The following is a 54,735-nucleotide window of genomic DNA, read 5'->3' as shown; positions in this document are numbered from 1 at the left end:
GATGGCTTCACGCACCTTTTCCGGAACGGCCATGACCATCTCGGTCGCGATGTATCCGGGGCAGATGGCGTTTGCGGTGATGCCGGCGCGCGCGCCTTCCTGAGCCAGGGATTTGACGATGCCCAGATCACCGGCCTTGGTGGCAGCATAGTTCACCTGGGCGAACTGGCCCTTTTGCCCGTTGATCGAGCTGATCACGATCACCCGACCGAACTTGCGCTCGCGCATCCCGGGCCAGACGGGGTGTACCGTGTTGAACACCCCGGTCAGGTTGGTGTCGATCACCTGGTGCCATTGTTCCGGTGTCATCTTGTGGAACGGCGCGTCGCGGGTGATGCCGGCATTGGCGACAACGATGTCGATCGGGCCGAGCTCGGCTTCGACCTTTTCGATGCCCGCCTTGGACTCGTCATAGTCGGCCACGTTCCATTTATAGGTCGCAATGCTGGTTTCCTCGGTGAACTTGGCCGCGGCTTCGTCATTCCCCGCATACGAGGCGGCTACATTGTATCCTTCGGCCTTGAGCGCTTTGGAAATTGCTGCGCCGATGCCGCGGGTGCCGCCGGTTACGAGTGCTGTACGTGCCATTTAGGACTCCTCCAAATTTAATCGTGTTGGTAATTCTGTTACTCTGAGAGATTGAGTTGCGCAATATCGTTTCGTCGCGAGATGGCTCTTTCCGTTTGGTGATATTGTCGCATCCTAGGGATATTCCCGGAGTGTAACAAAAAAGGGCGCCCATTGGACGCCCTTATTCGTGACTTGTCAAAGCACTTAGACGCGCTCCACGCACAGGGCGACGCCCATGCCGCCTCCGATGCAGAGGGTTGCCAGGCCCTTTTTCGCGTTCCGGCGCTTCATTTCGAACAGCAGCGTGTTCAGAACCCGGCAGCCGGATGCTCCGATCGGATGGCCGATGGCGATCGCGCCGCCGTTCACGTTCACGATCGAGGGATCCCAACCCATGTCCTTGTTCACGGCGCAAGCCTGTGCCGCGAAGGCCTCGTTGGCTTCGACCAGATCCAGATCGTCAACCGACCAGCCGGCCTTTTCCAGCGCCTTGCGCGAGGCATAGATCGGTCCGACACCCATGATCGACGGGTCCAGCCCGGCGGTCGCATAAGACGCGATGCGGGCCAGCGGTTCGATCCCGCGCTTTTCGGCGTTGTCGGCTGACATCAGCAGGGTTGCCGCCGCGCCGTCATTCAGACCCGAGGCGTTGGCCGCAGTCACCGAGCCATCCTTCGTGAAGGCTGGACGCAGCTTGGCCATCGCCTCCATGGTCGCGCCGTGACGGATGTACTCGTCACTATCCATCACGATGTCGCCCTTGCGAGTCTTGATGGTGAAGGGGACGATCTCGTCCTTGAACTTGCCGGCCTTCTGCGCGGCCTCAGCCTTGTTCTGGCTGGCCACCGCGAACTCATCCTGCATATCGCGGCTGATCTGCCACTTCTCGGCCACGTTCTCGGCGGTCTGGCCCATGTGGTAGCCGTTGAACGCATCCCACAGGCCGTCGCGGATCATGGTGTCGATGTATTTCATGTCGCCCATCTTGTGGCCCGCGCGCAGAGATGCGGCGTGGGGCGACAGGGTCATGTTTTCCTGACCGCCTGCGCAGACTATCTCGGCATCGCCCAGCTGGATATGCTGAGCGCCCAGTGCGACGGCACGCAGGCCCGAACCACAGACCTGGTTGATGCCCCAGGCCGCGCTTTCCTGCGGCAGGCCGGCGTTGATGTGCGCCTGGCGTGCGGGGTTCTGGCCTTGGGCGGCCGTCAGAACCTGACCCATGATGGTTTCGCTCACCTCGGACTTGTCGATCCCGGCGCGTTCCACGACGGCTTCGAGGACGGCAGCGCCCAGATCATGTGCGGGGGTGTTCGCAAAGGAACCGCCAAAGCTGCCGACGCCCGTGCGTGCGGCGGATGCGATTACTACGTTGGTCATACAGTCAATCCTTTACCGTCAAGGTCCTGTGGGAAATCTGACGGCGCAGGTCGCACAGAGCCTCTCTGGCGATGCAAGAGCGCCTCGTGATCCCCCGCTCCAGCACTTTCTGCCATAGCGCAATGCTGCACGTGCAGCAACGGACAGCTTGTCTCATGAGAAAGCCTCGGCTGGATAGCGCCCAAGGGAATTGGGTTCAACTTCCTGTTTTGGCTTCTTTTTCCGGTTGCCACGGGGCTTTCACCGTCGGAGCGCCGAATAGGTAGCCCTGCAGACAGTCCACACCGCTGGCCACCAGAAACTCGGCATCTTCACGCGTTTCGACCGATTCGGCGATGACCAGAATCTCGAATTCACGGGCGACGGCGATCAGCGCGCGCACCAGCGCCTGATTGTCCGGGTTGGTGCTGACACCCCGTACGAACTGCCCGTCGATCTTCGCCGCGTCAAAGAAGAACTCGCGAAAATACCTGAAGCTGAAGTTGCTGGCGCCGAAGTCATCCAGCGCAAAAGCGATCCCGCGATCCTGAAGCCGGTCCATGAAATCGATCACCAGTTCGGGAACCTGCATTGCCGAGCTTTCGGAGATTTCGAGGATAAGCCGCTCGCCCAGCGTTTTGTCCCGCTTGAGAAACCGGTCCAGGATCCGCGACCAGCGCGCGTATCCGATCGAGCGTGCGGACATGTTGACCGAAAGCCGGATTTCCGGATTGCGAGACAGGGCGCGCAATCCTTTTTCCAATGCTATGCAGTCCAATTCCCGGCCGATTGGTGTGTTTTCCACCTGCGGCATGAACTCCCGCGCGGGGATCACACGGCCGGTTTCGTCCAGCACGCGGATGAATGCCTCATAGAAGGCAACGCCGTGCGGGTCTCGTGCTTGCATGACGGGCTGGAACGCCAGGCGGCATTGCTGATGCTTGACAGCCTCGGTCGCCATTTGAACGGTCGAAGTGTCCCGCGCGGCGACGGCCGAATTCAACGGGCTGTCCCCACCTTCTGGAAGATCTGCAAAGTCCTTTTTCCGCATCGACGCCGAATCCCCGCACGTTTCCGAAACCGGTCAGCACGTAGTTTCGGGTCGTACCGGTGAATTTGTGGTTAATGCGCGCCGGGAATCAGTCGCTGGGATCAGCGGGTCGTCTGGGCTGCGTGGCGCAATTCGACTACGGCGCCAATCACGGCGCCCAGGAAGCCTGTGCCCACCATAGCCACTCCAAGCATCATTACCGCCGGGGCAGGCTGCTGGCCAAGGGCGCTGAGCATCGCGATTACCAGGCCCAACAGACCGGTTGCGGTGAATATGGCAGTAACGCGGGACATGGTGGAACTCCGACCGAACAAACTTGTCGCATTTCCGGATATGGAGCACGCGCGCCGGAATTCAAGCGCCCGCCCGGCAGACGCCGCCAGTCTCAGGCCTGTTTTGCCTGTTGGTTGGGCAGGTTTTCGTCGAATTGCTCGAAACCGGGCGTTCCGAGATCTTCGGGATGGCGGGCCAGGTGCTTGGACTTGATCTGCTCGGAGCTGTCGCGGCTGCCGTCATGGCTGTAGCCCGGCGGGGCAAAGCAATAGGCCAGCCGCTGTTTCAGGGTCAGGCCCGGCTGGGTCGCGTCGCGCCAGATGGCCACCCATTCGTGAAAGGCCACCCGCAGCGGGTTGAAGGTGCCGATATTGTGCACCAGGCCATAGTCGACCCGGTCGTGCTCCTGCTCGGGGACGAAGGTGCCGAACAGCTTGTCCCAGATGATGAACACCCCGGCATAGTTGCAATCCAGATAGCGCGCGTTGCGGCCGTGGTGGGCACGGTGGTGGCTGGGGGTGTTCATGACCGCCTCGAACCAGCGGGGCATCTTGCCGATGGCTTCGGTGTGGATCCAGAACTGGTAGATCAGGTTCAGGCCGCCGCAGAACAGCACCATCGCCGGGTGGAACCCCAGCAGGATCAGCGGCGCGCGCACGACCATCATGAAGGTGAAGGTATAGGTCCAGGTCTGCCGCAGGGCGGTCGTCAGGTTGTAGTGCTGCGAGCTGTGGTGGTTTACATGGCTGGCCCAGACCCAGCGGATGCGGTGCCCGAACCGGTGCACCCAGTAGTATCGCAGGTCATCCAGCACAAAGCACAGGATGATCACCGGGATCGATGTGCCCAGATCCAATGGCGTAATCTTCCACAGCCACATGAAGAACCCATAGGCGATGAAGCCCAGCAGGAATCCGGACGCGATGTTGCCCGCTCCCATGATCAGCGAGGTCACGGCGTCGCGGGTTTCATACCGCCCGCCACGGCCCTTCATGGCGATCCACAGAAATTCGGCCAGGATTGCGGCGATAAAGAACGGCACGGCCCATTGGACGACATCGGGAAAGCTGATCTGGTCGGTCATGCGGGCTCCAGCAGGTGGCGCCAGTGGCGGCGCTCGGTTTCATCAAGGCGGACGGTGACGCCGGGGGTGGCGAAGTCGTGGAACTGGACCTCGATGCCCTCGGGGTGGTCGATCCAGTCGAAATCGCGCAGGTGGCGGGCCACTGTATCGGCGCCAAAGGACCACAACAGGCCCGGCCCGGTCTCGGTGCGCAGCAATGCGGCGTGTCCGTCATGGGCCAGGGTGACGTCGATGATGGTGTCGTCGGGGAAATGGCGCAGCCATTCGGCGCGCGCGACATCGGCGCTCAGCACGCGCTGGCGCGATTTGCCCGTCAGATGCAGCAGTGCGGTGATGCCGGCAATGCCACCGACCACCAGAACCAGCAGGATTTCCAGCGGCATGATGTCCTCCCGCGGACAGAGTGCAAGCGGGGTCAGGCCCTGTCAAAGGTGGCGTTGCGTCAGGGGGTGTTGTGCGGCTCAAGCACTTCGTGCCGGACAACGCGCTCGACGAAGGGCACCAGCCCTTCGGGTCCCGAGGCGCGATCCTTGAGGTGAATGCAGATATCCGGCCGCCGCGCCGCGATGATGCCCACCAGTTCGCCGCGCACCTTGTCATCGAGGCCCGCGCCCATAATCGCGCAGGCGATGCGCGGTTCGGCGTCCAGTTGCCGCCGCACCTCGTCGGGATCATGCGCGCCCAGCCACCGGATCGGAAGATGCTCCAGTTGCCGCGCCACGTCGCCGATCACGTTGGGCAGCCGGCCGATCAGTAAAACCACCGGTTTCATCTCAGCCTCCTGTCTGTTGCCAATGAAAAACCGGCCCTGTTCAGGCCGGTTCCAGTCTAGCACAAAAGGCCCGTCAGGTAGTCAGCTTTCGGGGTTCAGCAGGGCCGCGATGATCGCCTTGGCACTGTCCGAGTTCCATTCGGCGTCGCCGATCAGCCGCGCGATTTCCTGGCCGTCGGGGTCGATGATTATGGTGATCGGCAGGCCGACGATGCCCATCTCACGCGCGACGGCCTGTTTCGGGTCCTGGTGGCGGGGCAGATTGGTGATGCCGTTTTCGTCAAAGAACTTCTTGATCCCCGCGGGCGAGTTGCGCCCGGTGGCCAGCGTCAGAACCTCGAACTGGTCTCCGCCGAATTCCTCCTGCAACTCGGCGATCTGGGGCATCTCTTTTCGGCAGGGCGCGCACCAGGTGGCCCAAAAGTTCAGCAGAACGTATTTGCCGCGATAATCTGCCAGCGTGGCGGTGCCGCCGTCATCTTCCAGCAGGAATTCCGCGTCCGAGACCGGTTTCGGCTCGGAATGCAGGATCAGGCGTTTCAGGCTGCCGTCGCGCAGGTCGGCCAGGGCCTGCGTGTCGGCGGCCAAAGCGGCATTTGCACCCAGCGCAAGGGCCATATAAAGGGGGATCAGACGAAACAGGCGCATATCAACTCCGGGTTTTCCAGCATGACCGAACAATCCTCGAACCAGATGTGGGGCGGCCGCTTTGCCGCCGGACCAGACGCGATCATGGAGGCGATCAATGCCTCGATCGGGTTCGACCGACGGATGGCGGCCCAGGACATCGCGGGCTCGCGTGCCCATGCCGCCATGCTGGCCGCCACGGGCGTGATTAGTGATAGTGATGCCGAGGCCATTCGGGAAGGGCTGCTCACCGTTTTGTCAGAGATTGAACGTGGTGAGTTCCAGTTCTCGACCGCGCTGGAAGACATCCACATGAATGTCGAGGCGCGGCTGAAAGAGATCATCGGCGAGCCCGCAGGCCGCCTGCACACCGGCCGCAGCCGCAATGACCAGGTGGCGACCGATTTCAAACTGTGGGTCCGCGATCAGCTGGACGCCGCCGAATCCGGGTTGCTGGCCCTGATCCGCGCGCTTTTGGCGCAGGCCGAGGCCGGGGCCGATTGGGTCATGCCCGGATTCACCCACCTGCAGACCGCGCAGCCGGTGACCTGGGGCCACCACATGATGGCCTATGTCGAGATGTTCGGCCGCGACCTCAGCCGCGTGCGCGACGCGCGGGCGCGGATGAACGAATGCCCGCTGGGTGCTGCGGCGCTGGCCGGCACGTCCTTCCCGATCGACCGGCACATAACGGCGCAGGCGCTGGGCTTTGACCGGCCCGCCGCCAACTCGCTGGATGCGGTCAGCGATCGCGATTTCGCGCTGGAATTTTTGTCGGTGGCCTCGATCTGCGCGGTGCATCTGTCGCGGTTCGCCGAAGAACTGGTGATCTGGTCTTCGGCCCAGTTCCGCTTCGTCACCCTGTCCGACCGGTTCTCGACCGGCTCGTCGATCATGCCGCAGAAAAAGAACCCCGACGCCGCCGAGCTGATCCGCGCCAAGGTGGGTCGGATCTTTGGCGCCAACACGGCGCTGATGATGGTGATGAAGGGCCTGCCGCTGGCCTATTCCAAGGACATGCAGGAAGACAAGGAACAGGTCTTTGACGCCGCCGACAACTGGATGCTGGCGCTGGCCGCGATGGAGGGCATGGTCAAGGACATGACCGCCAACCGCGACAGCCTGGCCGCTGCCGCCGGCTCGGGCTTTTCCACCGCGACCGATCTGGCCGACTGGTTGGTGCGGGTGCTGGGCCTGCCCTTCCGTGATGCGCACCACGTCACCGGATCGCTGGTCGCCATGGCCGAAAAGAAGGGCTGCGACCTGCCCGATCTGACGCTCGAGGACATGCAATCGGTCCACGCGGGCATCACGCAGGATGTCTATTCTGTCCTTGGCGTGGATAATTCGGTAAACTCGCGCCAGTCCTATGGCGGTACGGCCCCGGACCAGGTCCGGGCGCAGATCGCCCGCTGGAAGGAGATGCTGGAATGACAATCTTGCGTGTGATTGCCCTGATCGGGGCCGCCTTCACCTTGGCGGCCTGCGGCGCTGACGGAGAGCCCGTCCAGCCGACCCTGAACGCCAATGTGGGCGTTTCGACCAGTGGCACATATGTGAGCGGGGGCGTCGGCCTGCACCGAGGCCCCCTCAGCGTGTTTCTGGGGATCTGAACGCTCTGCGGTTGAAAGCGACGTTCCAGTCGCCATTTAGCAAGTGATCCAACAAATGAAGGCAGCGAAATGAAACCACTCGGCCTTATCCTGTCGCTTGCCATACTGGCGGCGTGTGAGACCACGAATCCGCCGCGTTCGCAGCCAGTAGAAGAGCCCGCGCGCTCGGGGGCTGGAGTGTCCGTATCCGGATACGCGCGGGCCGGGGTGTCGACGAATTTCTGAATGAGCCGTTGATGCGCTCAGCCGGCCACTGGGTGCCCGCGCTGCCGCAGACACTCGATCAGAATGTCACGCCGGGTGTTGCGCATCTCGGCGGCTCCGGCGACCGCACCTGCCGCTGATCCCACAGCTGCGCCGGCTATGGCGCCTTCTGTGTTTCCAACCGTGTCGTCCGAAATGCCTGCCAGTGCGCCGACCCCGGCGCCGATCAAGGCCTGTGACCGGGTTTCCGGGTTCCACAGGTCCTGAGACTTGGCCAATGCGCGGCACTGGTCCAGATCAGCGGCGTAGGCCGGGCCCGGCTCGGCAGACAGGACGGGTTGGTGTTGGGCCCCGGTGCCGCTGCATGCGGCTGTGACCAGGGTCAGCGGCAAGACGGTCAATGTGAATCGTTCCTTGAACAGCATGAGTTGTCTTTCCTTGTCGGTATTCCGGCGGAACCCGGAGCCACTTCCTTTTGCTGTGGCTTCGGGCCCTATGCGAGTGCGCGCCGGGCGGGTTCAGATGTGGCCAAGGCCACGATGAGCCAAGGCCAGGATGTAGAAAGCCAGGATGAAATCCAGAATCTCGATCAGTCCCAGCATCAGCGGAATTGGGTCGGGTGATGTGGGGAAGACGTGACCCAGGTCCAGCAGGACCACGAAGATGTATCCCCAGGCCGCCACGATGGCGCCCCAGCTTGCCGTTGCCGAACCGCGCAGCATGGCCACCGCCGACCCCACGGCCAGCAGGGCAAGCGCGATCAGAAAGGCGTTGAAACCCCAGAACACCGCTCCACCCAGCCCGGAAAAGTCCCGGGTCTCGATCGGTCCGCCGGGGACCAGCGTGACAAAGCTGGCAACGAGGACAAGCATCAGTTTGGCGGCTGTTGCCGTGGGTTGGGACGCCATAGGCCGTGTTGGGCCGGCGTTGATTTGTGACGAATGCACCATGACAGAATCCTTTTAATGACTGGCGGGTCATAAATGGAGATGGCGTTACTGACCGTCAAGTCATTAAAAGATTGAATTTGCGTGACGCCGCGTACAATCTGAGTCAAGAGGGGCGCGCCGGAAGAAAATCGGGGGGCAAGATGCCGAAGATCGTCGATCGCGAAGAGATGCAGGGGCGGATATTGAATGCCGCCATGGCATGCTTTCTGGATCAGGGCTATCACGCGACCAAGATGCAGGACGTGGCCCATCAGGCCGGCATGGCCAAGGGCACGTTGTATCTGTACTTCCAAAGCAAGGAGGCTCTGCTTCTTGCGTTGCTGCGGCGGTATTTCGAGGATATCCGCGCTCGCATCAGCGACATACCGGCCCCGCAGACGCTGGACCAGTTCATGACCGGGCTGCGTCTGTCCATGCCTGCCGACCGTCTGGCGGCGACGCGGCTGTTCTTTGACGTGCTGGGCCCCGGATTTCAGGACCCGCGCGCGGCCGAGATCATTGGCGGGTTCTTCGCCTGGCTTGCCGATCATTACGCGGCTCACTTCGCCCCCTTGATCCGCGCGGGGGAAATCCGCAGCGACCTGAGTGCGCAGGCCGCCGCGCAGGCGGTGACGGCGATGCTGGATGGATTGGTGATCCATCTGGCGATCTTCGGGGGCGATGAAAGCGACTTTGAGGCGCGGCGCGAGGCGACCCTTTCGTTGCTTGAGGCCGGCCTGCGCGGATAAGCCGTTGTGCCCGACTTCTGTGCGGTTCGCACCGGATTGCATGCCCGCGATGCAAATCCCGTTGATCCACAGGCCTGTTTTGGTCTAAGCGCGCAGATATGGATCACTTTCTCTACCGCGATGGCGTTTTGTGCGCCGAGGACGTCCCGGTCGCCGAGATCGCGGCTGCGGTCGGCACGCCGTTCTATGTCTATTCCACGGCGACGCTGCTGCGGCACTACAACCTGTTCGACGAGGCGTTGGCAGGTACCGACCACGTGGTCTGTTATGCGATGAAGGCCGCCAGCAACCAGGCCATTCTGAAAACGCTGGCGCAAGCCGGCGCGGGGATGGACGTGGTTTCGGGCGGCGAGTATCTGCGGGCCAAGGCAGCGGGTGTGCCGGGCGAAAAGATCGTGTTCTCGGGTGTCGGCAAAACGGCCGAGGAAATCCGCATCGCACTGACCGGCGGGATTCGCCAGTTCAACGTCGAATCCGAGCCCGAGATGGAGGTGATCAACGCCGTCGCACAGGAATTGGGCGTGATCGCGCCGATCACTGTTCGGGTGAACCCGGACGTTGACGCCAAGACCCACGCCAAAATCGCCACAGGAAAATCCGAAAACAAATTCGGCATCCCGATCGCCCGCGCACCCGAGGTCTATGCCCATGCCGCTAGCCTACCGGGGCTGAAGGTGGTGGGCATCGACGTGCATATCGGCTCGCAACTGACCGATTTGGAGCCGTTCCGTCTGGCCTACTCCAAAGTCGCCGAGCTGACCGAACAGCTGCGCGCACAGGGCCACGACATTCACCGTCTGGACCTGGGCGGTGGGCTGGGCATCCCCTATGCGCGCTCGAACGAGGCTCCGCCGCTGCCGGTCGAATACGGTGCGATGATCAAGGAAGCGCTGGGCCATCTGGGCTGCGAGATCGAGATCGAGCCGGGCCGACTGATCGCGGGCAACGCGGGGCTGATGGTGTCGAAGGTGATCTATGTGAAGTCGGGAGAAGGACGCGATTTCCTGATCCTCGACGGGGCGATGAACGATCTGATCCGTCCGGCCATGTACGACGCCTATCATGACATCGTTCCCGTCATCGAGCCCGCCCCGGGGGTCGAACAACGTCCCTATGACATTGTCGGGCCGGTTTGCGAGACCGGGGATACCTTTGCGAAACAAAGGGCGATGCCACCGCTGAACCCGGGGGATCTGGTCGCATTTCGCAGCGCCGGCGCCTATGGCGCGGTTATGTCCAGTGAATACAACACCCGGCCTCTGATCCCCGAGGTTCTGGTGAATGGCGATCAATTCGCGGTTATTCGTGAACGGCCAACCTTTGACGAAATCATAAACCGCGATACCATACCTGAGTGGCTGTGACGCGATAACCGCGCGGGCCCGACCCGGAGGCCTGACGTGACCGACACTCGCAACCTGCCGATCCCCAGACTGTCCCTGTTGCTGACGCGCACGGGGATGCTGGCCGAGCAGGTGATGCGCGCCTTTTGGCCGTTCCTGTCGATTGCGGCTCTGATCATGGCGGCCTTGCTGCTGGGCCTCCACGACCTCGTCGGCGTTGAAACCGTCTGGATCATCGGAGCCGCATCCATTCTGGCGTTTACGGTTGCATTGGTCTGGGGCGCGCGGAGGTTTCGGTTCCCTACCCGCACGCAGGCGCTTGTCCGACTGGACGAGACACTGCCGGGCCGTCCCATTCAGGCGTTGCTGGACGATCAGGCCATCGGGGCGATGGACGAAGATTCGCGCGCTTTGTGGCAGGCCCATCAGGCGCGCATGGCCGCCCGCGCCGCGCAGGCAGGACCGGTCAAGCCTGACCTGAACCTTGCCGCTCGTGACCCCTACGCGCTGCGCTATGCGGCGCTTTTGGCGCTGGTGGTCGGATTGCTGTTCGGATCGTTCTGGAAAGTTGGATCGGTCGCGCAGATGACACCCGGTACGGCCGTGGCCGGCCAGGGCCCCAGCTGGGAAGGCTGGGTCGAGCCGCCTCGCTATACCGGCCTGCCGACGCTGTATCTGGCCGATCAATCCGGTCCGACGCTGACAGTGCCACAAGGCAGCCGCGTCACTTTGCGCTTCTATGGCGAGGTCGGCGCGCACAGTTTGACCGAAACCAGTTCCTTAGCTTCCACCACGACAGCAACCGATCCGGATCAGGAGTTTGTCGTCGAGCGTTCGGGCCGATTGTCGATCGAAGGCCCTGCAGGGCGTGACTGGGGTGTCGAGGTCATTGCGGACGCGCCACCGGTAATCGCCGTGGCTGAACCCGCCACCGCCGAGGCTGGTGGCCAGATGAAACTGCCGTTCTCGGCACGTGACGATTATGGCATTCTGTCAGGAACCGCGTTGATCGAATTGGACCTGGCCGCGGTGGATCGTCGCCATGGTCTGGCCGTTGCGCCCGAACCACGCGACGCGGTCACCATCGACCTGCCCATGCCGATCGCTGGTGACCGGAGCGATTTCACGGAAGATCTGATCGAGGACTTTTCGGAACACCCTTGGGCGCACCTGCCGGTCAAGATTACCCTTTCGGCCGTCGATGCCGCTGATCAGGTGTCGGAGTCGGATGTCTACCGAACCGACCTTCCTGCCCGCCGGTTCTTTGATCCGCTGGCTGCGGCGGTGATCGAACAGCGCCGCGATCTGCTGTGGTCGCGCGACAATGCCAAAAGGGTGGCTCAGCTGTTGCGGGCTGTTTCGCACCGGCCCGAGGATGTCTTCCGTTCGGAAACCGCATATCTGCGACTGCGCTACATTCTGCGCCGGTTGGAAACCTTTACGGAATTCGGCCTGGGCCCCGAACAGCAGACCGAGATCGCGCAAGCCTTGTGGGATCTGGCCATCCTGATCGAAGAAGGCACGCTCGCCGATGCGCTGGAGCGGATGCGTCGCGCTCAGGAACGTCTGACCGAAGCGATGCAGAACGGTGCCAGCGATGAGGAGATCGCCGAGTTGATGCAGGAACTGCGTGAAGCGACCGACGAGTATCTTCGTCAGCTGCAGCGGCTGGCGCAGGAAAACCCGGACGGCCAGCAGGGCCAGCAGAACCAATTCGGTAAATCCATGCAGATGACGCAGGATGACCTTCAGCGGATGATGGACCGGATCCAGGAACTGATGGAGCAGGGCCGCATGGCCGAGGCCCAGCAGGCGCTGGAGGAGTTCCAGCAGATGATGGAAAACATGCGGGTGACCCAGGGCCAGGGACAGGGGCAACAATCCGAAGGCCAGCAGGCCATGGAAGGATTGGCCGAAACCCTGCGTGAGCAGCAGGGCCTGAGCGACGAGGCCTTCCGTGACTTGCAGGAGCAATTCAATCCCGGCGCGCAGGCCGGTGAAAGCCAGGGCAATGAAGGCCGCTCGGGCGGTCAGGGGCGCGGCCAGAGCCATGAGGGTCAGGGCGGCCAGGGCCAAGGATCGGATCAGGCGGGCGAAGGCCAGCAAGGGCAAGGGACTCTGGCTGACCGCCAACAGGCGCTGCGCGATGAACTGAATCGCCAGCAGCAGAACCTGCCGGGCGCCGGAACACCCGAAGGCGACGCCGCACGCGAGTCGCTGGGGCGTGCAGGTCGTGCCATGGATGAGGCCGAAGATGCCCTGCGGAGCGACGACCTTGCCGAAGCGATCGACCGCCAGTCCGAAGCAATGGAAGCGTTGCGCGAAGGGATGCGCGAGCTTGGTGAGGCCATGGCCCAGAACCAGCAGAACCAGCCCGGTCAGGGTACGCAGGAAGGCGACATGCAGGCCAACAACCGCGATCCGCTGGGTCGGAATCCGGGCGCTGCGGGCTCGATCTCGACCGAGGAGAACCTGCTGCAGGGGGATGATGTGTACCGCCGTGCCCGCGAGTTGCTGGATGAAATCCGTCGCCGCACGGGCGAAACCGACAGGCCCAGAATCGAACTGGAATACCTCAAAAGGCTGCTCGAGCGGTTCTGACCGGCAGAGTTACTCGGTCGCGGAGCCAGCCTGCGATTCCAGCCAGATCCGGGCCTGATCGACCATCGAGACATACGACTGCAACACAGGCTCGGCCTGGGGAACTGCCTCGCTGATCTGGCGGGCGTTGCCGTAGATCAGGAACAGGATGACCCCGATGATCAGGATCAGCGCAAAGCCCCGCAGGAACCCGCCCGATTTCCGCGGCGGGGCTTCGGCGGGCTCTGCCGCGGTCGGGGCGTCGTCGCTGCGCAAAGTCGAATTGATGCTGTCCACATCCGGCAGCGCCTCTTTCTGACCGGTTCCCGAGGCGGTTTCGGTCGCCGCAGGAGGTTTGGGCTTGGGGGCCGGTTCCGGCTGCTGATCCAGGCCCAGATCCGGCTGGCTTTCCAGGCCGGACCCTTCCTTGGCGCGCAGTTCGGCCTCACGCGCGGCTTCCTCTCGCAGGATTGTCGCAACGGCCGGATCGACGTTGCCGGTCGGAGCGGCTGGCCGGGCTTCGTCCGTGGGTTCGGGATCGGGCTGTTCGGCTTCGACCTGTTCGTCTTCTGCCTGCTCCGGTTCCGGCGCAGCAGCTTCGGCGGCCGGCGGCTCAGACGTATCCGAGGGCGCGCTTTCGGCCGGCCCATCATCGGTTTCGGCCGCGACAGGCTCAGCCTCCGGGTGTTTGGGTTGGAACCAGGTCTGCTCGCAGCTCGAGCATTGCACGTCTCGGCCTTCTTCCGGAATGACCTCATCCGGAACCTCGTACTGGGCATTACAGTTCGGGCATGTTAGTCGCATACTGCCTCCCCGGCCGCCAGCGGCCTGTCGTCGTTTTTCCAAGAATGATAATCCGTTAAGGCGAAACAGCAAAGCGCGTTTTCGGCCCGGTGGATCAAGTGTCGCCAAATGGACTCGGTGCAGGCATTGAAACCGTGGTCGTGCTCGGGCAAGAAGGGCGCAAGCAATATTGAGGGCAGGCGTGATCGAGCTTGAAAATGTCAGCTACAGCTATGGCGGCGGTGAACTGCTGAGCAATGTCTCGGTCCAGTTGCAGCCGGGGTCGTTCCATTTTCTGACCGGCCCGTCCGGAGCGGGCAAAACGACCCTGTTGAAACTCTGCTATGGCGCGTTGCTGGCCAGTTCGGGGCGGATCAGCGCCTTTGACCAGGACATTGCCCGACTGGACCGGGACCAGATGGCCCTGCTGCGCCGCCGCATCGGTGTCGTTCATCAGGACTGCCGGTTTCTGGACCACATGACTCTGGCTGAGAATGTCGCCCTGCCACTGATGGTGTCGGGACGCTCTGTCGAGTCCGAGCAGGAAGATCTGACCGAACTCCTGTCCTGGGTCGGTCTTGGTGGCCGCCTGGACGCACTTCCGCCGGAGCTTTCGGGCGGCGAGCGGCAACGGGCTGCACTGGCGCGGGCGGTCATCCTGTCACCGGACGTGGTGTTGGCCGACGAACCCACCGGCAACGTCGACTGGGAGATGTCCCAGCGTCTGCTGCGTCTGCTGATCGAGCTGAACCACATGGGAAAGACCGTGGTGATCGCCACCCATGATCTGAGCTTGATCCGGGCGGCCAAAAGCCAGGTGCAGGCCCGGGTTCTTCGGATCTCGCAGCGGCGGCTGCAACTGGCGGGGGCGGATCTATGATTGCCGATGACATTCGTGCCCTGCTGCGCCGGGACGCCCGGGCTGACCGCGTCGTGCCGCCAACCGGATTTACGGCGCACCTGACCCTTTTCGTGTCAGGTGCGATGGCCTTTCTGACAGTATTCGCGCTTGCGCTGTCGCTGGCCTCGGGCCGGTTGGCCGATCGCTGGGCCTCGGAGCTGGCCGGAGCGGCCACTCTGCGGATCAATGCGCCTGCTGAACAGCGTGCCGCGCAGTCCGAGGCCGCTCTGGAGGTTCTGAAACAGACCTCGGGCGTGGCCTCGGCCCGCGCGCTCAGCGCCGAAGAACAGGCCGCCTTGCTGGCCCCCTGGTTCGGCCCCGATCTGCCGCTGGACACGCTTCCGGTGCCTCAGCTCATCGAAATCATCGAGGGCGAGCCGGGGCTGGACACGATGGGCCTGCGCCTGCGGCTGGCGGCCGAGGTGCCAGGCGCGGTTCTGGATGACCATTCCCGCTGGCGCGAGCCGCTGGTCGATGCAGCCACCTCGCTGCGGCGGTTGGGCTGGATCTCGATCCTGCTGATCGGCGGGGCCACGGCGGCGATGATCACGCTTGCTGCCAATGCATCGCTTGCGGCCAACGCCCAGATCATCGAGGTGCTGCGTCAGGTCGGCGCGCGCGACCGCTTCATCGCCGGTGCCTTCGTGCGTCGGTTCACCTGGCGTGCGTTTTTCGGTGCCGTAGTGGGGACGGTTCTGGGCCTGACCGGGGTGCTGCTGCTGCCCGAGGCCTCGGATGCGGGTGGTTTCCTGACCGGCCTTGGATTCCAGGGCGCCGACTGGTTGTTGCCCGCCGTAATCCCCTTATTGGGCGCAGCCGTGGCCTTTGCCGCGACATGGTCGGCGGCCCGTCGCAAATTGAAGGAGCTCTCGTGATGGCAATGGCGGTCCAATGGGTGCGCTCGCTGATCTTCATGGTAACGATCTACGCATGGATGGCGGTTCTGGGCCTGGTCTTCGCGCCCTATGCGCTGTTCTCCAAGCGCGGGGCCCTGCGCGCCTGCAAGACCTATGCGCGCACGACCATATGGCTGGCGCGCTGGATGGTGGGCATTCGCGGCGAGGTGCGCGGCAACGTGCCCACGGGTGAAGTGGTGATCGCCGCCAAGCATCAATCCTTCTTCGACATCATCCTGATCTTCGACGCGATCCCCCATGGCAAGTTCATCATGAAGCGCGAACTGCTGTGGACCCCGATCATCGGCATGTATGCTCGTCGTCTGGGCTGTATCCCGGTCAATCGCGGCAAGCGAGGCGCGGCAGTGGCCAAGATGGTCAAGGACGTTTCCAAAGAGTTTACCGAGCCCGGGCAACTGGTGATCTATCCGCAGGGCACCCGCGTGGCGCCGGGGGTCTACAAGCCCTACAAGGTCGGCACCGCCGTTCTGTACGAGGGGCTGGGCTTCCCCTGCGTGCCGGCGGCCACCAATGTCGGTGTCTTCTGGCCTCGGTCGGGAATTCTGCGCAAACCCGGCCATGCGATCGTCGAATTCCTTGATCCGATCGAACCGGGCGTTGATCGCGACTCGTTCCTGGCCCGGCTGGAAGAGGTGATCGAGACGCGCTCGAACGAATTGATGCGCGAAGTGGGGTTCGATCCGGATGCAGTTCATCAATGACATCACCGCGCTCGAGGCGCTGTACGGCACCCCCGGTGCCGCCTCGTTGCGCAAGGTCGCGCGGCAGCTGACGCCGCTCTATCGCAAGTGGATCATGGCGTCGCGGCTGTGCGTGCTGTCCACGGTAGGGCCCGAAGGGGTGGATGGCAGCCCTCGGGGCGATGACGGCCCGGTGGTGATGGAGCTGGACCCCGGCACCCTTGCCTTGCCCGACTGGCGCGGCAACAACCGCTTGGACAGCCTGCGCAACATCGTGCGCGATCCGCGTGTGGCGTTGATGTTCATGGTGCCCGGCTCGAACAACGTGGTGCGGGTGAACGGTACCGCCCAGTTGACGTCCGATGCCGACCTGCGCGCCCGGTTCGAGAAAAAGGGTAAGCGACCGGCCACCGTGATCGTTATCGAAATCGGGGAAATCTACACGCAATGCGCCCGGGCCCTGATGCGGGCCGAAACCTGGACCGGCGGCGATCTCAGCGCTGATTTGCCGACGGTGGGCGAGATCCTGGCCGAGGTGTCGCAGGGCGAGGAAGGCGGCGCACGCTATGATCGGGAATGGGGCGCGCGCGCCGCAAAGACGATGTGGTGATCACGCTGCCGCTGCGCCCAGTCGGGTGACCCGCGCGATCCATTTCTGGACGCTGTCCTGCTTGGGATAGCTGGCACCGGAAAACCAGGTGAACCGCGTCGGCTTGAACCCGACAAATCCCAGAACCTGACCGCGCATCTGGTGAATCAGCGCCCGGCGGTAAACCAACCGCATGAACCAGCCCGGCGTGTCCGAGGTGATGATGACGCGCGCAGTTCGGCCGTCGAGCATCGGCGCCGGGAATCCCAGTTTGTTGGGATTGCGGGTGTCGAACGTACGGCCCGGGATGAACATCCGGTCGATCAGCCCCTTGAGCTTGGCGGGCAGGCCGCCCCACCACATGGGCGTGGTCAGAACCAGATGATCGCTCCATTCGAAGTCCTGCAGAACCTGTTCCAGAACCGGCTCCAGCGGTTTGAAATCATGATAGTTGCCCTGACCGAAATCGAAATCGAACTCCAGCTCGCTGAGGTGAACAGTCTTCACGTCATGGCCCTTGGCGCGGGCGGCTTCGGCATAGGTGTCGGCAAAGGTGCGCGACAGGCTGCTTTCGGCGGGGTGACCGTCGAGGATGAGAATTTTCTTGGGGTGCATCGGGATTCTCCTAAAATTGACCACGGTCAGTTTATAGAATCAAAAAATGACCACGGTCAATATTAAATTTGACCACGGTCAAAAAACATGCGAACAAGCCTCATGCAAAAGACGATTCAGAAACGAACCCTGAAAACCCGCGCCAAGCTGCTGCAGGCGGCGGCGGACGTGGTGCAGAAGAACGGATACCAGGCGTTGCGTGTGGAAGAGGTGGTACAGGCCGCCGGTGTGGCCAAGGGCACCTTCTTTGCCCATTTCCACGACAAGGACGCGCTGATGGAGATCCTGATCGGCGAAAAACTGGACTCCTGTCTGGATCAGGCGCAGGCGTCGGAAACGCCGAATACCGTGCCGCAGATTATAGTGGCCCTGGCCCCTGTGCATGATTTCATGATGTCCGAACGCTATGTGTTCGACCTGCTGATCCGTTATTCCGGTGCCGCCGCGATCTCTGAAATCGGGCCGATCGCCTATTGCTTCGAGAAATACTTCCGGATCGTGATGATGTGGCTGGATCAGGCCGAGGTTAGACAGGACGTGTCGACTGACCTGCTGGCCGAGGGCGTGCAGGCCTTTGCCATCCAAGCCATGTCACTGAAATTCTGCGCCCTGCATTCGGCGACGACATTCACCGACCGGCTGGAAACCTATCTGCGGGCGTGGCTGACTCCGGCGGCCTGACCGCCGGAGCCGAACTCATCAGGCGTGGATCGGACCATCGCCGCAGGCCAGCGCCGCTTCGCGCACGGCCTCGGAATAGGTCGGGTGCGCGTGGCAGGTCAGCGCCAGATCCTCGGCCGAGGCGCCGAACTCCATCGCAACGCAGACCTCGTGGATCAGGTCGCCCGCGCCGGGGCCGATGATGTGGCAGCCCAGGATGCGGTCGGTCTCCTTGTCGGCCAGGATCTTTACGAACCCGTCGGCAGCAAAGTTCGCCTTGGCGCGGCCATTGCCCATGAAGCTGAACTTGCCCACCTTGTAGGCGCGGCCCTGCTCCTTGAGGGTGGCTTCGGTCACGCCGACATTGGCGACCTCGGGCCAGGTGTAGATCACGCCCGGAATGACGCCATAGTTCACGTGCCCATGCTTGCCCGCGACCACTTCGGCGGCGGCCATGCCTTCGTCCTCGGCCTTGTGGGCCAGCATCGGGCCTTCGATCACGTCGCCGATGGCGTAGATGCCCGGCACGTTGGTCTGCAAGTCCTTGCCGACCTTGATCTGGCCGCGCGGAGTCAGCTCGACCCCCAGCGCCTCCAGACCCAGCCCGTCATGGAACGGCTTGCGCCCAGTGGCGACCAGAACGGTGTCGGCCTCGATCACGTGCTCGCTGTCATCCTTGCGCAGTTTGTAGGTCACCTTGGCCTTGGTCTTGGTGGCCTCGGTCTTTTGCACCGCAGCACCCATGACGAAGTTCAGGCCCTGCTTTTTCAGGATGCGCTGGAAGGTCTTCTGCACCTCGGGGTCCATGCCCGGGGTGATGACGTCGAGATATTCGATAACCGTTACCTCGGCGCCCAGACGCTGATAGACCGAGCCCAGTTCCAGCCCGATCACGCCTGCGCCGATCACAACCAGCTTTTTCGGGATCTTGCCCAGCTCCAGCGCGCCGGTCGAGGTCACGACGACCTTCTCGTCCACCTCGACGCCGGGCAGCGACGTCGCCTCGGAGCCGGAGGCGATGATGATGTTCTTGGCCTCATGCACCTCATCACCGACCTTGACCTTGCCCGCCGCCGGGATCGAGCCCCAGCCCTTGAGCCAGTCGATCTTGTTCTTCTTGAACAGGAACTCGACGCCTTTGGTGTTGGTGTCGATCACGTCTTGCTTGTAGGCCAGCATCTGTTTCCAGTCGACCGAGGGGCTTTTGCCCTTGAGGCCCATCTTGGCAAAGTTGTGCTCGGCCTCGTGCAGCTGATGGCTGGCATGCAGCAGCGCCTTGGACGGAATGCAGCCCACGTTCAGACAGGTGCCGCCCAGCGTCTCGCGCCCTTCGACGACGGCGGTTTTAAGGCCCAGCTGCGCGCAGCGGATGGCGCAGACATAGCCGCCGGGACCGGCGCCGATTACGATGACGTCATAGTTAGCCATTTTGTTCTCCCAAATCCGCGGAGTGTTCTTTTTGAAAAGGCGACCCACGGGGTGGATCGCCTGGGTGCCTGTTCAGACGGGTGTCAGAACCTTCACCTGAATATGTGCGACGCCGCCACGTTCATGGTGCATGGCCAGCTCTTCCGATTCGATGAAGCTCTGGGCCCTGTCCAGATCGGTAATCTCGAACAGGGCAACCGCATGATCGCGCTGTTCGGGGTCTTTCCAGACGTGCAGATCGACAATCCCGGCCGCCTTGCGCATCGGCTTGTCCTCGCGGAACACCTTCAGCCAGGCGTCGAAATCGGCCACGTCGGCCTGCCAGAGTACGTGCGTCGCCATGATCACAGATCCATCAGCAGACGGCGCGGGTCTTCCAGCGCCTCTTTCACGCGCACCAGGAAGGTGACCGCGCCCTTGCCGTCGACGATGCGGTGGTCATAGGACAGCGCCAGATACATCATCGGACGGATCTTGATCTCGCCATTGATGACCATCGGACGTTCCTGAATCTTGTGCATGCCCAGAATGCCCGACTGCGGGGGGTTCAGGATCGGCGAGGACATCAGCGAGCCATAGACGCCGCCGTTCGAGATGGTGAAGGTGCCGCCCTGCATTTCGGCCATGCTCAGCTTGCCGTCACGGGCGCGTTTGCCCTTCTCGGCGATGGCTTTCTCGATCTCGGCAAAGGACATCCGGTCGGCGTCACGGATCACCGGAACCACCAGGCCCTGCGGAGTGCCGGCGGCGACGCCCATGTGGACGTAGTTCTTGTAGACGATGTCATTGCCGTCGATCTCGGCATTGACCTCGGGCACCTCTTTCAGGGCGTGGCAGCAGGCCTTGGTGAAGAAGGACATAAAGCCCAGGCGGACGCCGTGCTTCTTCTCGAACTGTTCCTTGTACTGATTGCGGAGGGCCATCACCTCGGTCATGTCCACCTCGTTGTAGGTGGTCAGGATCGCGGCGGTGTTCTGCGCGTCCTTCAGACGCTTGGCGATGGTCTGGCGCAGGCGCGTCATGCGCACGCGTTCCTCGCGGGCGGCGTCCTCGGCGGCTACGGGCGCGCGCGGGGCTGCTGCCGGTGCCGGGGCCGCCGCGGCCGGGGCAGCGGCGGTTGCGACGGCGCGGGCCACGTCTTCCTTCATGATGCGACCATCGCGGCCGGTACCGGTGACCTGATCGGCCGACAGACCGGCTTCGGCCATGGCCTTTTCGGCCGAGGGCGCATTGGCCACGTCCTTGCCGGTGGCGGCTGCTGCGGGACCAGGGGCTGCCGAGGCCGGTGCGGCCGGTGCGGCACCTGCTTCAGCGCCCGAAATCACGGCAAGCTTGGCGGTCGCGTCGACGGTCGCGCCCTCGGGGGCCACGATCTCCGCGAGTACACCCGCAGCCGGAGCCGGGACCTCAACCGAGACCTTGTCGGTTTCCAACTCGCACAGCATTTCGTCCTGTGCGACGGTGTCGCCGACCTTCTTGAACCAGGTCGATACGGTCGCTTCGGTCACGGACTCACCCAATGTCGGAACCATTACGTCGACGCTGCCGCCCGAGGCCGTAGGGGGCGCTGCCGGAGCGGCTTCAGCTTTTGGAGCGGGGGCCGCACCCTCACCGGCCTGGATCGTTGCCAACAGCGCATCAACGCCGACCGTCTCACCTTCGGCGGCTACGATCTCGCCCATAACGCCGGCTGCGGGCGACGGAACCTCGACGGTGACCTTGTCCGTCTCAAGCTCACACAGCATCTCATCCACGGCGACAGCATCGCCAGGTTTCTTGAACCAGGTTGCGACCGTGGCTTCGGTGACGGACTCGCCCAGCGTGGGAACACGAACTTCAATCGTCATCGTTAATTATCCTTCAATGGTCAGCGCTTCGTTCACCAGCGCTTCTTGTTGGGCTTTGTGTTGGCTGGCCAGACCCGTTGCGGGCGAGGCCGAGGTGGCGCGGCCGGCATAGATCGGCCGGGTATGCTTGGCGCCGATGCGGGACAGGACCCATTCGATGTTGGGTTCGATGAATCCCCAGGCACCCTGGTTCTTGGGCTCTTCCTGGCACCAGACCATCTCGGCCTGTTTGAACCGCTCAAGCTCGTTGATCAGCGAATGGGCCGGGAACGGATAGTATTGCTCGATCCGCAGCAGATAGACGTCGTCGATCCCGCGCGCATCGCGTTCTTCAAGCAGGTCGTAGTAGACCTTGCCCGAACACATCACCACGCGCTTGATCTTGTCGTCGGGCACCAGCTGTGTGTCCGAGTTGCCTTTTTGCGCGTCGTCCCACAGCACCCGGTGGAAGCTGGATCCGGTGGTGAAGTCCTCGGCATTGCTGATCGCCAGCTTGTGGCGCAGCAACGATTTGGGCGTCATCAGGATCAGCGGCTTGCGGAAGGTGCGGTGCAGCTGACGGCGCAGGATGTGGAAATAGTTCGCAGGCGTGGTGCAGTTGGCGACGATCCAGTTGTCCTGGCCGCACATCTGCAGGAATCGCTCCAGTCGCGCCGACGAGTGCTCGGGGCCTTGCCCCTCGAACCCGTGCGGCAGCAGGCAGACCAGACCGGACATGCGCAACCATTTGCTTTCGCCCGAGCTGATGAACTGGTCGAACATGATTTGCGCGCCGTTGGCGAAATCGCCGAACTGGGCCTCCCACAGAACCAGCGCGTTGGGCTCGGCCAGCGAATAGCCGTATTCGAAGCCCAGCACCGCGTATTCCGACAGCATCGAGTCGATCACTTCGTACTGCGACTGTCCGGCGCGGATGTGGTTCAGGGGATAGTAGCGCTCCTCGGTCTCCTGGTTGATGAAGCCCGAGTGGCGTTGGCTGAAAGTGCCGCGGGTGGCGTCCTGCCCCGACAGGCGTACCGGATAGCCCTCGGTCAGCAGAGACCCGAAGGCCAGCGCCTCGCCGGTGGCCCAGTCAAAGCCCTCACCGGTTTCGAACATCTGCTTCTTGTGCTCGAGAAGGCGACCCACCGTCTTGTGCAGGGCAAATCCTTCGGGCACCGTCACCAGCGCCTTGCCGACCTCGGCCAGCGTGTCCGGCGTGATTGCAGTGTCGCCGCGGACATATTCTTCCTTGTTCTTGTCCAGATGCGACCACCGGCCATCCAGCCAGTCGGCCTTGTTGGGTTTGTAGTCCTTACCGGCCTCGAACTCGTCGTTCAGATGCGCCTGGAAGGCGGCCTTCATGTCCTCGATCTCACCCTCAGGGATCAGACCGTCCTTGACCAGCCGCTCGGTGTACAGCGACAGCGTGGTTTTGTGGGTCTTGATCTTCTTGTACATGATCGGGTTGGTGAACATGGGCTCATCGCCCTCGTTGTGACCGAACCGGCGGTAGCAGAAGATGTCGATGACCACGTCCTTGTGGAACTTCTGGCGGAACTCGGTCGCGACCTTGGCCGCGTGCACCACCGCCTCGGGGTCGTCGCCGTTCACGTGGAAGATCGGCGCCTCGACCATCAGCGCGATATCGGTCGGGTACGGGCTCGACCGCGAGAAATGCGGCGCGGTGGTAAAGCCGATCTGATTGTTCACCACGATATGCATGGTGCCGCCGGTCTTGTGACCGCGCAGACCAGACAGGCCAAAGCCTTCGGCCACGACACCCTGGCCGGCAAAAGCCGCGTCGCCGTGGAGAAGAATGCCCATGACCTTGCTGCGATCGGTGTCGCCAAGCTGGTCCTGCTTGGCGCGGACCTTGCCAAGAACAACCGGGTTCACGGCTTCGAGGTGGGACGGGTTCGCCGTCAGCGACAGGTGCACGGTGTTGCCGTCGAACTCACGGTCGCTGGACGCACCGAGGTGATATTTCACGTCGCCCGACCCATCCACATCCTCGGGCTTGAAGCTGCCGCCCTGGAACTCATTGAAGATGGCGCGGTAGGGTTTGCCCATCACGTTGGCCAGGATGTTCAGACGTCCGCGGTGCGGCATGCCGATCACGATATCGCTCAGGCCCAAGGCGCCGCCACGCTTGATGATCTGTTCCATCGCCGGGATCAGCGCCTCGCCTCCGTCCAGACCGAACCGCTTGGTGCCCATGTATTTCACATGCAGGAACTTCTCAAAGCCCTCGGCCTCGACCATCTTGTTCAGGATCGCCTTGCGGCCTTCCCGCGTGAACGAGATTTCCTTGCCATAACCTTCGATCCGCTCTTTCAGCCAGGCGGCCTCCTCGGGGTTCGAGATGTGCATGTACTGCAGCGCGAAAGTGCCGCAATAGGTGCGTTTCACGATCTCGACGATCTGGCGCATGCTGGCCATCTGCAGACCCAGCACGTTGTCGATGAAGATCGGCCGGTCCATGTCGGCATCGGTAAAGCCATAGGTCTTGGGGTCCAACTCGGGATGGTTGGTCGCGGCGCGCATGCCCAGCGGGTCCAGATCAGCGGCCAGGTGACCCCGGATTCGATAGGCCCTGATCAGCATCAGCGCGCGAATCGAATCCAGCACGGCGCGCTTGATCTGTTCGTCGCTGACATCAACCCCCGCCTTGGCAGCCTTTTCCTTGATCTTGTTGCCTGCAGCTTTGGCGTCGACCTCGATCCACTCGCCGGTCAGGGCGCCGGTCAGGTCATCATTCGGCATCGGTGGCCAGTCGGTGCGCGCCCACGAAGGTCCTTCGGCCTCTTTCTGGACGTCCGGTGCCGCGTCTCCCATCTGCCGGAAAAACTCGGCCCAAGCCGCATCGATTGCGCCGGGGTCCTTGGTGTACTGGGCGTATAGCTGCTCCAGGTACTCGGCATTGTGCCCCTGCATGAAGCTCGAGGCATGGAAGGCAGAATTGGGCGAGTGTTCGGTCATTGGGTTACCTCATATGGGTTGGGACCGTATTTGTTGGTGCCTGGCTGACTAGGGCGGGACAGCCACCACAGAACCAGGAGGGGCGACACGAGAAGAACAAGCAGTGTCGGAATGACGATCAGCAGCGTGGCGCGCGTGAACAGGATGTCGAGGCTACCGCCGTGCTGGAAGCTTGAGGCGAGGCCGATGCCGAAGACCAGAACGGCAAAAGCCCCAAGGATCAAAAGGATCGGCAGCAGCGCGTAAAGACCGTTGCGCCCGGTGTCATGCATGCGCCGCCACGCCACGGCCAGATGCGGAAAGAACACGATCAGTGACACGATGCTCTGCACCGGCTGGCTGGATGTGGCGGCCACCTCGACCGAGCCTTCGGATTGCACGGTCGTGACCTGTCCGAAGAAATGCCAGTCGATGACCGTGGCGATTGCGCTCCAGACCAGAATGAACAGGAAAAAATACCAATACTCGGGGCGAGAGGCCCGCCCCGAGAATGTGAAATATTTGGAGAAACACGTTTTGACGGCTTCGTTGAAGGTCATGTGTTTCGCTCCGCTGAGGCCAGCCCACGCAAGGGGCCGGCGGTTTACTTGCCGATTGCTTCCAGCACAGCCTCGCCCAGCTGCGCCGGGCTTTCGGCCACGACGATGCCGGCGCTGCGCATGGCTTCGATCTTATCCTCGGCACCGCCCTTGCCGCCGGCGACGATCGCGCCCGCGTGGCCCATGCGGCGGCCCGGAGGCGCCGTGCGGCCGGCGATGAAACCGGCAACGGGCTTTTTGCGGCCTTTCTTGGCCTCATCCGCCAGGAACTGCGCGGCTTCTTCCTCGGCAGAGCCGCCGATCTCGCCGATCATGATGATCGACTCGGTCTCGTCATCGGCCAGGAACCATTCCAGCACGTCGATATGCTCGGTGCCTTTGATCGGGTCGCCGCCGATGCCCACGCAGGTGGACTGGCCCAGACCCACATCGGTGGTCTGCTTGACGGCCTCATAGGTCAGGGTGCCGGAACGCGACACGACGCCGACCGAACCACGCTTGTGGATGTGGCCGGGCATGATGCCGATCTTGCAGGCATCCGGCGTGATGACACCGGGGCAGTTCGGGCCGATCAGGCGCGATTTGCTACCTTCCAGCGCGCGCTTCACCTTCATCATGTCCAGAACCGGAATGCCTTCGGTGATGCAGACGATCACTTCCATCTCGGCGTCAATTGCTTCGAGGATCGAGTCAGCCGCGAAGGGCGGCGGAACATAGATCACCGAGGCGTTGGCTTCGGTCACATGCTTGGCCTCGTGGACCGAGTTGAACACGGGCAGGCCCAGATGCTCCATCCCGCCTTTGCCGGGGGTCACGCCGCCGACCATCTTGGTGCCATAGGCAATGGCCTGTTCGCTGTGGAATGTGCCCTGCGAGCCGGTAAAGCCCTGACAGATCACTTTGGTATTTTCGTCGATGAGGACTGCCATTTGGCGTTCTCCTATTTTAGGCGGGCCACGGCCTGCCAGAATTCTTCAGAAAAGTGGGCGAAACCCACTCCACGGAATTGGGCTTAGCCTTTCACGGCTTTCACGATCTTCTCGGCACCGTCTTTCAGGTTGTCCGCTGCGATCACGTCCAGGCCAGAGGTGTTGATGATCTCTTTGCCTTTCTCGACATTCGTGCCTTCCAGACGCACGACCAGCGGAACCTGCAGGCCGACCTCTTTCACCGCGGCAACAACGCCCTCGGCGATGACATCACAGCGCATGATGCCGCCGAAAATGTTGACCAGAATGCCTTTGACGTTCGGGTCCGAGGTGATGATCTTGAACGCCTCGGTCACCTTCTCTTTGGTCGCACCACCGCCTACGTCGAGGAAGTTGGCCGGCTCGGCACCGTACAGCTTGATGATGTCCATCGTCGCCATCGCCAGACCCGCGCCGTTGACCATGCAGCCGATCTCGCCATCCAGCGCGATGTAGTTCAGGTCGTATTTGCTGGCTTCCAGCTCCTTGGGGTCTTCCTCGGTGGTGTCGCGCAGTTCGGCGATATCGGGGTGGCGGTAGACCGCGTTGCCGTCAAAGCTCAGCTTGGCGTCCAGCACCTTGAGGTCGCCGCCTTCGGCCACGATCAGCGGGTTGATCTCCAGCATCTCCATGTCCTTCTCGACGAAGGCCTTGTACAGGATGCCCATCAGGCGCACGCATTGCTTGATCTGCGCGCCTTGCAGACCCAGCGAGAAGGCGATGCGCCGGCCGTGATACGGCTGGTACCCAGTGGCCGGGTCAACCGAGAAGGACAGGATTTTCTCGGGTGTCGCTGCGGCTACTTCTTCAATGTCCATACCGCCTTCGGTCGAGCACACGAACGAGATGCGGCTGGTCTGGCGATCCACCAGCAGGGCCAGGTACAGCTCGCGCTCGATGCCCGAACCGGCCTCGATGTAAACGCGGTTGACCTGCTTGCCTACGGGGCCGGTCTGGTGGGTGACCAGCGTGCGGCCCAGCATCTTCTTGGCTTCTTCGGCGGCTTCTTCCACCGATTTGGTCAGACGGACACCGCCTTTTTCACCGGCATCGGACTCTTTGAAGTGACCTTTGCCGCGGCCGCCCGCGTGGATCTGTGCCTTGACCACCCAAAGGGGGCCATCCAGTTCACCGGCGGCTGTTTTGGCTTCCTCGGCGCGCAGAACTGCACGTCCGTCGGAGACCGGAGCGCCATAGCTGCGAAGAAGAGCCTTGGCCTGATATTCGTGAATGTTCATCGAAACTGTCCCGTCTGACTGCGATTAGATCGTTATAGGGGTGTCTAGCGGTAAAAATTAAAGGGTTTTCTGTCTGGATCGGGTTATTTGCCGAAGATTTTCAGCATTTGTGATCACACATTTTCGGGGTGTGATCACAAACAAACCGGTGCCAAAAAATGATTCGAGCGAGTCAGAATAGGCTTTGAAAACATATTCGAAGACCGTGTTCGCACCCCGTTTGCGCCAACATTTCCGGTAGCGTTCGAAGTGGCGGGACCGGACCTGCCAGGCTTTCGGGGCTTGGCGCATTCTCGCAGGCTGGCTAATCTGACCGGGCCTGTGCGGGTCCGGTTGGGTCGGGCAGGTCAAACATGAACAAGCTCCGAGCAGATGACAGTGCCGAACCCAAATTTGCCCGATGTCATGACCTGGATCTTCGATGGATCCGGCAAAGCCGTATCACTGGACGCCGATGAATTTGCCAGCTGGATACCGGCCGGACCGGAGGGGCAGTTCGCTTGGCAACACCTGAGGCTGGAAGCGCCAGGCACGGTTCCGCTTCTGCGCGCCGGCGGGCTTGATGAGTTCGTGATCGACGCTCTGACGGCGGACGAGACCCGGCCCCGCTGTACCGTGCATGGCGATGGCGTAATCCTGAACCTGCGCGGAGTGAACCTGCAAGAAGGGCAACCGCCCGAAGACATGATCTCGGTCAGGCTGTGGTTGACGGAGAACAAGATCATCGGTGTCTGGCGCCGCCCCTTGGATGCGGTTGCGGACATGTTGGCGGCAATCGACCGCGGGCAGGCACCGAAATCGCCGGGTGACTTCGTCGCGCGGTTGGCCTTGCGGCTGGCAGATAGGGCCGAACCTGCGATCACTGATCTGAACGAACGTGTGGATGATCTAGAAGAGGCGCTTCTTGAGGCGAATGCCGAGATTTCCCGGGCCGAGTTGGCGGCGATCCGCAGGTCCTCCATCGTTCTGCGCCGGTATCTGGTCCCTCAGCGCGACGCGCTGTCGACGCTCGAGATCGAAGACGTGCCGTGGCTGCAGGCTCACGACCGGTCGCGGTTGCGCGAAGCCTCGGAGCGCATCTACCGGATCGGCGAGGATTTGGCGGCTGTACGGGAACGGGTTCAGATCATACACGATCAGCTGATGGATGAACGGGCCGAACGTATGAACAACCGTATGCTCGTGCTGTCAGTGGTCAGCGCGGTCTTTCTGCCGCTGGGCCTGGTGGCGGGTGTTCTGGGGATCAATGTCGGTGGCATTCCCGGCGCCGAAAGTCCGCATGCGTTCTGGGTCGTTTGCGCCTTGCTGGTCGCACTTGGCGGGATGCTTCTGGGAGTAGCCAGGTGGCTTGGGATGTTCCGATAGAACTCGAGAGCTCAAAAGAAATGCCCCGCCGGTTGGAGCCAGCGGGGCAGGGTGTCATGCCTTTGGCCGGATCTTTGGTGGGGTCCAAAGATCCGATCAATGTATCAGGCCAATGAGCTGTCGATGCCCTTGCAGGCCTCGATCAGACCTTTCACGGCGTTGACCGAATTGTCGAAACCGGCCTGCTCTTCTTCATTGAGCTGGATGTTGACGACCTTTTCGATTCCGCCGGCGCCGATCACGGTCGGGACGCCCACATACATGCCCTTCACGCCCAACTCGCCATCGCAATAGGCGGCGCAGGGCAGAACGCGCTTCTGATCCTTCAGATAGGCTTCGGCCATTTCAATCGCCGAGGTCGCGGGGGCGTAATAGGCCGAGCCGGTCTTCAGCAGGCCGACGATCTCGGCGCCGCCGTCACGGGTACGCTGTACGATGGCGTCCAGCTTCTCCTGCGTGGTCCAGCCCATCTTGACCAGGTCGGGCAGCGGGATGCCCGCAACGGTCGAATAACGCACCGACGGTACCATCGTGTCGCCATGGCCGCCCAGAACGAAGGCGGTGACGTCTTTCATCGATACGTCGAACTCTTCGGCCAGGAAGTGGCGGAAACGGGCCGAGTCCAGCACGCCGGCCATGCCGCAGACCTTGTTGTGGGGCAGGCCCGAGAATTCGCGCAGCGCCCAGACCATCGCGTCCAGCGGGTTGGTGATGCAGATGACGAAGGCGTCGGGTGCATTGGCGGCGATGCCCTCACCGACCGACTTCATGACCTTCAGGTTGATGCCCAGCAGGTCATCGCGGCTCATGCCCGGCTTGCGCGGCACACCGGCGGTCACGATGCAGACATCGGCACCGGCGATGTCCTCGTAGGATTGGGTGCCTTTCAGCTTGGCGTCAAAGCCCTCGGACGGGCCGGATTCGGCGATGTCCAGCGCCTTGCCTTCCGGGATGCCCTCGGCGATGTCGAACAGAACGACATCCCCCAGTTCCTTCATTGCTGCGAGGTGGGCAAGCGTGCCCCCGATCTGACCTGCGCCGATCAGCGCGATCTTGGGTCTGGCCATTTGGATTGTCTCCGGTCGGTTTTGAAATCGCGGTTTTGCTAGTCGCTAAAACGCCGTTGCGCAAGGGTTCTGCGGCGCGGCATGCGACCGCATACCGTTTGCCTGCCCCCTGCCGGTTGCGCTAAACCACCCGCAGGACAAGCCGTTTCGGGGCCGCCGCATGGTTGAATTGAACCTGATGTTTTTTGCCGTGGCGATCCCGGCTGTGATCTTTGCGGGCATTTCCAAGGGCGGCTTCGGCTCGGGCGTGGCTTTTGCGTCGTCGTCGATTCTGGCGTTGATCCTTGATCCGGGGCAGGCGCTGGCGCTGATGTTGCCGATCCTGATGGTGATCGACCTGGCCACCCTGCGCCCCTACTGGAAACGGTGGAACTGGCCCGACGCGCGTCTGCTGATGCTGGGGGCAGTGCCGGGTGTGGCGCTGGGCGCGCTGCTGTACCGGGCGACCGACGAAGACCTGCTGCGCCTGCTGATCGGGGGCATCTCGGTGGGCTTCGTGGTCTGGCATGTGGCGCAATCCCGCGGCTGGGTGCGCGGTTTCGCCAACCGCCTGCCGCCTCCGGCCGGGCTGTTCGCCGGGCTGGTCGCTGGCTTCACCAGCTTTGTCAGCCACGCCGGCGGCCCGCCCGCCGCCGTCTACCTGCTGTCGCAACGCCTGACGAAAACCGAGTTCCAGGCCACCACCGTGCTGGTCTTCTGGGTCATCAACATCGCCAAGTTCGTCCCCTACGCCTATCTGGGCATGTTCACGCTGCAGACCGCCTGGGCCGACCTGCTGCTGACCCCCTTTGCCATCCTTGGCGCCTGGCTGGGCGTGCGTGCCCATTGGATGATGTCCGAGCGGCTGTTCTTCGGCATCGCCTATGTTCTGCTGACCCTGACCGGGTCAAAGCTGATCTGGGACGCGCTGACCTGATCCTCAGGTGTTCGGCGGCAGAGCTTCGGCCAGCACCTCATAGGTCTCGCCCGCGGCCACCAGGCAGGTCAGCCCGTTGGGCAGGGTCACCGTGATCGTCCAGGTGCCGGTTTCGTCCGAGGCAAAGACCTCCATCACCGTACCCTGCCGCGCCATGCCGATGCCGCGCCGGGTCTCGCCATAGGTCTCGGCCAGCCGCTGCAGCACGTCCGGCCGGGGCGCACAGTTCGGCGTTTGCGCATGTACCTGCTGCGCCGCCAGCACCATGATGCCCAGCCCTATCGTCATCTGAAACAACCGCTGATTCATTTCCGGCCCCCTTTGCTTGCTGACTGGACCAAAGCTGCCCGAACCCTCTGCAATTGCGGTAAAACCACCGCGCGTTGCGTCACATGCTGCAATGCGGCGATTTGGGCCTTGAAGTTTCCGGCAAAAAATGCCCCATTCTGCGCAACTTTATTTCAAAGAGAGGTTCCCATGGACCCGCGCCAGCGCCCCTACCGCTCTGTTCTGTACATTCCCGGCTCCAAGGAACGGGCGCTCGACAAGGCGCGCACGCTGCCGGTCGATGCCATCATTTTCGACCTGGAAGACGCGGTTGCCGCCGATGAAAAAGAGAACGCACGCGAAACGCTCAAGGCCGCGCTGGCGACGGGCGGCTATGACCCGCGCGTCAAGATCGTTCGAATCAACGGTCTGGACACCGACTGGGGCCGCGCCGATGCCGAGGCCGTGCGCCAGATGGATGCCGACGTGGTGCTGCTGCCCAAGGTCAACTCGGCCGCCGATGTCGATGCGCTGGCCGCGATCACCGGCGACCTACCGATCTGGGCGATGATGGAGACCCCGCGCGGCATGCTGAACGCGGCCGAGATCGCGGCGCACCCGCTGATGGCGGGCTTTGTCATGGGCACCAATGATCTGGCGAAAGAACTGCAAACCCGCTTCCGCCGCGACCGCCTGCCGCTGATGACGTCGCTGGGCCTGTGCCTGCTGGCCGCCAAGGCCGAGGGGTTGGTGATCGTCGATGGCGTCTACAACGCCTTCAAGGATACCGAAGGTCTGGCTGTCGAATGTGCGCAGGGCCGCGACATGGGCTTTGACGGCAAGACCCTGATCCACCCCGCGCAGGTCGAGACCGCCAACACCGCCTTCGCCCCCTCCGAGGCCGAGATCGACCTGGCCCGCCGCCAGATCGCCGCTTTCGAAGAGGTCGAGGCCAAGGGGCAGGGCGTCGCCGTGGTTGATGGCAAGATCGTGGAAAACCTGCACGTTGTAACTGCCCGCGAAATTCTGGCAAAAGCAGAGGCGATATCAGCTTTGCAAGCGGGGTAAGCCAGCATGGGCTTCGTTCTTCTCATTCTCGGCGTGGCGCTTTGGTGGGCCGCGCATCTGTTCAAACGCCTGATGCCCGCGCGCCGTGCGGCCATGGGCGACGCCGGAAAGGGCGCCGTCGCGGGCGCGCTGGTCGTGTCGATCCTGCTGATGATCTTCGGCTATCGCATGACCGATTACATCCATGTCTGGGCGCCGCCCAGCTTCATGATCCACATCAACAACCTGCTGGTGCTGATCGCGATCTGGATGATGAGCCCGGCCGGAACCAAGGGCCGACTGCTGAACAAGGTGCGTCATCCGATGCTGGGCGGGTTCAAGCTCTGGGCCTTTGCGCATCTGCTGGTCAATGGTGATCTGGCGTCGATCATCCTGTTCGGCGGCCTGTTGGCCTGGGCCGCGGTCGAAGTGATCGTCATCAACAAATCCGAGCCCGACTGGACCCCGGGTGAGCCCGGAACGCTGGGCAAGGATGCGATGTTCTTCGTGGCCTCGATCGTGCTGCTGGGCATCATCGGCTACATCCACGGGCTGGTCGGCCCGTCTCCGTTCCCGGGCTAGGCAGGTGATGTGATGGCGAAACTTTATCGACTGCTGACTGAAGAGGACACCTCGGACTTCTGCCACAAGGTGTCCGAGGCGCTGGCCAAAGGGTGGGAGCTGCACGGCTCGCCGGCCTATGCGTTTGATCCGTCCACCAGCAAGATGCGCTGTGCGCAGGCCGTGACCAAAGAGGTCGCGGCCGACTATTCCCCCGACATGAAACTGGGACAGCAATGATGGCAAAAACCAATCCGGGCCGCTTTTTCGAGGATTACTCCATCGGGCAGGTGCTGCACCACGCGGTGCCCCGCACCGTGACGGAGGGCGAGCGCGCGCTCTATCATGCGCTCTATCCCGCGCGCCACGCGCTCTATTCCTCGGACGAGTTCGCCCGGAGCTGCGGCCTGCCGCAAAGCCCGATCGACGATCTGGCGGCGTTCCATGTGGTGTTCGGCAAGACGGTGCCGGACATCTCGCTGAACGCGGTTGCGAACCTGGGATATGCCGAGGGCCGCTGGCTGCAGCCCGTCTATCCCGGTGACACCCTGCGGTCGGAATCCGAGGTCATCGGGCTGAAACAGAATTCGAACGGCAAGACCGGCGTGGTCTGGGTGCGCACGCGCGGACTGAACCAGCGCGACGAGGTGGTCATCGAATATGTGCGCTGGGTGATGGTGCGGAAATCGAACCTTGATGCGCCGGCGCCCGAAACCGTGGCGCCGGACCTGAAAAAGGCGCTGACGTCCGGCGACCTCGTGGTGCCGAGCGGGCTGGATTTCAGCAAATACGACTTTGCTCTGGCCGGTGAACCGCACCGGTGGGGAGACTACCAGATCGGCGAGACCATCGACCATGTCGACGGCGTAACCGTGGAAGAGGCCGAGCACATGCTGGCCACCCGCCTCTGGCAGAACACCGCCAAAGTGCATTTCGACCTGACCTTCCGCCCCGATGGGCGGCTGATCTATGGCGGCCACGTGATCTCGATGGCGCGCGCGCTGTCGTTCAACGGGCTGGCCAATGCGCAGATGATCGTCGGTTTGAACGGCGGGGCCCATGCCAACCCTTGTTTCGCGGGCGACACCATCAAGGCGTGGTCCGAGGTGCTGGACAAGGCCAAAACCGGCGTGCCCGGCGTGGGCGCAATCCGGTTGCGACTGGTGGCGACCAAGGGCGGTGAGCCCTTTGCGCTGCGCGGCCCGGATGGAAAATACAGCCCCGACGTCCTGCTGGATCTGGACTATTGGGCGCTGATGCCGACCTGAGCGGGCTGACCCCCACAGTCTTGTGATTCCGACCGGGCCGAACCGTGCTAGGTTCGGCTCATGTCTTATCTGCGTAACCTTGCTGCCGCGCTCTGCCTTGCCCGCCCGGCGTCGGCCTGCGAACTGGCGCTGGCGCTGGCCGTGGATGTGTCCGGCTCGGTCGACAGTTCGGAATACCGCATCCAGATGGATGGTCTGGCGGCCGGACTGCGCGACCCGGTCGTGTCCGAGGCGCTGGTGCGCGGCCAGGCCCGGTTGATGCTGGTGCAATGGACCGGGACCTCGCGGCAGCGGATCACCATCCCCTGGACCAAAATTGACGGGTTCGACGCACTGGATGCGTTTGCCGCAAAAGTGTCTGCCGATCCGCGTGTCTGGCGCAATTTCTCGACCGCGATCGGTGAGGCGCTGGAAATGACCGTGAACAGCTTTCTCGAGGTGCCCGAGTGCAAGCGTCATCTGATCGACATCTCGGGGGACGGCGTCTCGAACGAAGGGGTTGAACCCGCCGAGATCCGGGACCTTTTGCGCCGTCAGGGGATTACGGTGAACGCAATTGCGATCGAGGAGAGCGAACCAGACCTGACGGCCTATTTCTTTGAAAACGTCATAGTCGGCGAAGGGGCCTTCGTCGTATCGGCTGCCGGTTTCAAGGACTATCCCGAACGGATCCGGAAAAAACTTCTGCGTGAAGTCACGCGGCAGACTGCCGATCTGCGCTGAGCGCAGAAAGATTCGTGATCACATTGCTTGACCCTTGAAAACGCTAACATTGGAGGGTTGGAATGCATTTTGTGATCACGAGAATATTTTGTGTGATCACGTTTCCGAATTATCGGCCGAATTGCGGGTGATTTGATCTTTTTTGCACGCGCAGCGCGTGACAGGGTCGCAAAATGGAGTAAAAACTTCGGTAGCCAACCTCAAAAGGAGCCGCCATGGCCGATGTCAATCGGGGGAACCGCCCGCTATCGCCGCATCTGTCGATCTATCGTCCGCAGTTGACCTCTGTCACTTCCATCCTGACCCGGATCACCGGCAATGCCATGTTGGTGGCCGCGCTGTTGATCGTCTGGTGGTTCTTGGCCGCAGCCACGTCGCCCGAAGCCTTTGATCGCGCCAATGGTGTGATCACGTCGCTCCTCGGGGACTTGGTCATGGCACTGTCGCTTTGGGGTCTTTGGTACCACACGCTTGCCGGCATCCGGCACCTGATCTGGGACAACGCGATCGGACTGGATATCCCGACAGCCTACAAGCTGGGCTGGGCGGTTGTGATCGGCTCTTTCGTGCTGACTTTCCTGACACTGTTGATCGTTGCCTGAGGGAGGCTGACATGCGTTATCTTACCGACCGCAAACGCGCCGTAGGCCTGGGATCGGCCAAGTCGGGCACCGAACATTTTTGGGCGATGAAGGTCAGCTCGGTTGCGCTGCTGATCCTTGTCCCGCTTTTCGTCTTCACATTCGGCCCCACGCTGGGACAGCCCTTTGACGTGGTGCTGGACTATTACTCGCGGCCATTCCCGGCGATCGTGGCGGCCCTGACGCTGGCCGTCGGGTTCAAGCATTTCGCTGATGGTGCCCAGGTGATGATCGAGGACTATGTGCACGGCACAATGGAAAAGGTTCTGATCATTCTCGTGAAGTGTCTCTCATATGGCGCCGCGGCCGCAGGTATCTTCGCGGTCGCCCGCATTGCCCTCTAACACCCCGGAGCTGAATGAAATGGCTGCTTACGAATACGAAACGCACGAATATGACGTGGTCGTGGTCGGCGCCGGTGGGGCCGGTCTGCGTGCCACGCTGGGCATGGCCGAACAAGGTCTGCGCACCGCTTGCGTAACCAAGGTTTTTCCGACCCGCTCGCACACCGTTGCGGCGCAGGGTGGCATTGCGGCGTCGCTATCGAACATGGGCCCCGACCATTGGCAGTGGCACATGTATGACACCGTCAAGGGCTCGGACTGGCTGGGTGACACCGACGCGATGGAATACCTGGCGCGCGAGGCACCCAAGGCCGTCTATGAGTTGGAGCATTACGGTGTGCCGTTCTCGCGCACCGAAGAAGGCAAGATCTATCAGCGTCCCTTTGGTGGCCACACGACCGAATTCGGTGAAGGCCCCGCAGTTCAGCGCACCTGTGCTGCTGCCGACCGGACCGGTCACGCGATTCTGCACACATTGTACGGGCAGTCACTGAAGAACAACGCGGAATTCTACATCGAATATTTCGCCATTGACCTGATCATGTCCGAAGCAGGGCAGTGCCAAGGCGTCGTCTGCTGGAAGCTGGACGACGGCACCATGCATGTCTTCAACGCCAAGATGGTGGTTCTGGCCACGGGCGGTTACGGCCGCGCCTATTTCAGCGCGACCTCGGCCCACACCTGCACCGGCGACGGCGGCGGCATGGTGGCCCGTGCCGGCCTGGCCTTGCAGGACATGGAATTCGTGCAGTTTCACCCGACCGGCATCTACGGCTCGGGCTGCCTGATCACCGAAGGCGCCCGCGGCGAAGGTGGATATCTGACCAACTCGGAAGGTGAACGGTTCATGGAGCGCTACGCTCCCCAATACAAGGACCTCGCACCGCGCGACTATGTCTCGCGTTCGATGACAATGGAAATCCGCGAAGGGCGCGGGGTCGGTCCCGAAGGCGACCATATTCACCTGAACCTAAGCCATCTACCAGCCGAAGCCCTGCATGAGCGTTTGCCGGGCATCTCGGAAAGCGCAAAGATCTTCGCCGGCGTGGATGTCACCAAGGAACCGATCCCGGTTCTTCCGACCGTGCACTACAACATGGGCGGTATTCCGACCAACTATTGGGGCGAGGTGTTGAACCCGACCGCCGACGATCCGAACGCCGTCGTGCCCGGCCTGATGGCCGTCGGCGAAGCCGGTTGCGCGTCGGTTCACGGAGCGAACCGGTTGGGGTCGAACTCATTGATCGACCTCGTGGTCTTTGGCCGTGCGGCGGCGATCCGGGCCGGCAAGGTCGTCGACCCCGAAACGCCCAACCCGGTCCTGAACCAGGCCTCGGTCGACAAGGCGTTTGATCGGTTCGATGCGGTGCGCAATGCCAGCGGTGCAATCCCGACGGCCGATCTGCGGCTTGAGATGCAGAAAACCATGCAGGCGGATGCTGCGGTGTTCCGGACGGCCAAGACCCTGGCCGAAGGGGTCGAGAAGATGACCGCAATCGCGGCCAAGATGGAGGACATCAAGGTCACGGATCGCAGCTTGATCTGGAACAGCGACCTGATGGAGACGCTGGAACTGACCAACCTGATGCCCAACGCGCTTGCCACAATCGTCGGCGCCGAAGCGCGGAAGGAATCCCGCGGCGCTCATGCACACGAAGACTTCACCGAGCGCGATGACGAAAACTGGCGTGTTCACACCGTGTCCCGGGTTGACGGGAACAGGGTCGAACTCAGCTATCGCCCGGTCATCGTCGATCCGCTGAGCACCGAGGCTGAAGGCGGTATCAGCCTTGAAAAGATCGCGCCCAAGGCGCGGACATTCTGAGGAGAGGAACACATGGTCCAACTGACCCTCCCTACGAATTCCCGGATTACGACGGGCAAGACCTGGCCGAAACCGGAAGGCGCGAGCAACGTGCGCAAGTTCCAGATTTATCGCTGGAACCCTGACGATGGCCAGAACCCGCGGGTCGATACCTATTTCGTCGACATGGAGGATTGCGGGCCGATGGTTTTGGATGCGCTGATCTACATCAAGAACAAGATCGACCCGACGCTGACCTTCCGCCGGTCGTGCCGCGAGGGGATCTGCGGCTCTTGCGCGATGAACATCGACGGGATCAACACGCTGGCCTGCATCTACGGCATGGACGAGATCAAGGGCGACGTGAAGATCTATCCGCTGCCGCACATGCCGGTGGTCAAGGACCTGATCCCCGACCTGACGCATTTCTATGCGCAGCACGCCAGCATCATGCCGTGGCTGGAAACCAAGACCAACCGGCCTGCGAAAGAATGGCGGCAGTCGATCGAGGACCGCAAGAAGCTGGACGGGCTGTATGAATGCGTGATGTGCGCCAGCTGCTCGACCTCGTGCCCCAGCTATTGGTGGAACGGCGACCGCTATCTTGGCCCCGCCGCGCTGCTGCACGCCTATCGCTGGATCATCGACAGCCGCGACGAAGCCACCGGCGAGCGTCTGGATCAGCTTGAGGATCCGTTCAAGCTGTATCGGTGCCATACGATCATGAACTGTGCAAAGACCTGCCCCAAGGGTCTGAACCCGGCCAAGGCGATTGCCGAGATCAAGAAGATGATGGTCGAACGCGCAGTTTGAACGATGACGACCAACGTGCTTGCCGCGTTGCGGCAAGTGCATGGCCCACATGCGAAATCATTGGATGTGGGCCGCCCCGGCCAAGACTATGTTCGGTATCGGGGAGGAGTGACGGATTGGAAACAGGATCACTCCGATGAAGAACGAATCCAAAAAATCAGACGCAGCCAAAGCCTTGGTATATCTTGAGCAAGCCTGGGCCTATTACGAGCCCGAGCCGGTCAAGCCTGCAAGAGATGCAGAGCCGGAGCTGTTTGAATACGCCAACGCGGCCTGAGTTTACCAAGCCAAGTCTTGAGTCCCGGCGTATATTGCGCGAAGCAGGGGAATGCCTGTTCTTCTGCTTCTGCTCGGCGCCGGCGTGTTCGCCTATTTCGTCTGGCGGTCCCGCACGTCTTCTTTGACCCGGGACTGCCGGTGGCGACAGCACAGGCAGGCCGGCACGTGGAGTTGTGCGTATTGCGGGGCGGTTTCCGTCTCCGAGACGCAGCCCACGCGATGCGAACGGAAATAAGCCTTTTTGCCGGAGGGAAACGGGGTTTTCCCAAAGGTCATTCTGGGTCAATCTGCGCAAAACAGCGGAAAGATGCAGAATGCCAAATCCTCCTTCGGATGCCGCCGCCCGCCGCGGGATCGCTCCAGTCATTTGCTACCCAAATGACACCCTGCCCAGCGTTGACCTTGACCTGCTGCTGGACGCCCGAAAGAGCGCGCGAAAGACAGCCGAAGTTCTGGTGCCGCCACGTGATGCCCGTTGCTTTGAGGTGCCGGCCGGACACTTCTTTCGGATCACCTCGGTCGAAGGCCCGCAGGTCGGCGACCTGAACCTGTGGAACCTGCACGACCTGAACGAACGTTTCTATTCGGGCAAGACGCGTGCATTGCATGGCACCCATGTCACGACCGGCGAGCGGCTATGGTCCAGCTTTCCCTTTCTGCGCCCGATGGCCACGATCGTTGCGGACACCTTGGACTGGTACGGAATCGATCAATTCGGCGGATCGGTGCATGACGTGATCGGAACGCGTTGCGATCCATATACCGGAAACCTGCTGTCGGGCACTCAGTACCATCATTGCTGCCACTCCAACCTGACCCGGGCGCTGGCTGACCATACTGGTCTGGAAATACCGGTATCCGAGCGTTTGGTGCACGACGTGTTGAACGTATTCATGTGCACCGGCTTTACCCGCGATACGGGGCAGTATTTCATGAAGGCTTCACCGGTTCGACCGGGTGACCACTTGGAGTTCTTCGCGGAAATCGACCTTCTGGGAGACCTCAGCGCCTGTCCGGGTGGGGATTGCTCGTCCGAGCACTCGTCGGATACCGCCGCCTGTCACCCGCTGTTGGTCGAGGTTTTCGCACCTGCCGAAGGCACGCTGAGCGGATGGCAAAGTCCAGCGCCCAATGGCTATGACCGTACGCATGGGCGCTGAGGCCCGGGGGTGACCCGGGCCGGTTTGTGTCAGGCGTTCGGGAAGGCGGCCTGCAGCGCAATTTCCACCATGTCACCAAAGCTGCTCTGGCGCTCGGACGAGGGCAGGGCCTCGCCGGTCAGAAGGTGATCGGACACGGTCAGAACCGCCAAGGCCTGGCATTTGTGCCGCGCGGCCAGGATATACAACTCGGCTGCCTCCATTTCGACACCCAGGATTCCGTGACGCACCATCTGTTCGTTCAGGTCGGGGCGTTCGTCATAGAAAACGTCAGACGAGTAGATGCCGCCGATATGGGTTGCCGTGCCCTTGGCCTCGGCTGCTTTGGCGGCAGCCTGCAGCAGGCCCCAATCTGCACAAGGCGCAAAGTTGAGCTCTTTCATGATGCCCCGGGACGGGGTGCTGAGCGTCGTTGACGTCATGGCCAGGATAACATCCCGGACCTTCACGTTTTCCTGCATGCCGCCGCAAGACCCGATGCGGATCAGGGTTTTTGCACCGTAGTCCCGGATCAGTTCATTTACGTAAATGGACAGCGACGGCATTCCCATTCCGCTGCCCTGAATGGTGACCGGGTTTCCTTTCCATTCGCCGGTGAAACCCAGCATCCCGCGGACATCGTTGATTTGCCGCACATTGTTCAGAAAAGTTTCGGCGGCCCATTTCGCACGATACGGATCACCCGGCAAAAGCACGGTCTCGGCGATTTCGCCTTTTTCGGCGCCAATGTGAATTGTCATTTTGATACTTTTCCCGTTCAGATTTCCAGATCGGAAATATCTGCCCCGGCTTTCAGCGCTTCGTGGACCCATTTCGGTTTTCGCCCACGCCCCGTCCAGGTTTGCGCCGGATCGGCCGGATTGCGATATTTCGCTTTGGCTTTCGATCCCTTGCCGGACCGCGTGGGCTGAGACGCCAAGTCGGACAAGGAAAACCCGTAAGCGGCAGCTGCTTTTTCAGCGGCCATCAATGCTTCCTGACGCTCTCTGGCCTCAGCGTTTTCCAGCGCCTTGTCGACCTGATCGCGCAATTCAAGCAATTCCTTACGCGACAGCTTTTCCAGATTTATGCCCATTGTCGTTCTCCGTACCCACCTGATTCATTTTTTACTCATCAGGCAACGTTACGGAGAATCCCAATCAATGGCCATTCTTTAAACGAAATGGGCAATGGAATTAATTTTGGGCGATTATTCCGCGGCCAGCGTTTTTGGATCGGCCAGCAAAACGATATCCCCCATTATGGCATTCAGCTCGAAATTCTTGGGCGTATAGACCTTGGCAACACCCATTGATCTGAGACGATCCGCGTCTTCGTCCGGGATGATGCCTCCGACGACAACCGGAATATCACCCAGACCCGCTTCTCGCAGGCGTGTCATCACTTCCTGAACCAGCGGCAGATGGCTGCCGGATAGGATCGACAGGCCGATCACATGGGCTTGCTGCTCGATGGCCGAAGCCACGATTTCCTCGGGGGTCAGGCGTATGCCGTCATATGTGATGTCCATGCCGCAATCGCGGGCGCGAAAAGCGATCTGCTCGGCGCCGTTGGAATGGCCGTCCAGCCCCGGCTTGCCGACCAGGAATTTCAGACGACGCCCAAGGCGGTCGCTGACTGCATCCACCGCTGCGCGCAAGTCGTCCAGGCCTTCGGTCTTGTTCGAGACCGAGCCCGAAACGCCCGTCGGGCCGCGATAGGTGCCAAAGACGCGGCGCATCTCTTCGGCCCACTCGCCGGTGGTGACACCGGCCTTGGCCGCGGCGATCGAGGGCTCCATGATGTTGGCACCCGATTGCGCGGCGGCGCGCAGATCGGCCAGCGCCGCGACCACGGCAGCGTCATCGCGGGCGGCACGCCAGTCGTTCAGGCGCGCGATCTGTTCCTGCTCGACCGCCGGATCGACGACCATGATCCCGCCATCCTCGGTCTGCAGGGGCGAGGGTTCGCCCTCGGTCCAGCGGTTCACGCCGACGACGATGGTTTCATTGCGCTCGATCCGGTTGAGACGCTCGGCGTTGGAATCCACCAGCCGCGATTTCATGTAGTCGATCGCCGCAACCGCACCACCCATCGAGTCCAGATTGGCCAGTTCGGCCCGGGCGCCCTGCTTCAGTTCCTCGACCTTGGCGTCGACCACCGTGTTGCCATCGAACAGGTCGTCGTATTCCAGCAGGTCGGTCTCATAAGCCAGGATCTGCTGCATCCGCATCGACCATTGCTGGTCCCAGGGGCGCGGCAGGCCCAAGGCCTCATTCCACGCTGGCAGTTGCACCGCCCGGGCGCGCGCCTTTTTCGACAGGGTCACGGCCAGCATCTCGATCAGGATGCGATAGACGTTGTTCTCGGGCTGCTGCTCGGTCAGGCCCAGAGAGTTGACCTGAACACCATAGCGGAATCGGCGGAACTTGGGGTTTTCCACGCCATAGCGCTGTTGCAGGATTTCATCCCAAAGATCGACGAAAGCCCGCATTTTGCACATTTCGGTGACAAACCGGATGCCCGCATTCACGAAAAACGAGATGCGGCCGCACAGCGCCGGAAAGTCCTCGGCCGGAACGCGGGGGCGCAGCTCGTCCAGTACCGCGATGGCGGTGGCCAGCGCATAGGCCAGCTCCTGCTCGGGCGTCGCGCCGGCCTCTTGCAGGTGGTAGGAACACACGTTCATCGGGTTCCATTTCGGTACGTTCGAATAACAATACTCGGCCACGTCCGCGATCATCTTCAGTGAAGGTTTGGGCGGGCAGACATAGGTGCCGCGGCTCAGGTATTCCTTGATCAGGTCGTTCTGCACCGTGCCCTGCAGCTTGGACACATCGGCGCCCTGTTCCTCGGCCACCGCGATATACAGCGCCAGCAGCCAGGGGGCCGTGGCGTTGATCGTCATCGAGGTGTTCATCTGCTCCAGCGGGATCTGGTCGAACAGCACCCGCATGTCGCCCAGGTGGCAGACGGGCACCCCGACCTTGCCGACCTCGCCCCGGGCCAGGGTGTGATCGCTGTCATATCCGGTCTGCGTCGGCAGATCGAAGGCCACTGACAGACCGGTCTGCCCTTTGGCCAGGTTGGACCGGTACAGCGCGTTCGAGGCTTTGGCCGTGGAATGACCGGCATAGGTTCGGATGAGCCAGGGGCGGTCTTTCTGCGTCTGCGTCATGGTCAGAGCCTCATGCGTCGATGGGTAACAATATTTCTCTCATGGGTTCTAAAGCGCAATTTTCAGCACATGTCAATTCGCTGCGTTGCGGCATGTACGGCGTGCTGCCGATTGTGACAGCGGCGGTTTGGTGGCACTGTGCGGGCATGACGCAGACCGTTGAGTTACCGATTTGGCTGTTTGTTCTGATCGTGGTGTTTGCCGCGGTCACTTTTGCCTCGCATTTCCTGTTCCCGTCGGTGCGCTGGTTCTTTCGCCGTCGGCTTGAACGGGCTGTTGAACGGTTGAACCAGCGCCTGCAACGGCCGATCCAGCCGTTCAAACTGGCCGAGCGTCATGACATGATCCAACGCCTGATCTATGACCCGCAGGTTGGTCAGGCTGTTCAGCACCACGCCGAAGAACATGGAATCCCCGAAGCGGTCGCGTTCGAGCAGGCCCGGCGCTACGCCCGGGAAATCGTCCCGTCGTTTTCGGCCTTCATGTATTTCAGCTTTGCCATTCGGTTGGCTCGATGGTTGAGCAACGCGTTCTACAATGTCCGCCTCAGCCACGAGGACGAGGCCGCATTGAAGGAGATCGATCCCAAAGCAACCGTGGTCTTTGTGATGAACCACCGGAGCAACATGGATTATGTTCTGGTGACCTATCTGGCCGCGCAACAGTCGGCGCTGTCCTATGCGGTGGGCGAGTGGGCACGGGTTTGGCCGCTCAGCCGGTTGATCCGCGCGATGGGGGCTTATTTTATTCGACGCAAGTCCGGCAGCGAACTCTACCGGCAGGTTCTGGCCAGCTATGTGCGCCTGGCCACCAATGCCGGTGTGACGCAGGCGATGTTCCCCGAGGGCGGTCTGAGCCTCACCGGGTCTTTGGGACGACCCAAACTGGGACTGCTGAAATACATCATCGACGGCACCAGTCCCGATGGTCGCGACGTCGTGTTCGTGCCGGTTGCGCTGAACTATGACCGGGTGCTGGAGGATACGATTCTGACCGCCGCCGCCTTGGGCAGCGAACGGCGTTTCCGCGCGCGGATCGGCGTGATCACAAGGTGGAGCCTGAAACAGATATGGCGCCGTATCATCGGGCGTTACAAACGGTTCGGTCTTGCCTCGGTCCGATACGGCCTGCCCATTTCGCTGCAGGAGTTTCGCGAACAAGCCGGCCCGGACCTGATGACGGATCTGGCTCGAGAGTTGATGCGCCGGATTGGCCGGGCGATTCCTTTGGTCCCAGCGCCCGCCGCGTGCTGGCTCGTTCGCGAAAACGGCACCATCTCCGAGTCTGACGTTCAGTCACGGATCGTCGAGCTGATGCGGCGCGAGGGCGCCACGGACGAAGACCTGAAGGCCATCCCGCCAGCGATCGAACAACTGGTCGAACGGCGAATACTGAGCAGAAACAACGGTATGCTGTCGCCATCGGTCGAGCGGCTGGATCTGATGAAGTATTATGCGGCCTCAGCGCCCATCAGCGAAGACCCGGATGGTTCTGCGGCTGCAAAAGAAATTTCTGCGGTCGCTGGGTCATAAAATTTCAATAATGATCCGAAATGGGTTGCAAAATTACTCATGGGCCAATATTCCAGCCTATGAAGCGCGCGATTCTGCGTCGCGGCGAACACGTTTGACAGAGGAGGCCACAATGGCTTTGGACACCGACGGCGGCATCGCGTCCTACGAGGCACCGGAAAAAGACCTCTATGAGATGGGTGAAATCCCTCCGATGGGATATGTGCCCAAACAGATGTATGCGTGGGCCATCCGTAGAGAGCGCCACGGCGAGCCCGACACTGCGATGCAGTTGGAGGTGGTCGATGTGCCCAAGCTGGACAGCCACGAAGTGCTGGTTCTGGTGATGGCGGCGGGCGTCAACTACAACGGTGTTTGGGCCTCGCTCGGCAAACCGATCAGCCCCTTTGATGGCCACAAGGCCCCGTATCACATCGCGGGCTCGGATGCGTCGGGCATCGTCTGGGCGGTGGGCGACAAGGTGAAACGCTGGAAGGTCGGCGACGAGGTCGTGATCCACTGCAACCAGGACGACGGCGACGATGAAGAGTGCAACGGCGGCGATCCGATGTATTCGCCCAGCCAGCGCATCTGGGGCTATGAAACGCCCGATGGGTCATTTGCGCAATTCACCAACGTGCAGGCGCAACAGCTGATGCCGCGCCCCAAGCACCTGACTTGGGAAGAAAGCGCCTGCTACACGCTGACGCTGGCCACTGCCTATCGGATGCTGTTCGGGCACGAGCCGCATGATCTGAAGCCGGGCCAGAACGTTCTGGTCTGGGGCGCGTCGGGGGGGCTGGGCTCCTACGCGATCCAGCTGATCAACACGGCCGGCGCCAACGCAATCGGCGTGATCTCGGACGAAAGCAAGCGGGACTTCGTGATGGGGCTGGGCGCCAAGGGCGTCATCAACCGCAAGGACTTCAACTGCTGGGGCCAGTTGCCTACGGTCAACACACCTGAATATGCCGAGTGGTTCAAAGAGGCCCGCAAGTTCGGCAAGGCGATCTGGGACATCACGGGCAAGGGCGTGAACGTCGACATGGTGTTCGAACACCCCGGCGAGAGCACCTTCCCGGTCTCGACCTTTGTCGTCAAAAAAGGTGGCATGGTCGTGATCTGCGCCGGGACCACCGGCTACAACCTGACCTTTGACGTTCGGTACATGTGGATGCACCAGAAGCGTCTGCAGGGTTCGCATTTCGCGCATCTCAAGCAGGCGTCCGCTGCAAACCGGCTGATGCTGGAGCGGCGTCTCGATCCCTGCATGTCCGAAGTGTTCACTTGGAAAGAACTGCCCGAGGCGCACATGAAAATGATGCGGAACGAGCACAAGCCGGGCAACATGTCTGTCTTGGTTCAGGCCCCGCGTACGGGCATGCGGACCTTGGAAGAGGTTCTGGACGCCCGCGGTTGATCACCGCGCATTGAAAGCAAGCGCCCGCGAATCGTTCGGACGGTTCGCGGGCGTTTTGCGTTCGGAAGATGGGACATTGTTTTTCAATGCCATGCAAATTCGGGACCCGCTGTTTTTGGGGAGTAGAAAGCAGTGAATAGGCAAGAAAACAGCGTACATGTTATGGTTGTGTTAACCCTTCGTTAACTGTTTCGGAGAGACCATGATGGCGCGAAATGAGTGGATACTGGACGTATTGTCGGACCTCAACGCCTTCGCCGTTGCGAATGGGTTGACCGCGCTGGCCGAGCAGCTTGACGACACCAGGCTGATCGCCGCGGCCGAAATTGCGTCCCTGAACGATGAGGCAAAAGCGCCGTCGAATGGGAACACAGTTCGATTTGAGCCAGGTCCTGGAGGATTTGGAAAACACCAGCACGCTTGACGAGCTGGGTGCGGTTGCTGTCCGCATCAGGGACAAACTGAAGGTCGATCACATCGTCTATCACTGGGTCGATGGCGCCGGCGATCAATATGGCTACACCACCTATCCGGATGCCTGGGCCGACCGATACCGTGAACGCAACTATCACCGAATAGATCCCGTAATCCTGGGCTGCTTCCAGCGGTTTCATCCGGTCAATTGGAAATCTCTGAACTGGTCCGGCAAGGTCGCAAAAGCCTTTCTGCAGGATGCTTTGGATCATGGTGTCGGCAATCAGGGCTATTCGATCCCAATTCGTGGGCCGAATGGCCAGTTCGCGCTTTTTACGGTCAATCACAGTTGCAGCGACGAGGCTTGGGGCGCCTTCATCGTGACCTACAGCCGCGAGTTGATACTGCTCGCCCACTACTTCAACCGCAAAGCTTTGGATTTCGAGCAGGACCGCAGACCTGAATCCGCGCGCGGTCTCTCTCCGCGCGAGATCGACGCGATGACGCTGCTGGCCTTGGGCTACAGCCGGGCGCAGGTCGCGCACTCCCTGTCTATTTCCGAGCACACATTGCGTGTCTATATCGAAAGCGCCCGGTCCAAGCTGGGTGCTCTGAATACAACCCATGCCATCGCCACTGCCCTCAGCAGAGGATTAATAGTGGTTTAAGGCCCGCGCGAGGGCCACACGGTAAATTAACCACGACTTTGTACCCCCTTCGTTCCAGTACTGGACGACAAGGGGAAAAGTCATGCTGCGTTATGTTTACGCTGACGAGCTTCATAAATTTCCAAAATTGGCCGAGGGGATGTTTCGCGACCGCGCAGATCAATTCAAAACCCGCTTGGGATGGGATGTTCATGTCAATTCCAAAGGAGAGGAACGGGATCAGTATGATGATCTGAACCCGCTGTATGTCATCTGGGAAGAGCCGGACGGCAGTCACGGCGGATCGATGCGGGTATTGCCCACGACTGGCCCTGTCATGGTAAATGAGGTGTTCGGGCATCTGACCGGCGGCAGCCCAATCCGCAGCCCGCTGATCTGGGAAGTGACGCGGTTCTGCCTGTCCCGCACCGCTCATCCACACACGGCCGGGGCAATCATGCTGAGCGGGGGGGAGATCATGGAAGGCTTCGGTCTGACCCACATCGCCGGGGTCTTTGATGCAAGGATGATCCGTATCTATCGGCTAATCGGTTCCTCGCCGGTGGTCTTGGGCTCGGAGGGGGCGGGCCGTGACCAGATTTCGGTCGGTCTTTGGCCCTATTCCGCTGACGATTGCAACCGCGTGGCCGAGCGGGCGGGCATCCCGCGCGAACTGTCGCGATTGTGGTTCAAGACTGCGTTCGGGTCCGCCGCGCGGCATCGGTTCGCACTGTCTGCCTGACGTTGAATTCCGCATCTGGCGCAGGTTGGCGCGGCCCTGTAGGGTCGCGCCATGTCTCTGCCTAAGGTTACTTTTTCCGAAGATCAGGCCGCCGCGTTCGACAGCATTGCCCAGATGCTGAAAACCGCAGGCGTGGACCTGGAAGATGATGCGCTGCTCAAGCTGCCCGGCCAGGGCGAATCGGGGGTCATGGCGGTGATCGGCAAGGCCGGGTCGGGCAAGACCCTGCTGTTGGCCGAACTCTACAAGGCGCTGGCTGAGACCGGAGTTCAGATCGTCTCGGGCGACTATGAAAGCCGCAAATCGAAAGACAAGCGCAGCCTTGCCATTTTGGCCCCGACCAACAAGGCCGCCAGCGTGTTGCGATTGCGCGGTGTTCCGGCCACCACCATTCACCGCATTCTGTACACGCCGGTCTATGATCCGGAATACGAACGGATCGCCGAGTGGCTGGCGGGCAATGACGACCGCCCCGAGATCGAAGGCCTGACCGACGAGGCGTTGGACCGCGCGGCCGCGTTCTATGCCAACAACAAGTCCATCCCGGGTGCCCTGGCCGCCGCCGGCCTGCGCGGGTCGGATTTCATAACCGGATGGAAACGTCGCGACGAGCCGCTGGATATCGGGTTCGTCGATGAGGCCTCGATGCTGGATGACCGGCAGTTCGAGGATCTCAAGGAGATCTTTCCCACTTTGCTGCTGTTCGGCGATCCGGCACAGTTGGCACCAGTGAATCAGTCCGGGTCGATGGTGTTCGATGCTCTGCCCGAACCGCGCAAGCTGATCCTGCACCGGGTGCACCGGCAAGAGGCCGACAACCCCATCCTGGACCTGGCTCATGCGCTGGCCGATCCTGCGATGGGGTTCGAGGATTTCGAACGCCTTGTCGAGCAGACCGCACGCACGGATGACCGCGTGGTCTGGGGCCAGCGGGTCGAGGTCGACCTGATGGCCCGAAGTCCGGTTTTGGTCTGGCGGAATGCGACGCGTATCCGGCTGATCCAGGCCTTCCGCCAGGTGCATGGCGCCCCCGAGACCGAGCTGTTGGAAGGTGAACCGTTGATCTGTGACGGGATCGAGCTGCCGCTGAAGCACCGCAAGAAGCGGCTGGACCTCGAGGCGCGCGGGCTGATCAAGGGCGCGCAGGTGATCTATCTGGGGCCGGGGCGCAAGCCGGGGTTCTCGCGGCTGCATGTCATGGGGGCCGAAGACCCGCAGGTCAGCGCCGCGTCGATCGTGCAGATCGAAAAGCCCGACGAGGAAGAGCCCTTCATCCCCTTTGCCGCGCGCATGGGGGCCACGTTTCTGCATGGGGCCGCGGTGACGATCCACAAGGCGCAGGGCTCGCAATGGGACACGGTGCAGGTCTTTGCCCCTGACCTTTACGCCGCCGCCCGCATGGGCCGGACCGAGGCCGGGCAACCCCTGTGGAAACGGCTGGCCTATGTGGCCATCACCCGGGCGCAAGAGCGGCTGATCTGGGTGGTGCGCAACCGGCTGTCCAAACCAAGCCACCCGCTGCGGGTTGACGACCTGCGCGCGGTCCCGGCCGCAAAACTTACGCTGGAGGCGGAAGAGACGTGAGGACGATCATTGTAACCGGGGCAAGTTCGGGCATTGGGCGGGCGACGGCCGAGCTGTTTCTGGACCAGGGATGGAAGGTCGGCCTTCTGGCGCGCAGTGCAGACAAGCTGAGCCAGATGGCCGCAACGCGCGAAAACGCCATTCCCCTGGTGGCCGACGTAACCGACCCCCAAGCGGTGTCGGCGGCGTTCGATGAATTTCAGGCGCAGGCTGGACGGTTGGATGTTCTGTTCAACAACGCAGGGATCCTTGCCCCCGCGGGAACGATCGACGAGATCACGCTGGACGACTGGTATCAGAGCGTCAACGTGAACCTGAACGGGATGTTTCTGTGCGCCCGCGCGGCCTTTGGCCTGATGCGCAGACAGGTGCCCAAGGGGGGCCGCATCATCAACAACGGCTCGATCGCGGCGCATGTACCGCGCCCGAATTCGGTTCACTACACCGCCACCAAACACGCGATAACCGGGCTGACACGAAGCCTGTCGCTTGACGGCCGCGCTCATGGTATCGCCTGTGGGCAGATTGACATCGGAAATGCCAGAACCCAGATGGTGCAGACCCTGGTCGATAGGGCGGTTGCTGAAGGGCGAGAGCCTGATCCGAGGATGGCGGTCGAAGATGCCGCGCGCTCGGTCCTGCACATGGCCAGCCTGCCGCCCGAAGCCAACGTCCAGTTCATGACCGTGATGGCAACGACGATGCCGTATATAGGGCGCGGGTAGCGGTCAGTTTTCGCGCAGCAGTCGGAAAGCCGTCGAAGCGCCCCAGCCTGCGGCGATGGCAATGACAAGGGACATCAACCCGTACCAGACCGGCTGTTGGCGCGACATGTTGTAGAGAAACCGCTCGAGCCCGACTTTCCGAACGTCGATAACCGTCTCGAACTGCGAAATGACTTCGCCATTCCGCATCAGGAAGATGCGGGTCAGGTAGTCGCCTTCGGTCAGGTCGGCCGGCATCTCGATGGAGGTGCGGAATAGCGTTTGCTCATCCACGGCAACCGTGTTCTCACGGATCGAATACAGGCCCTCATCCTCGCGGATCCTGACGACAGCCCGGGCGAAATTCTGCGCCTCCCGGATATGCATGGCCGCCCCGACGGACCGGATCGCGCGCCGGATCGAGATGCGATAGCGCAGGTCTTCGGTGTCGGTGATGATGTCCGTGAACGGCGCGCTTGTGGCGACTGCGTAGAAGCTGGGTGCGGAATCGACCAGAACGCTGTCGGTATTCACCCAGATGCCGAATTTCTTCTCCTTGCGCCGCACCATGACCGGCTCGGACGGGCCCGCGACTGCCACGATCACCTCAAGCGGAGGGCCGGGCGGGATAGGCGCTTCGCGCTTGACGGCGCCAAAGATCAGAATCTCGGATCCATCGAAATCGGCGGTAATGGCTACGCGATCTTGGCTGAGGCCAAGAACGACCTGCTCATCCGCGGCATGGGCGGGGAGGGTCATGAATACAAGGGCGATGAACCACCGCAACACGTCAATGCCCCCCATCGGTGCCAAGCGAATAGAGCTCGGCCGGTTGCAACAACAGATCCAGGGCCAGCTTGCCGCAAACCGCCAAGACAAGAGCTGCCAGCAGAACGCGCAGCTGCTCGGCCGGGATGCGTGCCCCCAGCACGGTCCCGATCTGAGCCCCGATCACCCCGCCAACCAACAGTAGGACAGCCAGCATGATATCGACCGTAAAGTTGGTCGTGGCGTGCAGCATGGTGGTGAAGCCAGTGACGAAAATAATCTGGAAAAGGGATGTCCCCACAACCACTTTGGTTGGCATTCCCAGCAGATAGATCATGGCGGGCACCATGATGAACCCGCCGCCCACGCCCATGATCGCCGACAACACGCCGACGAACAGGCCGACAATCACCGGCGGGATGACTGAGATATACAGCCCCGAGGTCCGGAACCGCATCTTGAACGGCAGGGCGTGGATCCACCCCCTCTGGCGCCGTTTGACAGGGACTGCACCGGCTTTTCGGGACCTGCGCAGTGCATTGAGGCTTTCAAAGAACATCAGCCCGCCAATGACGCCCAGAAAGACGACATAGCAGAGCTTGACCAGCAGATCGACCTGACCCAGGCTTTTGAGATAGTTGAAGAAGACAACGCCCACGGCGGCGCCGATCAGACCACCCACAAGAAGGACCGTGCCCATCTTCAGATCGACCGTCTTTCTTCGGAAATGCGCCAGCACGCCCGAGAATGACGAGGCAACGATCTGGTTCGCCTCGGTTGCCACGGCAACGGCAGGTGGGATGCCGATAAAGAACAGCAGCGGGGTCATCAAAAAGCCGCCACCGACACCGAACATGCCGGACAGAATTCCCACCATGCCGCCAAGGCCCAGCAGCAGAAAGGCGTTCACGGAAACTTCGGCGATAGGCAGATAGATATGCATGTGGGCTAGCCGATCCGTGCTGCGGTGGACTGGTTACAACGATCAAAGGTGGGTGCGCTGCGTTGGGCGAGGGAATGCACTGGCGAGTACACGGCGGTTTCGAGGGAAAAACTGGTCACGGTCATACCCCCGCCAATTCAGATAGCGAATAGAATTCTGTCGGAGCCACGATCAGTTCCAGCCCGACTTTTCCGGCCACGATCATGACCAGTACCGCCAGCAAAACCCGCAGCTGCTCAGCCTTCAGCCGGGCGCCGACCATGCTGCCGAACTGGGCCCCGACGACACCCCCGATCAACAGGAACAAGGCCAGCACGATATCCACGCTGAAGTTGGTCGAAGCGTGTATCATCGTCGTGAACCCGGCCACGAAAATGATCTGAAACAGCGAGGTTCCGATCACCACCTTTGTCGGCATTCCCAGGATATAGATCATTGCCGGAACCATGATGAACCCGCCGCCAACGCCCATGATGGCCGACAGGATTCCGACGCCAAAGCCGACCAGGATGGGTGGAATGACCGAGATATACAGATTTGACTCGCGGAACCGCATTTTGAACGGCAGCGCATGAACCCAGGTGCGTTGGCGACGTGCGATCGGTGCGGTGCCGCCCGCTGCCCGTGACCGGCGAATTGCACGCAGGCTCTCAATGAACATCAAGGTGCCGATGAGGCCAAGAAACACGACGTAGCAAAGCTGAACCGCCAGATCGACCTGCCCCAAATGCTTGAGATAGTTGAAGACAAGCATCCCCAGCGTCGCGCCCAGCAGGCCGCCACCCAGCAGAACCGATCCCATCTTCAGGTCTACAGTCCTGCGCTTGAGATGGGCCATCAGCCCAGAAAATGAGGATGCCACTACCTGGTTGGCCGATGTCGCCACGGCGACCGCCGGCGGAATACCGATCAGAAACAGCAGTGGCGTGATCAAAAAGCCGCCTCCCACTCCGAACATGCCGGACAGAACGCCCACGGAAACACCAATCGCCAGCAGCATAAACGGGCTAACGGATACTTCGGCTATGGGAAGGTAGACGTGCATACCCCCTTAGAGCGCTTGCGGCATGCAAAATCAACTCTGCATGCCGCTTTGCAGCAAACAGGACTGAAAACCAGTCCTGAACTGGCCTTATCAGCGCTCTTTCACATAAGGCTCGCCACCGGCCCTTGGCGGGACCGCTTTGCCGACGAAACCTGCCAGGATCACCACGGTCAGGATATAGGGCAGCGCGTCCATGACCTGAACGGGGATTATGATGCCGCCCAGGTCGATATTCTGGAACCGCAGAGCGACAGCCTGCAGCAGCCCGAACAGTAAACACGCCCACATGGCGTGCCATGGCCGCCACTTGGCAAAGATCAGTGCGGCCAGTGCGATGAAGCCCCGGCCGGCCGTCATGTCTTTGACGAACCCTGCCTGCAACGCAGTAGCCAAATAGGCCCCGGCGATGCCACACAGCACGCCACAGATGGCGACGGCTGCGTAGCGAAGCCCCACCACCGAGACGCCCGCAGTGTCCACTGCCGCCGGGTTTTCACCCACGGCGCGCAGGCGCAGGCCAAAGCGGGTGCGGAACAGCACCCACCAGGTGGCGGGCACCATCAGGAACGCCACGTAAACAAGAATCGAGTGGCCTGAGAGCAATTCGGCGTAGATGGGACCGATGATCGGCACACCGCTCAAAGCTTCTGCGAAGGGGAAGTTGATCGGCTCAAACCGGCCACCCCCGAACAACGACGGAGTGCGGCCGCCTTGCTGGAACCAGTCCTGGGCCACCAGCACTGTCAAGCCGGCAGCCAGGAAGTTGATGGCGACACCGGAAATCAGCTGGTTCCCCCGGAACGTGATCGAGGCAAGCCCGTGCAGGCCAGACAGCACCAAGGACGATGCGATGCCGGCCAGCAGGCCCAGCCAAACCGACCCGGTGACGGCGGCAACGGCGGCCGAGAAGAATGCGGCCATCAGCATCTTGCCTTCCAGGCCGATGTCGAAAATGCCAGCGCGTTCCGAATACAAGCCGGCCAGACAGGCCAGAAGCAGCGGCGTGGCCAGGCGAATGGTCGAGTCCAGAACCTGGACGATCGTCAGGAACAACTCCATCAGTTCGCCTCCTTCCGCAGAGCCAGGAACAGCTTTTCAAGCGGCATGCGGACCATGTTGTCCAGCGCTCCGGTGAACAGGATTACCAGCGCCTGGATCACCACGATCAGCTCGCGCGGGATCGACGTCCACAGGGCCAGTTCCGCGCCCCCCTGATAGAGGAAACCAAACAGGATGGCCGCCAGGAACACGCCGAACGGGTGCGAGCGGCCCATCAGGGCCACCGCGATGCCGATAAAACCCGCGCCCTCGGTCGAGTTCAGAACCAGCCGCTCGGCCTCACCCATGACGTTGTTGATCGCCATCAGGCCCGCCAGAGCGCCCGAGATCAGCATCGCCACGATGGTGATGCGCACCGGTGAGATACCGGCATAGACCGCACCGGTTTCCGAATGCCCATAGGCCCGGATTTCATAGCCCAGGCGGGTGCGCCAGATCAGCGCCCAGACGACGATGCAGGCGATGACCGCGATGATCAGCGAGATGTTGGCCGGAGCCGCCTTGGAGAAGGTGATCCCGATCGGGGCCAGCATCTCGTGCAGGGTGGGCAGATGTACCGCCTCGGCAAAGCGGGCGGTGGCCGGGTCTTGCGAGCCGGCCGGTCGCATCACGTTGACCAGCATGTAGTTCAGCAGCGCCGCAGCGATGAAGTTGAACATGATCGTGGTGATCACGATATGGCTGCCGCGCTTGGCCTGCAGATAGGCCGGTATCGCAGCCCAGGCCGCGCCGAACAGCATGCCGGCGGCCATCGCAGCCAGCAGAGCGATGCTCCAATGCGGCCAAGGCACATAGAGGCACACCATGGCAACGCCCAGTCCGCCCAACATGGCCTGACCTTCGCCGCCGATGTTGAACAGACGGGCGTGGAAGGCCACCGCGACCGCCAAACCGGTGAACATGAAGTTGGTGGCATAGTACAGGGTATAACCCCAGCCATAGGTCGACCCCAGCGCGCCGGTGACCATCAGGTTCACCGCCTCGACCGGGTTTTCGCCAATGGCCAGAATGACCAGTGTCGACAGGATTGCGGCCAGGATCAGACTGATGAGCGGGATCAGAATGACGTCGGCCCATTTTGGCATCTTGTCCATGTTACGCGGCCTCCCCCGCAACACCGGCCATCAACAGGCCCAGTTCTTTTTCATCCGTTTCATGGGGCAGGCGCTCGCCCATGATATGTCCATCGAACATCACTGCAATCCG

59 protein-coding genes (2 of these 59 running past the window's edge) are annotated in these 54,735 nt (G+C 61.9%); 29 read left to right on the top strand and 30 right to left on the bottom strand.

The window, feature by feature from the left end; translation table 11 throughout:
- The 8 genes from phbB to ACR0NB_RS14070 all read right to left on the bottom strand — a co-directional run.
- A protein-coding gene (gene phbB / locus ACR0NB_RS14105; protein ID WP_480776004.1) for an acetoacetyl-CoA reductase crosses the window boundary here: on the bottom strand, window positions 1–588 show its 5' portion. 135 nt of this gene lie to the left of the window's left edge; the window shows 588 of its 723 coding nt (coding positions 1–588); it begins with the start codon at window positions 586–588; the stop codon falls past the left edge of the window.
- A 186-nt stretch (window positions 589–774) separates the two neighbouring features.
- A complete protein-coding gene (locus tag ACR0NB_RS14100) occupies window positions 775–1,950 on the bottom strand; it encodes an acetyl-CoA C-acetyltransferase (protein ID WP_093963511.1) in 1,176 nt (391 codons plus the stop codon).
- 196 nt (window positions 1,951–2,146) lie between these two features.
- Window positions 2,147–2,980, bottom strand: a complete 834-nt coding sequence (locus ACR0NB_RS14095) for an EAL domain-containing protein (protein WP_170360083.1) — start codon at window positions 2,978–2,980, stop codon at window positions 2,147–2,149.
- A 101-nt stretch (window positions 2,981–3,081) separates the two neighbouring features.
- Window positions 3,082–3,273: a hypothetical protein gene (locus tag ACR0NB_RS14090; RefSeq protein WP_093963509.1), complete on the bottom strand. Its 192-nt coding sequence runs from the start codon at window positions 3,271–3,273 to the stop codon at window positions 3,082–3,084.
- Window positions 3,274–3,365: 92 nt separating this feature from the next.
- Entirely contained in the window at window positions 3,366–4,337 is a 972-nt protein-coding gene (locus ACR0NB_RS14085) for a sterol desaturase family protein (protein WP_170445537.1), read from the bottom strand.
- Window positions 4,334–4,720 carry a hypothetical protein gene (locus ACR0NB_RS14080; protein WP_170391838.1) on the bottom strand — a complete coding sequence of 129 codons (387 nt, stop codon included), beginning with the start codon at window positions 4,718–4,720 and terminating at the stop codon, window positions 4,334–4,336. Before ACR0NB_RS14080 ends, ACR0NB_RS14085 begins: the two co-directional genes overlap by 4 nt.
- 59 nt (window positions 4,721–4,779) lie before the next feature.
- On the bottom strand, window positions 4,780–5,109 hold the full coding sequence (locus ACR0NB_RS14075) for a hypothetical protein (RefSeq protein ID WP_170360091.1): 330 nt from the start codon (window positions 5,107–5,109) through the stop codon (window positions 4,780–4,782).
- A gap of 81 nt (window positions 5,110–5,190) precedes the next feature.
- Window positions 5,191–5,757, bottom strand: a complete 567-nt coding sequence (locus tag ACR0NB_RS14070) for a TlpA disulfide reductase family protein (RefSeq protein WP_170360092.1) — start codon at window positions 5,755–5,757, stop codon at window positions 5,191–5,193.
- 21 nt (window positions 5,758–5,778) lie between these two features.
- On the opposite strand from ACR0NB_RS14070, the gene argH reads away from it, so the two are divergent.
- On the top strand, window positions 5,779–7,170 hold the full coding sequence (gene argH / locus ACR0NB_RS14065) for an argininosuccinate lyase (protein ID WP_170583243.1): 1,392 nt from the start codon (window positions 5,779–5,781) through the stop codon (window positions 7,168–7,170).
- Window positions 7,167–7,349, top strand: a complete 183-nt coding sequence (locus ACR0NB_RS14060; RefSeq protein ID WP_170360096.1) for a hypothetical protein — start codon at window positions 7,167–7,169, stop codon at window positions 7,347–7,349. The genes argH and ACR0NB_RS14060 overlap by 4 nt, the downstream gene beginning before the upstream one ends.
- A 242-nt stretch (window positions 7,350–7,591) precedes the next feature.
- On the opposite strand, the gene ACR0NB_RS14055 is transcribed toward ACR0NB_RS14060, so the two are convergent.
- Together ACR0NB_RS14055 and ACR0NB_RS14050 are read right to left on the bottom strand one after the other, a co-directional pair.
- The gene (locus ACR0NB_RS14055; RefSeq protein WP_480776003.1) at window positions 7,592–7,978 is read right to left on the bottom strand and encodes a glycine zipper family protein; all 387 of its coding nucleotides are present in this window, start codon (window positions 7,976–7,978) and stop codon (window positions 7,592–7,594) included.
- Between the two features lie 93 nt (window positions 7,979–8,071).
- The gene (locus ACR0NB_RS14050) at window positions 8,072–8,461 is read right to left on the bottom strand and encodes a DUF8051 family protein (protein ID WP_480776002.1); all 390 of its coding nucleotides are present in this window, start codon (window positions 8,459–8,461) and stop codon (window positions 8,072–8,074) included.
- A gap of 182 nt (window positions 8,462–8,643) precedes the next feature.
- On the opposite strand from ACR0NB_RS14050, the gene ACR0NB_RS14045 reads away from it, so the two are divergent.
- The 3 genes from ACR0NB_RS14045 to ACR0NB_RS14035 all read left to right on the top strand — a co-directional run bounded on the left by ACR0NB_RS14045 (window position 8,644) and on the right by ACR0NB_RS14035 (window position 13,175).
- Window positions 8,644–9,231, top strand: coding sequence for a TetR/AcrR family transcriptional regulator (locus ACR0NB_RS14045; protein ID WP_170583245.1), 588 nt, complete (start codon window positions 8,644–8,646; stop codon window positions 9,229–9,231).
- A gap of 98 nt (window positions 9,232–9,329) precedes the next feature.
- Window positions 9,330–10,595 (top strand): diaminopimelate decarboxylase, encoded by a 1,266-nt coding sequence (gene lysA / locus ACR0NB_RS14040; protein ID WP_480776001.1) that lies wholly within the window; start codon window positions 9,330–9,332, stop codon window positions 10,593–10,595.
- A gap of 36 nt (window positions 10,596–10,631) precedes the next feature.
- Entirely contained in the window at window positions 10,632–13,175 is a 2,544-nt protein-coding gene (locus ACR0NB_RS14035) for a TIGR02302 family protein (protein ID WP_480776000.1), read from the top strand.
- 9 nt (window positions 13,176–13,184) lie between these two features.
- Here ACR0NB_RS14035 and ACR0NB_RS14030 read toward each other — a convergent pair whose 3' ends face one another.
- On the bottom strand, window positions 13,185–13,958 hold the full coding sequence (locus ACR0NB_RS14030) for a zinc-ribbon domain-containing protein (RefSeq protein WP_170391846.1): 774 nt from the start codon (window positions 13,956–13,958) through the stop codon (window positions 13,185–13,187).
- 181 nt (window positions 13,959–14,139) lie between these two features.
- Between ACR0NB_RS14030 and ACR0NB_RS14025 the strand changes: the two genes are divergently transcribed.
- From ACR0NB_RS14025 to ACR0NB_RS14010, 4 genes are read left to right on the top strand one after another with little or no spacing between them, the layout of a single operon-like run.
- Window positions 14,140–14,817, top strand: a complete 678-nt coding sequence (locus ACR0NB_RS14025) for a cell division ATP-binding protein FtsE (RefSeq protein WP_170342228.1) — start codon at window positions 14,140–14,142, stop codon at window positions 14,815–14,817.
- On the top strand, window positions 14,814–15,713 hold the full coding sequence (locus tag ACR0NB_RS14020; RefSeq protein ID WP_480775999.1) for a cell division protein FtsX: 900 nt from the start codon (window positions 14,814–14,816) through the stop codon (window positions 15,711–15,713). The genes ACR0NB_RS14025 and ACR0NB_RS14020 overlap by 4 nt, the downstream gene beginning before the upstream one ends.
- Window positions 15,713–16,456 carry a lysophospholipid acyltransferase family protein gene (locus tag ACR0NB_RS14015; RefSeq protein WP_480775998.1) on the top strand — a complete coding sequence of 248 codons (744 nt, stop codon included), beginning with the start codon at window positions 15,713–15,715 and terminating at the stop codon, window positions 16,454–16,456. Before ACR0NB_RS14020 ends, ACR0NB_RS14015 begins: the two co-directional genes overlap by 1 nt.
- Window positions 16,440–17,045, top strand: coding sequence for a pyridoxamine 5'-phosphate oxidase family protein (locus ACR0NB_RS14010; RefSeq protein ID WP_480775997.1), 606 nt, complete (start codon window positions 16,440–16,442; stop codon window positions 17,043–17,045). Before ACR0NB_RS14015 ends, ACR0NB_RS14010 begins: the two co-directional genes overlap by 17 nt.
- Here the strand turns inward: ACR0NB_RS14010 and ACR0NB_RS14005 are convergent, their stop codons facing one another.
- Entirely contained in the window at window positions 17,046–17,639 is a 594-nt protein-coding gene (locus ACR0NB_RS14005) for an NAD(P)H-dependent oxidoreductase (RefSeq protein WP_170440281.1), read from the bottom strand.
- A gap of 102 nt (window positions 17,640–17,741) precedes the next feature.
- On the opposite strand from ACR0NB_RS14005, the gene ACR0NB_RS14000 reads away from it, so the two are divergent.
- On the top strand, window positions 17,742–18,320 hold the full coding sequence (locus tag ACR0NB_RS14000; protein ID WP_170436054.1) for a TetR/AcrR family transcriptional regulator: 579 nt from the start codon (window positions 17,742–17,744) through the stop codon (window positions 18,318–18,320).
- A gap of 18 nt (window positions 18,321–18,338) precedes the next feature.
- Here ACR0NB_RS14000 and lpdA read toward each other — a convergent pair whose 3' ends face one another.
- The 7 genes from lpdA to sucC form a co-directional block, all read right to left on the bottom strand.
- A complete protein-coding gene (gene lpdA / locus ACR0NB_RS13995; protein ID WP_480775996.1) occupies window positions 18,339–19,727 on the bottom strand; it encodes a dihydrolipoyl dehydrogenase in 1,389 nt (462 codons plus the stop codon).
- Between the two features lie 72 nt (window positions 19,728–19,799).
- Window positions 19,800–20,069 (bottom strand): hypothetical protein, encoded by a 270-nt coding sequence (locus ACR0NB_RS13990; protein WP_170342212.1) that lies wholly within the window; start codon window positions 20,067–20,069, stop codon window positions 19,800–19,802.
- A gap of 2 nt (window positions 20,070–20,071) precedes the next feature.
- Window positions 20,072–21,574 (bottom strand): 2-oxoglutarate dehydrogenase complex dihydrolipoyllysine-residue succinyltransferase, encoded by a 1,503-nt coding sequence (odhB, locus tag ACR0NB_RS13985; protein ID WP_480775995.1) that lies wholly within the window; start codon window positions 21,572–21,574, stop codon window positions 20,072–20,074.
- 6 nt (window positions 21,575–21,580) lie between these two features.
- Window positions 21,581–24,535: a 2-oxoglutarate dehydrogenase E1 component gene (locus ACR0NB_RS13980; RefSeq protein WP_480775994.1), complete on the bottom strand. Its 2,955-nt coding sequence runs from the start codon at window positions 24,533–24,535 to the stop codon at window positions 21,581–21,583.
- Window positions 24,532–25,074: a DUF805 domain-containing protein gene (locus ACR0NB_RS13975; RefSeq protein ID WP_170391859.1), complete on the bottom strand. Its 543-nt coding sequence runs from the start codon at window positions 25,072–25,074 to the stop codon at window positions 24,532–24,534. Before ACR0NB_RS13975 ends, ACR0NB_RS13980 begins: the two co-directional genes overlap by 4 nt.
- Before the next feature lie 44 nt (window positions 25,075–25,118).
- Window positions 25,119–26,003: a succinate--CoA ligase subunit alpha gene (gene sucD / locus ACR0NB_RS13970; protein WP_480775993.1), complete on the bottom strand. Its 885-nt coding sequence runs from the start codon at window positions 26,001–26,003 to the stop codon at window positions 25,119–25,121.
- 83 nt (window positions 26,004–26,086) lie between these two features.
- Window positions 26,087–27,280, bottom strand: a complete 1,194-nt coding sequence (gene sucC, locus ACR0NB_RS13965) for an ADP-forming succinate--CoA ligase subunit beta (protein WP_170365390.1) — start codon at window positions 27,278–27,280, stop codon at window positions 26,087–26,089.
- A gap of 372 nt (window positions 27,281–27,652) precedes the next feature.
- Here sucC and ACR0NB_RS13960 point away from each other — a divergent pair, with 372 nt between their 5' ends.
- Window positions 27,653–28,645: a zinc transporter ZntB gene (locus ACR0NB_RS13960; protein ID WP_170596118.1), complete on the top strand. Its 993-nt coding sequence runs from the start codon at window positions 27,653–27,655 to the stop codon at window positions 28,643–28,645.
- Between the two features lie 104 nt (window positions 28,646–28,749).
- On the opposite strand, the gene mdh is transcribed toward ACR0NB_RS13960, so the two are convergent.
- On the bottom strand, window positions 28,750–29,712 hold the full coding sequence (gene mdh, locus ACR0NB_RS13955; RefSeq protein WP_170342201.1) for a malate dehydrogenase: 963 nt from the start codon (window positions 29,710–29,712) through the stop codon (window positions 28,750–28,752).
- A 160-nt stretch (window positions 29,713–29,872) separates the two neighbouring features.
- Between mdh and ACR0NB_RS13950 the strand changes: the two genes are divergently transcribed.
- Window positions 29,873–30,628, top strand: a complete 756-nt coding sequence (locus ACR0NB_RS13950) for a sulfite exporter TauE/SafE family protein (protein ID WP_170342199.1) — start codon at window positions 29,873–29,875, stop codon at window positions 30,626–30,628.
- Window positions 30,629–30,631: 3 nt separating this feature from the next.
- Here the strand turns inward: ACR0NB_RS13950 and ACR0NB_RS13945 are convergent, their stop codons facing one another.
- A complete protein-coding gene (locus ACR0NB_RS13945; RefSeq protein WP_480775992.1) occupies window positions 30,632–30,937 on the bottom strand; it encodes a hypothetical protein in 306 nt (101 codons plus the stop codon).
- A 168-nt stretch (window positions 30,938–31,105) separates the two neighbouring features.
- Here ACR0NB_RS13945 and ACR0NB_RS13940 point away from each other — a divergent pair, with 168 nt between their 5' ends.
- The 11 genes from ACR0NB_RS13940 to ACR0NB_RS13890 all read left to right on the top strand — a co-directional run bounded on the left by ACR0NB_RS13940 (window position 31,106) and on the right by ACR0NB_RS13890 (window position 39,535).
- Window positions 31,106–31,963 (top strand): HpcH/HpaI aldolase/citrate lyase family protein, encoded by an 858-nt coding sequence (locus tag ACR0NB_RS13940; protein WP_480775991.1) that lies wholly within the window; start codon window positions 31,106–31,108, stop codon window positions 31,961–31,963.
- A gap of 6 nt (window positions 31,964–31,969) precedes the next feature.
- Window positions 31,970–32,524, top strand: a complete 555-nt coding sequence (locus ACR0NB_RS13935; RefSeq protein WP_480775990.1) for an NnrU family protein — start codon at window positions 31,970–31,972, stop codon at window positions 32,522–32,524.
- A 12-nt stretch (window positions 32,525–32,536) separates the two neighbouring features.
- Window positions 32,537–32,743 carry a DUF1737 domain-containing protein gene (locus ACR0NB_RS13930; protein WP_170343327.1) on the top strand — a complete coding sequence of 69 codons (207 nt, stop codon included), beginning with the start codon at window positions 32,537–32,539 and terminating at the stop codon, window positions 32,741–32,743.
- Complete coding sequence (locus tag ACR0NB_RS13925) at window positions 32,743–33,771, top strand: MaoC family dehydratase (RefSeq protein WP_480775989.1); 1,029 nt, start codon at window positions 32,743–32,745, stop codon at window positions 33,769–33,771. Before ACR0NB_RS13930 ends, ACR0NB_RS13925 begins: the two co-directional genes overlap by 1 nt.
- Before the next feature lie 60 nt (window positions 33,772–33,831).
- On the top strand, window positions 33,832–34,494 hold the full coding sequence (locus ACR0NB_RS13920) for a DUF1194 domain-containing protein (RefSeq protein ID WP_480775988.1): 663 nt from the start codon (window positions 33,832–33,834) through the stop codon (window positions 34,492–34,494).
- 215 nt (window positions 34,495–34,709) lie between these two features.
- Window positions 34,710–35,096 (top strand): succinate dehydrogenase, cytochrome b556 subunit, encoded by a 387-nt coding sequence (sdhC, locus tag ACR0NB_RS13915; protein WP_170343324.1) that lies wholly within the window; start codon window positions 34,710–34,712, stop codon window positions 35,094–35,096.
- Between the two features lie 11 nt (window positions 35,097–35,107).
- On the top strand, window positions 35,108–35,479 hold the full coding sequence (gene sdhD, locus ACR0NB_RS13910; RefSeq protein WP_093963475.1) for a succinate dehydrogenase, hydrophobic membrane anchor protein: 372 nt from the start codon (window positions 35,108–35,110) through the stop codon (window positions 35,477–35,479).
- Between the two features lie 19 nt (window positions 35,480–35,498).
- Window positions 35,499–37,304 (top strand): succinate dehydrogenase flavoprotein subunit, encoded by a 1,806-nt coding sequence (gene sdhA, locus ACR0NB_RS13905; protein ID WP_480775987.1) that lies wholly within the window; start codon window positions 35,499–35,501, stop codon window positions 37,302–37,304.
- A 12-nt stretch (window positions 37,305–37,316) separates the two neighbouring features.
- The gene (locus ACR0NB_RS13900; RefSeq protein ID WP_480775986.1) at window positions 37,317–38,096 is read left to right on the top strand and encodes a succinate dehydrogenase iron-sulfur subunit; all 780 of its coding nucleotides are present in this window, start codon (window positions 37,317–37,319) and stop codon (window positions 38,094–38,096) included.
- A 136-nt stretch (window positions 38,097–38,232) separates the two neighbouring features.
- Window positions 38,233–38,373 (top strand): hypothetical protein, encoded by a 141-nt coding sequence (locus tag ACR0NB_RS13895; protein ID WP_480775985.1) that lies wholly within the window; start codon window positions 38,233–38,235, stop codon window positions 38,371–38,373.
- A gap of 316 nt (window positions 38,374–38,689) precedes the next feature.
- A complete protein-coding gene (locus ACR0NB_RS13890; protein WP_480434532.1) occupies window positions 38,690–39,535 on the top strand; it encodes an urea carboxylase-associated family protein in 846 nt (281 codons plus the stop codon).
- Window positions 39,536–39,564: 29 nt separating this feature from the next.
- On the opposite strand, the gene deoD is transcribed toward ACR0NB_RS13890, so the two are convergent.
- From deoD to ACR0NB_RS13875, 3 genes are all read right to left on the bottom strand, one after another.
- Window positions 39,565–40,275, bottom strand: a complete 711-nt coding sequence (deoD, locus tag ACR0NB_RS13885; protein ID WP_170373075.1) for a purine-nucleoside phosphorylase — start codon at window positions 40,273–40,275, stop codon at window positions 39,565–39,567.
- A 17-nt stretch (window positions 40,276–40,292) separates the two neighbouring features.
- Window positions 40,293–40,610: an H-NS histone family protein gene (locus tag ACR0NB_RS13880; RefSeq protein WP_170436077.1), complete on the bottom strand. Its 318-nt coding sequence runs from the start codon at window positions 40,608–40,610 to the stop codon at window positions 40,293–40,295.
- 114 nt (window positions 40,611–40,724) lie between these two features.
- On the bottom strand, window positions 40,725–42,692 hold the full coding sequence (locus ACR0NB_RS13875) for a protein meaA (protein WP_480775984.1): 1,968 nt from the start codon (window positions 42,690–42,692) through the stop codon (window positions 40,725–40,727).
- Between the two features lie 146 nt (window positions 42,693–42,838).
- On the opposite strand from ACR0NB_RS13875, the gene ACR0NB_RS13870 reads away from it, so the two are divergent.
- The 6 genes from ACR0NB_RS13870 (at window position 42,839) to ACR0NB_RS13845 (ending at window position 49,735) form a co-directional block, all read left to right on the top strand.
- Window positions 42,839–44,224 carry a 1-acyl-sn-glycerol-3-phosphate acyltransferase gene (locus ACR0NB_RS13870; RefSeq protein WP_480775983.1) on the top strand — a complete coding sequence of 462 codons (1,386 nt, stop codon included), beginning with the start codon at window positions 42,839–42,841 and terminating at the stop codon, window positions 44,222–44,224.
- Window positions 44,225–44,336: 112 nt separating this feature from the next.
- Window positions 44,337–45,623 (top strand): crotonyl-CoA carboxylase/reductase, encoded by a 1,287-nt coding sequence (ccrA, locus tag ACR0NB_RS13865; protein WP_170372225.1) that lies wholly within the window; start codon window positions 44,337–44,339, stop codon window positions 45,621–45,623.
- A gap of 362 nt (window positions 45,624–45,985) precedes the next feature.
- Entirely contained in the window at window positions 45,986–46,705 is a 720-nt protein-coding gene (locus ACR0NB_RS13860) for a helix-turn-helix transcriptional regulator (RefSeq protein ID WP_170342173.1), read from the top strand.
- Window positions 46,706–46,787: 82 nt separating this feature from the next.
- On the top strand, window positions 46,788–47,426 hold the full coding sequence (locus ACR0NB_RS13855) for an acyl-homoserine-lactone synthase (protein WP_170360153.1): 639 nt from the start codon (window positions 46,788–46,790) through the stop codon (window positions 47,424–47,426).
- A 51-nt stretch (window positions 47,427–47,477) separates the two neighbouring features.
- Entirely contained in the window at window positions 47,478–49,010 is a 1,533-nt protein-coding gene (locus ACR0NB_RS13850) for an ATP-dependent DNA helicase (RefSeq protein ID WP_480632413.1), read from the top strand.
- Window positions 49,007–49,735: an SDR family oxidoreductase gene (locus tag ACR0NB_RS13845; RefSeq protein ID WP_480775982.1), complete on the top strand. Its 729-nt coding sequence runs from the start codon at window positions 49,007–49,009 to the stop codon at window positions 49,733–49,735. Before ACR0NB_RS13850 ends, ACR0NB_RS13845 begins: the two co-directional genes overlap by 4 nt.
- A gap of 3 nt (window positions 49,736–49,738) precedes the next feature.
- Here the strand turns inward: ACR0NB_RS13845 and ACR0NB_RS13840 are convergent, their stop codons facing one another.
- The 6 genes from ACR0NB_RS13840 to ACR0NB_RS13815 form a co-directional block, all read right to left on the bottom strand.
- Entirely contained in the window at window positions 49,739–50,473 is a 735-nt protein-coding gene (locus ACR0NB_RS13840; RefSeq protein WP_254920174.1) for a TIGR02186 family protein, read from the bottom strand.
- A gap of 31 nt (window positions 50,474–50,504) precedes the next feature.
- Window positions 50,505–51,425 carry a sulfite exporter TauE/SafE family protein gene (locus ACR0NB_RS13835; RefSeq protein ID WP_480775981.1) on the bottom strand — a complete coding sequence of 307 codons (921 nt, stop codon included), beginning with the start codon at window positions 51,423–51,425 and terminating at the stop codon, window positions 50,505–50,507.
- Window positions 51,426–51,546: 121 nt separating this feature from the next.
- The gene (locus ACR0NB_RS13830; protein WP_480775980.1) at window positions 51,547–52,470 is read right to left on the bottom strand and encodes a sulfite exporter TauE/SafE family protein; all 924 of its coding nucleotides are present in this window, start codon (window positions 52,468–52,470) and stop codon (window positions 51,547–51,549) included.
- Between the two features lie 90 nt (window positions 52,471–52,560).
- The gene (locus ACR0NB_RS13825) at window positions 52,561–53,529 is read right to left on the bottom strand and encodes an ABC transporter permease (RefSeq protein ID WP_170367643.1); all 969 of its coding nucleotides are present in this window, start codon (window positions 53,527–53,529) and stop codon (window positions 52,561–52,563) included.
- Window positions 53,529–54,623 carry an ABC transporter permease gene (locus tag ACR0NB_RS13820; protein WP_170365357.1) on the bottom strand — a complete coding sequence of 365 codons (1,095 nt, stop codon included), beginning with the start codon at window positions 54,621–54,623 and terminating at the stop codon, window positions 53,529–53,531. Before ACR0NB_RS13820 ends, ACR0NB_RS13825 begins: the two co-directional genes overlap by 1 nt.
- Before the next feature lies 1 nt (window position 54,624).
- Window positions 54,625–54,735 carry the 3' portion of an ABC transporter ATP-binding protein gene (locus tag ACR0NB_RS13815; protein ID WP_093963455.1) on the bottom strand. It continues 1,419 nt past the right edge of the window, so only the last 111 of its 1,530 coding nucleotides appear in the window; the start codon falls outside the window, past its right edge; the stop codon is at window positions 54,625–54,627.

This window comes from Ruegeria sp. CG3 (genome assembly GCF_056537205.1).
This window is presented reverse-complemented; position numbering and strand designations above follow the sequence as displayed.

Excerpts from the sequence above, each read along its gene's own strand:
- ACR0NB_RS13940 (WP_480775991.1), top strand. The coding sequence starts at position 31,106 with ATGGACCCGCGCCAGCGCCCCTACCGCTCTGTTCTGTACATTCCCGGC.
- ACR0NB_RS13895 (WP_480775985.1), top strand. The coding sequence starts at position 38,233 with ATGAAGAACGAATCCAAAAAATCAGACGCAGCCAAAGCCTTGGTATAT.
- ACR0NB_RS13840 (WP_254920174.1), bottom strand. The coding sequence starts at position 50,473 with ATGACCCTCCCCGCCCATGCCGCGGATGAGCAGGTCGTTCTTGGCCTC.
- ACR0NB_RS13900 (WP_480775986.1), top strand. The coding sequence starts at position 37,317 with ATGGTCCAACTGACCCTCCCTACGAATTCCCGGATTACGACGGGCAAG.
- ACR0NB_RS14050 (WP_480776002.1), bottom strand. The coding sequence starts at position 8,461 with ATGGCGTCCCAACCCACGGCAACAGCCGCCAAACTGATGCTTGTCCTC.
- ACR0NB_RS13890 (WP_480434532.1), top strand. The coding sequence starts at position 38,690 with ATGCCAAATCCTCCTTCGGATGCCGCCGCCCGCCGCGGGATCGCTCCA.
- ACR0NB_RS13820 (WP_170365357.1), bottom strand. The coding sequence starts at position 54,623 with ATGGACAAGATGCCAAAATGGGCCGACGTCATTCTGATCCCGCTCATC.
- ACR0NB_RS14000 (WP_170436054.1), top strand. The coding sequence starts at position 17,742 with ATGCAAAAGACGATTCAGAAACGAACCCTGAAAACCCGCGCCAAGCTG.
- ACR0NB_RS13920 (WP_480775988.1), top strand. The coding sequence starts at position 33,832 with ATGTCTTATCTGCGTAACCTTGCTGCCGCGCTCTGCCTTGCCCGCCCG.
- ACR0NB_RS13825 (WP_170367643.1), bottom strand. The coding sequence starts at position 53,529 with ATGGAGTTGTTCCTGACGATCGTCCAGGTTCTGGACTCGACCATTCGC.
- ACR0NB_RS13930 (WP_170343327.1), top strand. The coding sequence starts at position 32,537 with ATGGCGAAACTTTATCGACTGCTGACTGAAGAGGACACCTCGGACTTC.
- sdhD (WP_093963475.1), top strand. The coding sequence starts at position 35,108 with ATGCGTTATCTTACCGACCGCAAACGCGCCGTAGGCCTGGGATCGGCC.
- ACR0NB_RS13925 (WP_480775989.1), top strand. The coding sequence starts at position 32,743 with ATGGCAAAAACCAATCCGGGCCGCTTTTTCGAGGATTACTCCATCGGG.
- deoD (WP_170373075.1), bottom strand. The coding sequence starts at position 40,275 with ATGACAATTCACATTGGCGCCGAAAAAGGCGAAATCGCCGAGACCGTG.
- sucC (WP_170365390.1), bottom strand. The coding sequence starts at position 27,280 with ATGAACATTCACGAATATCAGGCCAAGGCTCTTCTTCGCAGCTATGGC.
- ACR0NB_RS14090 (WP_093963509.1), bottom strand. The coding sequence starts at position 3,273 with ATGTCCCGCGTTACTGCCATATTCACCGCAACCGGTCTGTTGGGCCTG.
- ACR0NB_RS13980 (WP_480775994.1), bottom strand. The coding sequence starts at position 24,535 with ATGACCGAACACTCGCCCAATTCTGCCTTCCATGCCTCGAGCTTCATG.
- odhB (WP_480775995.1), bottom strand. The coding sequence starts at position 21,574 with ATGACGATTGAAGTTCGTGTTCCCACGCTGGGCGAGTCCGTCACCGAA.
- ACR0NB_RS13935 (WP_480775990.1), top strand. The coding sequence starts at position 31,970 with ATGGGCTTCGTTCTTCTCATTCTCGGCGTGGCGCTTTGGTGGGCCGCG.
- sucD (WP_480775993.1), bottom strand. The coding sequence starts at position 26,003 with ATGGCAGTCCTCATCGACGAAAATACCAAAGTGATCTGTCAGGGCTTT.
- ACR0NB_RS14020 (WP_480775999.1), top strand. The coding sequence starts at position 14,814 with ATGATTGCCGATGACATTCGTGCCCTGCTGCGCCGGGACGCCCGGGCT.
- argH (WP_170583243.1), top strand. The coding sequence starts at position 5,779 with ATGACCGAACAATCCTCGAACCAGATGTGGGGCGGCCGCTTTGCCGCC.
- ACR0NB_RS13975 (WP_170391859.1), bottom strand. The coding sequence starts at position 25,074 with ATGACCTTCAACGAAGCCGTCAAAACGTGTTTCTCCAAATATTTCACA.
- lysA (WP_480776001.1), top strand. The coding sequence starts at position 9,330 with ATGGATCACTTTCTCTACCGCGATGGCGTTTTGTGCGCCGAGGACGTC.
- ACR0NB_RS14085 (WP_170445537.1), bottom strand. The coding sequence starts at position 4,337 with ATGACCGACCAGATCAGCTTTCCCGATGTCGTCCAATGGGCCGTGCCG.
- ACR0NB_RS13860 (WP_170342173.1), top strand. The coding sequence starts at position 45,986 with ATGGGAACACAGTTCGATTTGAGCCAGGTCCTGGAGGATTTGGAAAAC.
- ACR0NB_RS13880 (WP_170436077.1), bottom strand. The coding sequence starts at position 40,610 with ATGGGCATAAATCTGGAAAAGCTGTCGCGTAAGGAATTGCTTGAATTG.
- ACR0NB_RS14075 (WP_170360091.1), bottom strand. The coding sequence starts at position 5,109 with ATGAAACCGGTGGTTTTACTGATCGGCCGGCTGCCCAACGTGATCGGC.
- ACR0NB_RS14100 (WP_093963511.1), bottom strand. The coding sequence starts at position 1,950 with ATGACCAACGTAGTAATCGCATCCGCCGCACGCACGGGCGTCGGCAGC.
- ACR0NB_RS14005 (WP_170440281.1), bottom strand. The coding sequence starts at position 17,639 with ATGCACCCCAAGAAAATTCTCATCCTCGACGGTCACCCCGCCGAAAGC.
- ACR0NB_RS14055 (WP_480776003.1), bottom strand. The coding sequence starts at position 7,978 with ATGCTGTTCAAGGAACGATTCACATTGACCGTCTTGCCGCTGACCCTG.
- lpdA (WP_480775996.1), bottom strand. The coding sequence starts at position 19,727 with ATGGCTAACTATGACGTCATCGTAATCGGCGCCGGTCCCGGCGGCTAT.
- ACR0NB_RS13960 (WP_170596118.1), top strand. The coding sequence starts at position 27,653 with ATGACAGTGCCGAACCCAAATTTGCCCGATGTCATGACCTGGATCTTC.
- ACR0NB_RS14010 (WP_480775997.1), top strand. The coding sequence starts at position 16,440 with ATGCAGTTCATCAATGACATCACCGCGCTCGAGGCGCTGTACGGCACC.
- ACR0NB_RS13875 (WP_480775984.1), bottom strand. The coding sequence starts at position 42,692 with ATGACGCAGACGCAGAAAGACCGCCCCTGGCTCATCCGAACCTATGCC.
- ACR0NB_RS14045 (WP_170583245.1), top strand. The coding sequence starts at position 8,644 with ATGCCGAAGATCGTCGATCGCGAAGAGATGCAGGGGCGGATATTGAAT.
- ACR0NB_RS13855 (WP_170360153.1), top strand. The coding sequence starts at position 46,788 with ATGCTGCGTTATGTTTACGCTGACGAGCTTCATAAATTTCCAAAATTG.
- ACR0NB_RS13945 (WP_480775992.1), bottom strand. The coding sequence starts at position 30,937 with ATGAATCAGCGGTTGTTTCAGATGACGATAGGGCTGGGCATCATGGTG.
- ACR0NB_RS13870 (WP_480775983.1), top strand. The coding sequence starts at position 42,839 with ATGACGCAGACCGTTGAGTTACCGATTTGGCTGTTTGTTCTGATCGTG.
- ACR0NB_RS13830 (WP_480775980.1), bottom strand. The coding sequence starts at position 52,470 with ATGCACGTCTACCTTCCCATAGCCGAAGTATCCGTTAGCCCGTTTATG.
- ACR0NB_RS13950 (WP_170342199.1), top strand. The coding sequence starts at position 29,873 with ATGGTTGAATTGAACCTGATGTTTTTTGCCGTGGCGATCCCGGCTGTG.
- ACR0NB_RS14080 (WP_170391838.1), bottom strand. The coding sequence starts at position 4,720 with ATGCCGCTGGAAATCCTGCTGGTTCTGGTGGTCGGTGGCATTGCCGGC.
- ACR0NB_RS13835 (WP_480775981.1), bottom strand. The coding sequence starts at position 51,425 with ATGCATATCTATCTGCCTATCGCCGAAGTTTCCGTGAACGCCTTTCTG.
- ccrA (WP_170372225.1), top strand. The coding sequence starts at position 44,337 with ATGGCTTTGGACACCGACGGCGGCATCGCGTCCTACGAGGCACCGGAA.
- ACR0NB_RS14070 (WP_170360092.1), bottom strand. The coding sequence starts at position 5,757 with ATGCGCCTGTTTCGTCTGATCCCCCTTTATATGGCCCTTGCGCTGGGT.
- mdh (WP_170342201.1), bottom strand. The coding sequence starts at position 29,712 with ATGGCCAGACCCAAGATCGCGCTGATCGGCGCAGGTCAGATCGGGGGC.
- ACR0NB_RS14060 (WP_170360096.1), top strand. The coding sequence starts at position 7,167 with ATGACAATCTTGCGTGTGATTGCCCTGATCGGGGCCGCCTTCACCTTG.
- ACR0NB_RS14095 (WP_170360083.1), bottom strand. The coding sequence starts at position 2,980 with ATGCGGAAAAAGGACTTTGCAGATCTTCCAGAAGGTGGGGACAGCCCG.
- ACR0NB_RS13850 (WP_480632413.1), top strand. The coding sequence starts at position 47,478 with ATGTCTCTGCCTAAGGTTACTTTTTCCGAAGATCAGGCCGCCGCGTTC.
- ACR0NB_RS14015 (WP_480775998.1), top strand. The coding sequence starts at position 15,713 with ATGGCAATGGCGGTCCAATGGGTGCGCTCGCTGATCTTCATGGTAACG.
- ACR0NB_RS13990 (WP_170342212.1), bottom strand. The coding sequence starts at position 20,069 with ATGGCGACGCACGTACTCTGGCAGGCCGACGTGGCCGATTTCGACGCC.
- ACR0NB_RS14030 (WP_170391846.1), bottom strand. The coding sequence starts at position 13,958 with ATGCGACTAACATGCCCGAACTGTAATGCCCAGTACGAGGTTCCGGAT.
- sdhC (WP_170343324.1), top strand. The coding sequence starts at position 34,710 with ATGGCCGATGTCAATCGGGGGAACCGCCCGCTATCGCCGCATCTGTCG.
- sdhA (WP_480775987.1), top strand. The coding sequence starts at position 35,499 with ATGGCTGCTTACGAATACGAAACGCACGAATATGACGTGGTCGTGGTC.